The sequence below is a fragment of the Sphingomonas sp. genome (genome assembly GCF_048595155.1).
GTDB lineage: Bacteria > Pseudomonadota > Alphaproteobacteria > Sphingomonadales > Sphingomonadaceae > Sphingomonas_I.
The window spans coordinates 1-57,588 of sequence record NZ_JBMDXN010000091.1; the positions used below are offsets into that span (position 1 = coordinate 1).

The following is a 57,588-nucleotide window of genomic DNA, read 5'->3' on the forward strand; positions in this document are numbered from 1 at the left end:
GGCGTGATCCGAACTTCGCCCTTAACATCCTCGATCGCAGTCGTGCAGGCTAGACCATTGCGGCCATCGATATTCATCGAGCAGGAGCCGCAAATCCCCTCCCGGCACGAACGGCGGAACGTCAGTGTCGGATCGACCTCGTTCTTGATCTTCAGCAACGCGTCCAGGATCATCGGGCCGGTCTGCTCCAGATCCAGCTCGTACGTGTCGTAGCGCGGATTCTCACCGGCTTCGGGGTCGTAGCGATACACCTTGAAGCTCTTGACACGCTTTGCATCGGCCGGAGCCTTATGCTTGCGGGCCTTGCCGGTGATCTTGGAATTTTTCGGAAGTGCGAATTCGGCCATCTTTTACCTCTGGCCGCGGCTGATAAAGCCATGTGTGCAGGTGCGAAAGCCCTTAACCGGCAAAGACCGATTTTGTCGCCGCGGCAAGATCGCTCCGCCGTGAAGGTTGCGGGGTCCGGATGCGCGCTCTAGCGGGACAGAATGAACCGCCCCGTGCCAACCGTCCGCGTCGTCGGCCACAATGATACCCGATTATGGGGCCTTACGCCGCGTGAGCGGATCGCACGCATCGCCGCAAAGGCAGGGCTCGCAATGGCTTCCGCCGAACGCGTCGGCCCCGAGTTGGTGATCAACAGCGACTTCGCCTTCGATCCGCAATGGATCGGCTTCATGCTGGATAGACCGGAAACGGTCCTCACCGTCGATGGTGCACCGGCAATGGCCTTCACGTACGCGGCGGAAGCGGCGGCGGCGATGGCAAGCGGCGGCGTCCCGCAATTGACGACCGTGCGGGCCGAGGACCATGCCGATTTCTATAACCAGGCTCTGCGCAAGCGGGAGAAGCCGTTCCTCGAGCGACTGACGCCCGCCTCCGTATCTGGGATCGAGCGGCAAAGCTATTATGGCGCCTACAAGGGCGTCACCGATATCCTCACCAAATATCTGTGGCCGGAAATCGCGTTGGTGCTGACACGGCTCTGCGCCCGGCTCGGCATCAGCCCCAATATGGTGACCACCGTCGGCGCGCTGGGTTGCGTGCTGGCAACCGTCGCCTTCTGGTACGGCTATTATTGGACCGGTATGGCGGTCGGTTTCGTGTTCATGGTGCTGGATACGGTCGACGGCAAGCTCGCCCGCTGCACGATTACATCAAGCCATTGGGGCAATATCTTCGATCACGGCATTGATCTGGTGCACCCGCTCTTCTGGTGGTGGGCGTGGGCGGAAGGTCTGACAGCCTGGGGATTAGGGCTGTCGCACGATGATTTCATCTTTGTCATGGGCGTGATGGTGGCCGGCTACATCATTCAGCGCGTGATCGAGGGCATCTTCATCCGACGCTTCAAGATGCATATCCACATCTGGGAACGGTTCGATTCGCAATTCCGCCTGATCACGGCACGACGGAATCCCAACATGGTGATCCTGTTTGTCTCACTGCTGTTCAGCCGCCCGGATATCGGCCTGAATGCCGTGGCGTGGTGGACGGTGATCAGCTGCGTGGTCCACTTCGTACGCTTAGGCCAAGCGGAGTGGCAGCACCGAAAGGGTCACCCCATCACCAGCTGGCTGGACGAACCCGCATGAACGATACGATTCGGAAATTCGGCTACCCCGCGACAATGGTCGCGGAATATGCGCATTGGGTGGTGCTGCTGCGGCCTGCCCAGCCGACACTGGGATCGCTGATCCTTGCCGCAAAATCGGACGCGACCGCCTTTCCGGACCTTAAGCCACAAGCTTTTACCGAGCTGGCGACGGTCACGAAGCATTTGGAAGGCGTGTTGAAGGAGGCGATCGCGCCCGCCAAGATCAACTATCTGATGCTCATGATGGTCGACCCACATGTCCATTTCCACATCATCCCCCGTTACGAAGGCGGCCGTGGTTTTAGTGGGATTGACGTAAGCGATGCGGGATGGCCCGGCGCACCCGCGCTCGGCGAAGCGCGCGCGCTCAGCCCGGAAGAAAATGCGAAGCTGATCGACTGGCTGCGTGGCTGGTGGCCGACCGGCGGGCGCTGACATTATCGTCACGCTGAACCTGCTTCAGCATCCGTGCAGCGTGCGCATGGCGCGCATCACCCAATCGAAGGGACGTCACCCTCAATCGCATTCGGAGCAGCGAAAACTCAAATCGCCGCCCAACGCTCCGTCAACGCAGTCGCGGCTTCCAGATCGGGCGGGAAATCGACCTCCTGCCACTCCAGCCCCTTGATCGAAACGGTGCCGACCTTGCCGGTGGGAGCCAGTGCATCGATGGCCTTAAGATACCAGTTCTTGGTTCCGGCGGCCGTCCGCATCATCGCATCGATCTGATCGCTGAACAGCTTCGGCCCCTCCCCCTGAAAGGCGAGCATGCCGATCGATTCGGCATCGGTCTGGTCGGGCGTCAGCGTCTTGCCGATATGCGCCAGCCGATCGCCATCGCGCTGAACCTTCATATCGTCCGAATCGTAATCATCTTTCTCGTCGATCGTCACGGTGATCGGCGCGGTGGCGCCGTCCAGCAGTCGCTTCACGATCTCGGCGGACACGATCGTGTCGCCGTTGATGATAATGAAATCCTCATTCATCTCGGCCCGCATCATCCAGCAGGTCCCGAGATTATCGGCGACATGGTAGAAGGGGTTGAAGACCGCCCGGGCGCGCACGTCGGTGCGTAGCGCAAGCTGGGCCTCCACCTTCTCGGTCCGAAACCCAGTGGCCACGACGATTTCCGCCACACCCGCCGCGGCCAGCGCGTCGATCTGCCAGTCGATCAATGTCTTCCCCGCGAACGGGATAAGGCATTTCGGCTGATCGGCCGTGATCGGGCCGAGCCGGGAACCCTGACCCGCGGCGAGGATGATGGCGCGCTTGATGATCATGGATGCCCCTTGGCAGGCTTAGTAAACGCGCGCCTTCGGCTTAATATACTCGATCTCGTCGGTGAGCGTATAATCATGCACGGGACGGTAATCGATCGTGACGGCGCCCTTATCGAACCACGTGATCGTGTGCTTCATCCACTCATCGTCGTGCCGCTCGGGATAATCCTCGTGCATGTGCGCGCCGCGGCTTTCGTGGCGGTTGGCGGCCGAATGCATCGTCACCACCGCCTGCGGCAGCATATTGTCGAGTTCCAGTGTTTCGATCAGGTCGGTGTTCCAGATCAACGAGCGGTCGGTGATGCCGATATCCTGCAGGCGGGCGTTCACGGCATCGATCTTGCCCATGCCCTCGCGCAGCGTCTCGGTCGTGCGGAACACCGCACAGTCGGACTGCATGGTGCGCTGCATCTCCAGCCGGATTTCTGCCGTCGGTGATCCACCGGCGGCGTTGCGATAGCGATCGAGGCGGGTCAGCGCCTTTTCGTCGGCCTCAGCCACGACCTTGCCATGCTTGGCATTCGGCTGAACCAGATCGGAAATGCGGTGGCCGGTCGCGCGGCCGAACACGACCAGGTCGATCAGGCTGTTGGAGCCCAGGCGGTTCGCGCCATGGACCGACACGCAGGCCGCCTCGCCGACCGCGAACAGGCCCGGGACGACCGTATCCGGGTTGCCGTCCTTCAGCGTGACGACTTCGCCATGATAATTACAGGGGATGCCGCCCATATTGTAATGGACGGTCGGCGTGACCGGCAGCGGCTGCCGCGTGAGATCGACGCCGGCGAAGATCTTGCCCGTCTCGGTAATGCCGGGCAGACGCTCCGCCAGCACCTTCGGATCGATGTGATCGAGGTGCAGGTAGATGTGGTCCTTGTTCGCGCCGACGCCGCGCCCCTCGCGGATCTCCATCGCCATCGAACGTGACACGACGTCGCGCGACGCGAGATCCTTCGCCGACGGCGCATAGCGCTCCATGAAGCGCTCGCCTTCGCTATTGGTGAGGTAACCGCCCTCGCCACGTGCGCCCTCGGTGATCAGCACGCCCGCACCATAGATGCCGGTCGGGTGGAACTGCACGAACTCCATGTCCTGCATCGGCAGGCCCGCGCGCAGGACCATGCCGCCGCCGTCGCCGGTGCAGGTGTGCGCGGACGTCGCCGAGAAATAGCAGCGGCCATAGCCCCCGGTCGCCAGCACGGTCGCATGGCTACGGAAGCGGTGGATCGTTCCGTCTTCCATGCACATGGCGATCACGCCCTTGCTCTCGCCGCCTTCCATGATCAGGTCGAGCGCGAAATATTCGATGTAGAAATCCGCGTCATACTTCAGGCTCTGCTGATAGAGCGCATGCAGCATGGCGTGGCCGGTACGGTCGGCGGCGGCGCAGGTGCGCTGGGCCGGCGGGCCCGCGCCCATATTCTGCATCATGCCGCCGAACGGCCGCTGGTAGATCTTGCCCGCCTCAGTGCGGCTGAACGGCACGCCGGCATGTTCGAGTTCGTAGACCGCGGCCGGCGCCTCGCGCACCATATATTCGATCGCGTCCTGGTCGCCGAGCCAGTCGGAACCCTTGACCGTATCGTACATGTGCCAGGTCCAGTGATCCGGCCCCATATTGCCGAGCGAGGCGGCAATGCCGCCCTGCGCCGCCACGGTGTGGCTGCGGGTCGGGAACACCTTGGTGATGCAGGCGGTCTTCAGGCCCTTTTCGGCGATCCCCATGGTCGCGCGCAGGCCCGATCCGCCCGCGCCGACGACCACCGCGTCATAGACATGGTCGATGATCTGGTAGGCGGCAGGCATTACGCAACGGCTCCCTGGAAGGCGACCTTCAGGATCGCGAAGATCGCCAGCGCAGCGCCGCCGATCGCATAGAAGTTGAGCAGGACCAGCGCCACGACGCGGCTGAAATCATGCTGATAATCCTCGATCACGACCTGCAGGCCGAGACGAAGGTGGTAAAAGACCGAGATTACGGCGAGGATCAGCGGCACGCTCGCCCAAGGGGAGGACAGCCACAGGGTCAAAGCCCGATAATCCCATAACGGCAAGCGAAAGAGCGACACGACCAGCCACGTTACCAGCAACAGATTGCTGCCCGCGGTCAGACGCTGACGCCACCAATGCTGCGAGCCGTGCTTGGCTGCGCCCAGGCCGCGCACCCGGCCGATGCTGGTGCCCGTGCCCATCAATGTGCTCCCAGGAAAAGAACGCTGCCCCAGATGAGCAGGGTGAGCGCAATCGAGATGATCATGGTGGCCACCGCGCCGGTTTTGTTGGCCTTCAGCTCATAGCCAGCGCCGGTGTCGAGCAGCAGGTGGCGCACGCCCGAGCAGAGATGCTGCAGGATCGTCCAAGTGAGACCCACCAGGATCAGCGCAGGGATCAGATTGAGCCGGCCGCTGCTGTTCGAGGTCATCAGATCGACGAACTTGGCATAGCTTGCCTGGCCGCCGGCAAGAGCAAGAAGCCACCAGATGAGCAGGATGCCGCCGCCAATTGCGTTGGCCACGCCGGTTGCGCGATGAAGAATCGAGACCAGCATGTGCGGGCCCCATTTCCAGATAGTCAGGTGCGGCGACAAAGGCCGCCCGGGATTGCGCGCCATATTCGGGCTTAGGTCCCCAGAAAGAATGATCCGAGCCCTTTAGCCCAATCATGCCGCGTTGCAACGTCGAGCGGGAATGGAAGGTACATATTGTGACCTGCCATTCCTTTGCCGCCTCCCAGCCGCTAGGCGCCAAGCATGAGCATTCACATTCTCGCGACCGGCACCAGCCGGGGTATCGGGGCGGCGATCGCCGCCATATTCGACTCGGATGACATCCGCTTCGTCGGTCACTCCACGACGGCGGGGCCCGATCGCATCGCGGCCGATTTGGCCCAGGCCGGGGCGGCGCGTCGTCTATGGGACGGGGCGCTGGACCAGTTGGACGGGCGTATCGATGTTCTGATCAACAATGCCGGCATCTTCGAGGCCACACCGACCACGCTAAGCGACGCACAATGGCGAGACGGCTGGGAACGGACGATCCAGATCAACCTGACCGCTGCCGCCGAGCTCAGTCGCCTCGCCGTTCTTCATTTTCAGGAACAGGATCGTGGCGGCCGCATCGTCAACGTGGCAAGCCGCGCCGCCTATCGCGGCGACAGCCCCGACCATTGGCATTATGCCGCGTCAAAGGCCGGCATGGTGGCCATGACCAAGTCGATCGCGCGCGGCTATGCCAAGAACCACATTCTTGCCTTCGCGATATGCCCTGGCTTCTCCATGACCGGCATGGCCGATGACTATTTGGCAAGCCGCGGCGGCGACGCTCTGCTCGCCGACATTCCGCTCGGACGGGTCGCGATGCCGGACGAAGTCGCCGCGGCGGTTCGCTTCCTTGCCCTGGATGCACCACCTTCGATGACAGGCGCGGTAATCGACATCAATGGAGCGTCCTATGTCCGGTGAATGGCAAACCCAGAGCGCGGAAAGCTGGAAGGTCACCCTTCCCTGCACGAAGGCAGAGAGTGACATGCTGGCCGCCGCCGAGCCCGAGCTGGAGGTCGACCCGCCGGCGGTGCTGATGACGAGCGAGCCGGACCCCACCCGTCCCGACGATTGGCAGCTGGACATCTATCTGGGCGAGAAACCCAGTACGGCCTTGCTGGAGGCGATCGTCGGCCTCGTGCCGAGTGCGCAAGGTACGGCGCCTAAGGTGGAGCGGGTCGAAGATGCCGATTGGGTAACCGTTAGTCAGCGCTTCCTTGAGCCGATCCGCGCGGGCCGCTTTTACGTCCACACCGCCGCCCATGCGGAAGCCATACCGGCCGACGCCGTTGCCTTTCATATTGAAGCGGGACGCGCCTTTGGAACAGGGCACCACGAGACCACGGCAGGCTGCCTAGAGGCGCTCGACAGTCTGGCCCTTGAGGGGAGAACATTCGAAAATATCATCGACGTCGGCACCGGGTCTGGCCTGCTGGCTTTTGCCGCCCGCGCGCTTTGGCCGAACGCCACGGTCACCGCGTCCGACATCGACCCTGTCTCGATCGATGTTACGACCGAGAATATGGCGGCCAACGCCATTCCGGCGGACGCCATTGCGCTTGTCGCAGCCGATGGGGTGGACGATCCCCGGCTCCGTACGCGCGGCCCCTATGATCTGATCATCGCCAACATTCTGGCGGCGCCGTTGATCGAATTGGCACCCGACCTGATTGCCACACTGCGCCAAAATGGCACCATCGTGTTGGCGGGGCTGCTGGCAAGCCAAGCACCGGATGTGCTAACGGCCTATGTTTCGCAGGGCATGGCGCCGTCCTCCCGTATCGATAATGGGGATTGGTCGATCCTGACGCTCGTTCAGGCATCATAAAGAGTGCTTGAGCGAGGTGATGTACCTTGATAATACAGTCGGACGGCGGCGCGTGAGGGGAAAACGCGCCGACGCGTCTGGGATGGGACGACGAGATGAATATGGAGACGGGTTTTAGCAGCGATCCGGCGGGCTATGTCGCGCTGGACGACGCGCGTAACCGCCGCAAGCGGATCCTGATCATCGTCGGCGTTCTCGTCATCTTCATTGTCCTCGCGGTCGCATGGAAGATCATGCATCCGGCCAAGCCGGCTGCAGCCACGGATACTGCGCCCAACGTCACCGTAATCGTACCGGGGCGCCACGAAGTCACCGCCCAGATCCCCGCCGTCGGCAATATCGGCGCGCGGCGCGATATGCCCGTCGGCGTGGCTGGCGAAGGCGGCACGGTACGATCGGTATTGGTGGAACAGGGCACCTGGGTGGCTGCCGGCCAGGTATTGGCAACAATCGACCGGTCCGTGCAGGTGCAACAGGCCGCCTCGCTTGCCGCATCGATCAATCAATCGCGTGCCGACGCCCTGCTCGCAAAGGCCAATCTGGATCGCGCGAAGGCGCTCGTTTCGCGCGGCTTCGTGTCGAAAGCGGATGTCGACACGAAGCAGGCGGCGCTGGACGGTGCCAATGCACGGGTTGCTGTGGCCCAGGCTCAGTTGCGTCAACAGCAGGCTCTGATTGGGCGGCTCGACATCCGATCGCCCACGGCCGGGCTGGTGCTGACGCGCAATGTCGAGGCCGGGCAAGTGGTCGGTGCCGGCTCGCAAGCCCTGTTCCGCGTAGCCGCTAACGGCAAGATGGAGCTGCAGGCACGACTGGCTGAAGACGATCTGGCACGCATTCGCGTCGGATCGCCAGCCACGGTCACGCCGGTCGGCACAACCCTGAAGATCCCCGGCACGGTGTGGCAGATCTCGCCGGTAATCGATCCGCAGACCCGCCAGGGAACCGTGAGAATTGAGCTGCCCTATAATGAGGCCCTGCGCCCAGGCGGCTTTGCTTCCGCGCAAATCGGTGCCGGCCGCGGGGATCTGCCGCTACTGCCCGAGTCGGCGGTGCTGAGCGATGCCAAGGGGAATTATGTCTACCTGATCGGCGGTGGCAACAAGGTCGTGCGCCGTGACGTGAAGGTCGGCGATGTCGACGAGCGTGGCGTCACCATCGTCTCGGGCCTGTCGGGCACGGAGCGGGTGGTTGCATCCGCCGGCGCCTTCCTGAACCCGGGCGACAGGGTGAAACCGGATCTGCAGCCATCCCCGCGTTGAGAAGGCACGAGCGATGAACTTTCGCAACATCTCAGCCTGGGCGATCCGCAATCCGGTACCGCCAATCGTGCTGTTCGTCGCCCTGACGCTGGCCGGCATCCTTTCGTTCATGCGAATGGATGTTAACCAAAATCCGGAAATCACCTTTCCGGGCGTGGTCGTCTACATCAGTCAGCCCGGTGCGGCGCCGACGGAGTTGGAAACGCAGGTCACGCAACGTGTCGAGGCTGCGGTGCGGAGCCTGGAAGGCGTTGAGGAAATCAACTCGACAATTCAGGAAGGTTCTTCGCAGACTTTCGTTCAGTTCACGCTCGAGACGCCGGTCGACCGCGCGACGACCGACGTTCGCGACGCGATCTCTCAGATCCGAGGCGAATTGCCGGAGGGCATTCTCGAGCCGCAGATCATCCGCGCCAAGGTGAACGGCGGCGCGATCGCCAACTGGTCGGTCGAAGCCACCGATATGACCATGGAGCAGCTCTCCTGGTATGTAAAAAACATCGTCTCCAGGCGTTTGCTGGCTATTCCCGGCATGCAGGGTGTGGAAACGCGCGGTGGCGTCGAGCGTGAAATCCGCGTGATCCTGGATCCCGCGAAAATGCAGGCGCAGGGTGTCACCGCCAGCCTCATCAATGCGCAGCTGCGGTCAATCAACATGAACGCAGCCGGCGGCCGTGCAGAGATCGCCGGTATCGAACAATCGGTACGCGTGCTCGGCAATGCGCAGGACGCCTACACGCTGGGGCAAACCCAGATTCAATTGGGACAGGGTCGCTCCGTGCGCCTCGCCGATATCGCAACTGTGCGCGATGCCTATGGAGAGCGTCGCAGCCTAGCGATCATGAACGGCAAATCGGTGGTGAGCTTTGGCATCCAACGCGCCCGCGGCGCATCTGATGTCACCATTTATGACGAGACGGTCAAAGCCCTGGCGCAGCTGGAAAAGGAAAATCCCAAGATCCACTTCGTGCTCCGCTACAACAGTACCAAGGATACGAAGGAAAATTACAAGGGAGCCCTGCATGCGATGATCGAGGGCGCCGTACTGGCGGTGATCGTCGTGTTTCTGTTCCTGCGCGATAAGCGGGCCACGCTCATTTCAGCGCTTGCAATCCCATTATCCGCGATCCCGACCTTCTGGATCCTAAGTTTGCTGGGCTTTACGCTCAATTTCATGACACTGTTGGCGCTCAGCCTTGTGGCCGGCGTCTTGGTGGACGACGCAATCGTGGAGATTGAGAATATCGTTCGCCACATGCGCATGGGGAAGACCGCCTTCCAGGCGTCGATCGATGCGGCCGACGAAATCGGGCTAGCAGTAGTCGGCACAACCTTTTCGATCGTGGCAGTCTTTCTGCCGGTTGCTTTGATGCCGGGCATCGCCGGTCAATTCTTCAAGAATTTCGGCCTGACGGTCGTGGTAGCCGTCCTGATCAGCTTGCTGGTGGCGCGCCTGATAACGCCGATGGTCTCGGCCTATTTCCTGAAAGCGCATGGAGAGGCCTCGCACGGCGAAGGTGCCTTGATGAACCGCTATATGGACGTGCTGCGCTGGACGCTGGATGACAGCAAGGCAAAGGCGGCACGGGAGCGCGGATCCCGCCTCTTCGCATGGACGCGCGATCATCGATGGTGGACGATGGGGGTCGGGTTCGTCGCCTTCATCTTTACCATCGCGCTGTTCGTAGTGATCCCCAAGACGTTTATGCCGCCGCAGGACAATGACCTCAGCCGCATTAACGTGATCATGCCCCCGGGCACGACGCTGGAGCAAACCCGCGACGTATCGGAACGGGTCGTGGCGATGGTCAAGAAGCAGCCTGATGTCGCTACCGTAGTCAATTATGTCGACGTGGGCAGCGCCTATGTCGTCGTTACTTTGCGGGACGACCGAAAGCGCAAGTCAACAGAGTTTGAGCGCGCCGTATCGCCGCTACTTCAGAAGGTGCCTGACGCTCGCGTCAATTTCGAAACTCAGGGTGGCAATGGTGGCCGCGATATTCAAATCCAACTGGCGGGTGACGATCCCGTCCAACTGACCAATGCCGCGCTTGGTGTCATCGAGCAGATGAAGAAGTTGCCGGGCATTCGCACGCCGCGGATCGAGGGCGATCTCGCGCGCCCTGAAATCACCATTAAGCCGCGCTTCGGCGTCGCGGCTGATCTCGGCGTGACAACGCAGGCGCTGAGCCAGGCCATCCGCATCGCGACGATTGGCGACATCGACCAGAACGCCGCCAAATTCTCGCTGAACGACCGCCAGGTCCCGATCCGGGTCATGCTGAATGAGGATAGCCGCCGCAATCTATCGACGATCGCCAACCTGCCGCTGCCGACAGCCAATGGCGGCAGCGTGCCACTCAGCGTCGTGGCTGATATCGGATTCGGCGCAGGCCCATCGCAGATCGAGCGCTTCAACCAGGAACGCCGCATCATCATCAGCGCGGATCTCGCACCCGGTGCGGTAAGTGGCGACGAGCGGGCCAAGATCATGGCCTTGCCTGCCATGAAGAATCTCCCGCTCGGCGTGCACTATGCCGCGGCCGGCGACGCCAAGTGGCAAGAAGAGATGATGCTCAACTTCATGATCGCGGTTGTCGCGGGCATCCTCCTCGTGTTCGCGGTGCTGGTGCTTCTCTACCGCCGGGTCGTGCCGCCTTTCGTCAACATGACGTCGCTGCTGCTGGCGCCGCTCGGCGGCCTGATTGCCCTGCTGATCGCGGGCATGCCGATGTCGCTGCCGGTGTTCATCGGGCTGCTGATGCTGTTCGGCATCGTCGCGAAGAATTCGATCCTGTTGATCGACTTTGCGATCGAGGAGATGCGGATGGGCCGCCCGCTGCTGGAAGCTGTCGTGGACGCCGGCCACAAGCGCGCACAGCCGATCGTGATGACGACCGTGGCGATGGTCGCGGGCATGATGCCAACCGCCTTGTCGCTGGGTACCGACGGATCGTTCAATCAGCCGATGGCCGTGACTGTCATCGGCGGCCTGATCCTGTCGACCCTGCTGACGCTGCTGATCGTGCCGGCAGGGTTCAGCCTGGCCGACGGCATCGAGAAGTGGATGGGTCGCAAGCTGGGTGGTGCGCTCACCAACGGGGGCGAAAATGCGATGCCCCCGGCCCTTCCGCAACCGGCGGAGTGAACCTTCCGGGCTGATGGCGATTGTCTGAGAGACATGCTGCCAGCCCGGATCATGCCATGAGCTTGCGCGAACGCGCTCTGCCCACTCACAGTGGCGTACGCAACATGCGGATCATCGCGACCGGATTGCTGGTCGCGATGGCCGCTTTGTTCTTCATCGCCGGGACCCTGCGGCCGCTCCACCCCGCGTGGGGCTATGTCCGCGCCTTTGCCGAGGCTGCGATGGTGGGCGGCCTTGCCGACTGGTTTGCGGTAACCGCGCTGTTTCGCCATCCGCTCGGCCTGCCCATTCCGCACACCGCGATCATCCCTCGCAACAAGGATCGTATCGGCGATAGCCTCGCCGCCTTCCTGCGGTCCAATTTCCTTGTTCCCCGTGTCGTCGGACGGCGCATGGCCCGACTGGACGTGGCGCGCGCGATCGGGCGCGTGCTTGCAGCCCCACCGCGCGAAGGTGCGATGCGCGCCGGCGCCGGCAAGCTGGCCGAGACGCTGCTGGAAAGCCTGGGCGACGAACGGCTGGGGCAATTGTTCAAGAGCGCAGCGACACAGCGGCTGAAAGCGCTGGAGATCGCACCTCTGGCAGGTCAGCTGATGGCGGCGGCCATGGCCGAAGATCGCCATCGCCCGATGATCAATTCGGCGATCCTGTGGGCGGGGCGGACGCTGGAAGCCAATGAGCATCTGTTCCGCCAGATGATCCATGAACGCGCCGGCTCCGTGCTGCGGTGGACAGGGTTGGACGAGACGCTTTCGACCAAAATCCTGGATGGCTTGTTCCGGTTGCTGGGCGACATGGCGGAAGATCGCGATCACCCCCTGCGGGCGAAAGCCGAGGAAGGCTTGGCCCGGCTTGCCGAACGTCTCCAGCACGACCCGGAACTGCAGGCGAAGGTTTCCGCTTTCCGCGACTCGGCGCTGGCCAACCCTGCAGTTGGGGCGTGGCTGGACGGAATGTGGCAAAATGCCCGCGCGGCGATGCTGCGCGCGGCCCGAGACCCCGATTCGGTTGCTGCCGGACGTTTCGGCGAAGCCATGCGCCAGATCGGTAAGCGCCTGCAGGAGGATGTCCGCGTGCGGTTGGCGGTCAACCGCTTCGCGCGGCGGGCGACGGTGGCGCTGGTAGCATCTTATGGCGACGGGATCGTCACCTTGGTGTCCGAAACCGTACGGGGCTGGGACGCTCGGACCGTTACCAGCCGGCTGGAAAATGCCGTTGGACGCGATCTGCAGTATATCCGCATCAACGGCACGGTGGTGGGCGGCCTTGTCGGCGTCGCCATCCATATCGTGGAAAACGTCACCTGAGCTGTGCCCTGCACGAAGCCGATTCATCACATACTGAAATAAGGAAAGCCAAGCCGGCGTAACGGCCGTTGCATCGGGCAGAAAGCACCGCTAAGCCGCCCACCGCTGGTGCCGGGGCTGTAGCTCAGATGGGAGAGCGCTGCAATCGCACTGCAGAGGTCAGGGGTTCGATTCCCCTCAGCTCCACCAGCCCGCTCGCACTTTCCTTGCGCATTGGGCGCTCTTGCCGAATAGGGGCGCCGTGAATCCCCTGCGTTATATGATGTCGCCCTGGTGGGCGTTGCAATTGGCAACCGGTGCCAAGAGTTTCCGCGATAATCCGCTGATCGGATCACACCGATTAAACGCGATGGGATTGCACGCCAAGCGCGTGGCGATTGCCTACACAATGGCTGAATGGCGGCGGCGCAAGATCGCGCACCTGATCGATGCCGCTGACCGCACTGCCTTCGCACGCGATGGGTTCGTGCAGGTTCGTGACTTCCTGCCTCCGGCGGAGTTCGCCGCGTTGCGCGATCAGGTGATGGCGCATCATGGCGCCGCCCGCGAGATGGTTCAGGGCGATACGATCACCCGCCGGATTGCGCTGGATCCGGTAGCGCTCAATGCTATGCCGGCAACTCGCGCGCTGCAGCGAGACCGCCGCTGGCAAGGCCTGATCCGCTACGTCGGCAGCTTCGACACTGAACCGATGGTCTATATTCAGTCGATCCTGACCCATCGGCATGATGCACCGCCTGATCCGCAAACCAAGCTTCATGCCGACACATTTCATCCTACCGTCAAAGCCTGGCTGTTTCTGACCAATGTCGCCCCTGACGAGGGGCCGCTGGTCTATGTCGCCGGATCTCACCGACGGGATGCGCAAAGACTGGCTTGGGAGCAACGCCGCAGTCTGGAGGCGCGGGATGGAGCCGACTTCCTCTCGGGCCGCGGGTCTTTGCGCATCGAGGAAAGCGAGCTTTCGGCCCTCGGGCTTCCTTCGCCCACGGCCTTAGCCGTTCCCGCCAATACGCTGGTCGTTGCCGACACGAGCGGCTTTCATGCCCGCGGCCCTTCGGTGCGCCCGTCCTTGCGCGTCGAGATGTGGGCCTATGGGCGGCGCAATCCGTTCCTGCCGTGGACCGGAATGGACATCACGGGCATACCGGGGTTGGCCGAACGCCGTGCGCCGCTGAACTGGAGCCTTCACGATCGCTTTCGCGGCTGGCTCGGACAGCCATGGGCGGATGTCGGTCGCAAGCACCCTATGGACGAATGAAGGCGGATCCTTCCTTTCCGCTGGAAACGGTAAGCCTGGCCACGGCGGACGGCAGTTACCGCAACCCCTTCACCGGCAGCGCCATCAGTGCCGAGGTGGCGGCGGAGATCGTTACGCATTGGCGCACCTTGGCCGATCGCAATCGCGGCATCGCGGTCGCATGCGGCATGGCTTGGTGGAAGCGGCGGCGCATTGCGCAATTCCTATGGGCGGATCGACGTCCACCACTTCGTTTTGCGGATGATGCGCCCTCGGCCATTGGGTTGGCGGGTGATGCCGCTATCGCAGTATGGCCATCGCGCGCACCACCGGGCCTATCGGAAAGCGCGGGCGATCGGCTGGTGCGGATCGAGGATGGCTTTATCCGCTCAATCGGACTGGGCGCCGATCTGCACCCGCCTTTGTCGATCGTGGTTGATCAGACCGGCATCTACTACGATCCCACAAGGCCAAGCGATCTCGAGTCGATCCTTGCCGAAGCGGAGTTCCCGCTGGAACTCTGTGCGCGGGCTGAGTCGCTGATGCGGACGATCGTGACGCGCGGCATCAGCAAATATGCCAGCGAAGCGCCGATCGCCCCCGCACGACCCCGCACCCGCAGGACTATATTGGTGCCCGGACAGGTGGAAGATGACATGTCGGTGCGATTGGGTGGCGCCGGCATCACCAGCAACTTGGACCTCCTTAGCCGCGCCCGCAGCGCCGAGCCGGACGCCCATATCCTGTTCAAGCCCCATCCCGACGTCGATGCCGGACATCGCCAAGGCCGGGTGCCCGATGCCCGGTTGTTGGCTTATGCCGACGAAATCGTGCGCGGCGAGGCGATGCCGTCGCTCTTGTCCCGTGTCGATGCGGTGCATGTACTGACCTCCTTAACCGGGTTCGAGGCACTGCTGCGCGGCGTCGAGGTTACAGTCCATGGCCAACCATTTTATGCGGGTTGGGGTCTTACACGCGATCTGGCGCCGCCGCTGGCGCGCCGCGGCCGTCCATTGACCTTGCTGCAGTTGGTGGCCGGGACACTGATCCTCTACCCGCGCTATCTCGACCCCGTCACGGAATTGCCCTGTCCCCCGGAGATTCTGCTGCAGCGTTTTGCGGAGGGCTGGCGGCCGAAAACGACATGGCTGATCCGCCTGCGACGTTGGCAGGGCCGCATCGCCAAAATGTTCGGAACGATCTCGCGTTAGCGGACGCCCATGGCTTTCATCAGGGCGCCTGCCATGTGTTCGGCGGCGAGATCGGTGCGCTCGCCGGCGACAGCATGCGAGCCCCAGATCGCGTAATCCGAGCGTCTATCGGCCGCACCTGCTGCCTTGAACGCTCCGGTGAGACTCGGCTGATGATCTCCGTAAAAGAGCAGCCAGCCAGGCGAGCCGGTTGCTGCGATGGCATCCCGCAAGATAGGAATCATCCCGTCAGTAGACTGAAGGTGCTTCAGCCAGCGACCGACAGCAGCAGCGTCGGGCAGAGCGCGCCAGGTCTCCGGCAACGCGGCGGGAGCAAGCGGATCGTGTTTTGCGTCCCACGGCCCGTGATTTTCCATCGTGATCGCAAAGACCAACACGCGTGGACCATATTTCCTCACCAGAGCCGCCATCATCTCCGCCACGGCAAGATCGCTGACATAGGGGCCATTGCGTGCCGCGTCGGCGAAACCCTCCACGCCGATGAACTGATCGAACCCCAGCAGCGGCATCACCTTGTCGCGATAATAGAAGCTCGCGTCGTAGGGATGCACGCAGATCGTACGATAGCCTGCAGCCCGCGCTTGTCGCGCGAGCGAAGGCAGCGGGACCCGCGCGAAATGTTCGTAGGGATTGTAGCGATCCAGGCCGATGTCGTCACCGCCCAAGCCGGTCAGCACAGCCAGTTCCGACCGGATCGTATTCGCGCCCCAGCAGGGCACCGTTAGCTTGCCGGCGCTCACTGCCTCACGCTGCAATTGCGCAAAATGCGGCAGATGGTGGACCAGCGAAAGATCAAGGCGGCGCGCATCCACGAAGGATTCGCCCTGCACGATCAGGATCGGCCCGTTCGTAGGCAGTTCGGGCCAGTTGTGGGCTTGCGCAGCTTGCTGCCGTTCGGGCCGCTCGGCCCGTGCGAGCGTTGCCTGAACGATACAGGCGGCCAATAAACCGAGGCGGGCAGCATCGACCGCCGGATCCCGGCTGATCGCCAGCCGATCGTAGAATTGGCGAAGGCGCCTGAGCAGTCCGGGCGCCGTCGGGATAACGAACAAGGCACGCCCAATGACGCCCGATACTACCGCCAAGATGGCAGCCTGCGGCAGGCTGACGGGCCATAGCGGCCGTTCCAGATCGATCAGCCACACAATTACAAGCAGGATGACGATCGTGGCCAGCACCATGCGCCCGGTGCCGACGAAGGCGAGATAAAGTCGGGGGTGGCGCACGACTTCGATCAGTTCGGCACGATCGGCGAAAACCACCGGTTCATCCAGCACGATGCGCTTGACCCGATCGGCCACGCCCATTCCGATGCCGAGGCACATCACCGCTAGCCCGGCCATGATTGGACGACCGGTTGGCAGCAGAAACAAGCCGAATCCGGCCAGAAACGGGAATACGTCGATGAAGAGGATCGCCGCGCGATGTGGCTCAGGCCGACCGAACAGCGGCGCGCCGACAAGCCGACGCAAGCCGAGCCACGTCGCCAGGGTAACCGCTAGCCCTACGAGAAAATGAAGCATTAGACCTGGTCTATTGCCCCGGTTCGATCCGGAAGCGAAAGCCCCGCATGATGCGATCGCCCAGCGGCGCCGGCATCAAATCGGCCGCCTGCGTCCCCATTGCTAGCAGACGCGGAACGATGATGCGCGAACGCCGGGCGTCCAGCCCCTTGCGGACGGCTGCCACCATCTTGTCGAGACTGAGCATGAACGGAGTCGGGCCCTTCCAGCGGTTCGTCATCGGAGTATCGAAAAATCCGGGAACGACAACCGTCACTGCGATGCCTTGCGGGCGCAACAAGGCGCGGAGCGCTTCGCCATAAGCGCGAATGCCCGCCTTACTCGCGCTATACCCAGGGCTATATGGCAGACCGCGCAACGCCGCCGTCGAGGAAACAACCGCCACATGGCCGGCGCCCCGCGCGATCATCCGAGGCAACAAAGGTTCGATCGTATGGATGGTGCCCAGCAGGTTGGACCTGACCTGCAGGGCAGCGAGTGCAACGCCTTCCGGACGATCCTCATCCCCGGTTCCGGCAGAGACGCCGGCGGCCGCTATCACCAGGTTGAAGGGCGTATGTTGATCCTGTTCGACCAGCCAGCTGCCGAGCGGCTCCGCTTCGCCGACATCGTACAAGCCCATTGCTACGGTTGCGCCGCGCGCGCGGCAAAGCGCTGCGGTGACCTCTAGCCGTTGCGCATTGCGACCGATGAGGGCGAGATGCACGCCCGGCGCGGCATAATTCGCCGCGAGGCCGGCGCCGAGGCCACTCGAAGCGCCGGTTATCAGTATCGAGGAAATGGCTTTATCCCCGTGCGACGAGGGGCGCGGCGACCGGCATGCGCATAGGCGCCGGCATCCTTACAACCGATGTCCGGGGCTCATCCATTTCAAGCCGGCGCATCGCGCCCGTCACCAGCATCGTCAGGCCTTCTTCGCTGAAATAGCCGCCATGGATCAGGCAGCGATCGATCAGGACGCGCCGGAACGCTTCGTAGACCGGCAATTCCGGTGCAACCGGTTCCGTCCAGAAAGAATCAAGGCCATTCTGATGCGTGATGCGCGGCATATCATAGACCGCGTCGCCGAGTACCACTGTGGGAACGCCACACCGCAAGGAAAGAGTGCCTGTCGTGCTGTTCACGGTCACGAGGCCCCGCGCGCTGCACACCAGCGAATCGATATCCACCGATTCGAGGAACAGCACCCGGTCAACAATCCCGAACTTGGCAGCGGCAGTCAGCGTGCGCTTTTCCCAATCCACCAGACCGTTGTCGAGCGGATGACCCTTCACAACCAGCAGCGTATCCGCCGGTGCCCGCCTGGCATAGGATGCGAGTACCGTCTCAATCGCGTCCTGGACGCCGACAAAATTCGAATGGACGCGAATCTGGTAATCGCAATCCAGCTGCAACGGAAACACGAAATAAGGCCGTCCGTCCTCGCGCAAGCGTTCCAGCGTCGCAGCCGAACGGCGGCGCTCCGCTCCACGCCGAAGCAGCCGAAACGCCCAGCCCGCATATTCCGTAAGAATGTGCCACGGCCGGTGCGTCCGATAACCGGGGAATAGCGGAGCAAGCGCAAGCGAAGCGATATTGTAGGCCAAATCCTCTTTCGCCCGCCGCTCGAACGAGGAGGGAACTGGCGGGAATGTGGGTTCCGGCGGCAAGGCGCGGGCAGCCTCCACATAATGATCCGGCGATCGCGACAGGCGTGAGTGGCCGTTGACGCCACCTGCCTCCAAGGTCACGAAATCAGGCCGGACATAGCCCTCTTCGAAGACATGCACCTTCACGCCGGTTTTGCTGGCGACGGCGATCGCGACACTATGCAGCGGACGGCAATCGCCGAACAGCACGATGTCCGTGATGTTGCGGCGCGCGAGTATCTTCGCAAGGAACCGCGGCCACTTGTCGAGGGTGCCTCGATAATCGATCGCGCCGGGCGCGCGCCAATACAGTTTGTCGCCCCCGTTGAAATTAACGCGATGAACGCCGTTCCCCGCTGCTGCCAGCGCTTCGCCCAACCTTGAGAAAAACGGGCCTGCCAAACCCTGAAGAAAAAGGAATTCTTTTTTCGCCACGCGCCTCACCTGACCATCGACCCTGTGGCGCGGCGCGCCCTAGCGGCACCGCTCCTTTGCACCCGAGTTGCGTTGGACACAACCAGCGCTTTGGCTCAACTAACGACGGTCTCACACGGTTCAACCGTTACGGACCGTCCACTCACAGTCGCCCATGCGCCACTCGATGCTGCATTGCAAACATATGACACAACGGCTGGCCGCGCTTTGCCTTGTTCCGCCGCGTCGCTCCGCTATAGCCTCTTCACGCGTCCCACCAAGCTAGGGTACGCCGGAGTTTCGTTTGAACAAATCGCGTTACGACTTGGACATGCCCAGCGCGGGCCCGAACGGCGCTGCGGCAGAACCGATTGCAATTGTGGGCGCGTCTTGCCGCCTGCCTGGTGCAGCCAACATCGACTCGCTTTGGGAGATGTTGCTGGACGGCCGAGATGCTGTCAGCGAAATTCCTGACGATCGCTGGAACAAGGCGCACCTGTTCCATCCCGAAAAAGGTCAGCGCGGCAAGGCTTACACCTTCGCTGCGGGCGTACTCGGCGACGTAAGCCAGTTCGATCCAGCCTTCTTCGGAATTTCGCCGCGCGAAGCCACGCAGATGGATCCGCAGCAGCGATTGCTGCTGGAGCTTGCTTACGAAGCGATTGAAGATGCGGGACTGGATACGACCCGATTGGCGGGCCAGCCGGTCGGTGTTTTCGTCGGCGGGTCTTCGTGGGATTATCTCAATCTCAACGTAGGCGATCCTTCGACGACTGATGCCTATTCGATGATCGGCGTAACCTTGTGTTCGCTGTCCAATCGCATCTCCTATGCCTTCGATCTGCGCGGGCCGAGCTTCACCGTCGATACGGCCTGCTCGTCTTCTTTGGTCGCTCTCCATCAAGCTTGTCAGGCGATCAGGGCGGGACAGATCGACATGGCGCTGGTGGGCGGTGTCAGCCTGCTGCTCGCCCCGCAATCCTATGTCGGCTTCTGCGCCGCATCGATGTTGAGCCCCAAAGGGCGCTGCCACGCGTTCGATGCACGTGCGGACGGCTATGTCCGGGCCGAGGGGGGCGGTGTCGTCATTCTCAAGCCGCTGCGCGAAGCGCTGGAAGCTGGAGACTCAATCCGGGCGGTCATTCGCAACACCGGCGTCAATTCGGACGGGCGCACCACCGGTCTTTCGCTGCCCAACCGCGAAGCGCAGGCCGCGTTGCTCGACGAAGTTTACAACCGTTTTGGATTAGATCCCGCCGATCTTGCCTATGTCGAGGCGCATGGCACGGGAACACCAGCCGGTGACCCGATCGAAGCGGGTGCGCTTGGCGAGGTCTTGGGGAGCCGTCGTCAGTCGGCACTTCCGATCGGATCGATCAAGACGAATATCGGCCATCTGGAAGCAGGCAGCGGGATCGCGGGCCTTATCAAGGCGATGCTGGTAGCGGAGCGGGGCGCGATTCCTCCGTCGCTTCATTGCGAGACGCCCAATCCGAACATTCCGTTCGAAAAGCTCAATCTTACGCTCGCATCGACCGCGCGTACGATCGATGCGTCGAAGCCCTACCTCGTTGGTGTCAATTCCTTCGGGTTCGGCGGCACCAACGCGCATGCTGTCCTGGAGGCGGCGGGGTCCCGATCCACGCCGTCGAACATCACATCCGACGAATTGCCGCCACTCCTGCTCTCCGCCCGTTCCGACGGCGCGCTGAAGGCGCTGGCTGCGCTGTGGCGCGCGCGCGTCGAAGAGGCACCGTTCGAACAGCTGCCGAGTCTGATGCGCGGCGTTGCCCTGAAGCGCACTCAGCACAAGAACCGGCTTGCCATCCCCGCCGTGTCATATCCTGAATTGATCCAGGCGCTGGATGCGTTCGTGAATGGCAAGCCGAACATGCTGGCCGCCAGCAACGTCGCTGTACCTGGCAAAATAGGGTTCATATTCTCCGGTAATGGCAGCCAATGGGCGGGCATGGCCGCCGACGCGCTAGACTCCAGTCGATCGTTCCGCGCGGCCTTGGCGGAGGTGGAACTGGCGCTAACGCCGCACCTCGGCTGGTCCGTCCTCGAGCGGCTCATCAACCCCGATGCGGATGGGCTACGCAACACGGATACGGCGCAGCCCCTGCTGTTCGCCATTCAGGTCGCGCTGGTCATCGCGCTGCGGGAGCAGGGCGTCGTGCCGGATGCCTGCATGGGACATAGCGTAGGGGAAGTCGCAGCCGCTTGGGCTAGCGGCGCGCTCGACCTCGATCAGGCGTCGCGCGTCATCGCGGTTCGCAGCCGCAGCCAACAAGCGCAGCATGGCGTGGGCGCCATGGCTGTCATCGGTCTTGACGGCGATGCCGTTGCGCAGGCGGTTGCCGGCTCGCCGGTGGAAGTCGCGGCGCGCAACAGCAGCCAGGCAACCACGGTCGCCGGAACCATTGCTGGAATCGATGCCCTCGAACTGGAAGCGCGGAACAAGGAATGGCGCTTCACGCGCCTCGATCTGGATTATGCGTTTCATTCGGCTGCGATGGATCCGATCGCGCCGCGCCTTGCGGCAGATCTCGACGGGCTCGCACCTGGAGCGGCGGCCATTCCCTTCTATTCGACGGTGACGGGCGTCGAACTGGGTGGAGAAGCCCTGAACGCCGGTTACTGGTGGCGCAACGTGCGCGAGCCTGTGCTTTTCGCCGACGCAGCGACGGCGATGGTCGCCGACGGTGTCCGTATCTTCGTGGAGATCGGGCCGCACGCGGTGGTGCAGGCCTATCTCAACGACGCCCTGCGCAAGGCCGACAAGGAAGGGCGCGTGCTGCCGAGCTTGTCCCGCCGCATCAGCAAGACCGATCCGGTCTCAGCTTTGGCGGCACGCGTCCATGCAGCCGGAGGTGACATACGCGGCAGCGACGCCTTCAGGGGCGGCGCCAACGTGCGGGGATTGCCGCGCTATCCGTTTCAGCGCGAACGCTTCTGGGTCGCGCGTACTGAGGAAGCGACCGATCGCGTAACCCTTCCGTTCGAGCATCCGCTGCTTGGCGTGCGTGTCGATGAGGAGGCGGTTGAGTGGATCCGTCATCTTAGCCTGGAAACGCTGCCCTGGCTGGCGGATCATGCAGTTGGCGGGGCAGCCGTAGTTCCCGCTGCGGCGCTGATCGAGATTGCGCTTGCGGCGGCGCGCGCGCGGCACAGCGGCGCGGCGTCGCTCGACCTGCTGGACGTGGAAATTGGCCGGGCGCTCGTGCTTGAACCTCATGTCATGCGTGAAGTTCGGTTACGGGTGGGATCGTCGGCGGGCGACTTTACCATCGCATCGCGGCCGCGCCTCTCTGAAGAGCCGTGGACGGACCATATGAACGGCCGCATTGCTGCTGCCGACCAGGACGAATCCCCGCCGCAGCAGCCGGACGGCAGTCCGATCGCGCAGGTTGTTGCCCCTGCTTTATATGCGCTCGCGGCCAAGATGGGGCTGGACTATGGCCCCAATTTCCAGGTCGTATCGAGGATTGACGTCTTCGAGCAGGACCGCGCGATCGGGCGGCTGGATCTTGCTTCCGATATCGGTCCCGGCTTTCTGTTGCCGCCTAATAGCGTCGACGGCGCGTTGCAGAGCTTACTGGCGCTTGCGGCTGATCGGTTGGGCAGTGAGAACGGCGTCCTGCCATGGCGCTTTGGCCGGGTGCGGCTACGTAATGTGGACGGCGCGCGCCCGGTAGCAGCCCTGCTGAAGGTCACCCGTGTCGGCCCGCGCTCCGTCCGCGCCGATATCGTGCTGCTCGACACCGCGGGACGTGCCGTTGCCGACTTGATGGATTGCTGGTTCGTGCGAGTCGCGCTGGGACGGCAGGCGACGGCCGATGAGCAATTCTTCCATATCGCGCAGGTCGCGAGCGCGGACCCCGCCGGCGGCGCGTCGGCGGTCGCGGACGCACGCTTCGGTATCACGCAGGACGCCTCCGATACCGCCGCTTCCGAAAGCCGGCTGCTGGCCGACGCTTTCGCGACCTCTGCTACGGTAGAAGCGCTGCGTTCGCTCGCTGCGGGTGACCGACTTGCGCCGCAAAGCCTGATCCGCAACGGCAAGATCGCAACAGCGAGCCGCCCGATCCTGGACCGGCTCCTACGCTGGCTGGCAGCCGATGGCGTCGCGACACAGGCCGATGATGGATCCTGGAGCTTCGTCGACGAGGATCTCCCTCCGTCGGATGCGATCCTGCGGACCTTGCTGTTCGACCAGCCGCGCGGCGTGGCCGAAGTGGCGATGCTGGCTCTTGCCGGCGAGATGCTCCCGCTTCTGCTCACCGAGGGCCCGACACGCGCGCCGACCATTCCGGCTGCCTTGTGGGAGCAGATCCTGTCCGCCTCCCCCGCTGGCGAGATGGCGGCGCATAAGCTGGGCGAAGCACTGGCGCATCTGACGCAAGGCCGGGATATGCCGGTCCGCGTGTTACAGGTCGGCGCACGACGCGGTGGATCGACGCGATTGCTGCTGCGCCGTCTGGGCGGCAATGCGTCGCTCGTCGCTGCGACGGACAATGACGATCTGCCCGCACTGACGCAGGCTTTGCACGATCTGCCGGCTGCGCGAGCAATCGGATGGACGCCGGGCGAGCCCCTGGATGAGCCTGCATTCGATATCATCGTCGGCGTGCATGGCTTCGCGCTCGGCGGATGGGGTAGCCGCGAATTGGAATCCCTCCGTGCTGCACTGGCGCCGGGCGGTATGCTTCTTCTGGCGGAGGCCTCGCCCAACCGGCTGTGGCAGATGGTGCGCCCCGAAGCGGCACCTTTGGTCGACAGCTCGCGCTGGCGCAGCATGTTGGAAGGCGCCAGTCTTACTGACCTGCGCTTCCAGCCGCTCGCCACCCCGCTGTGGCCGGTGGATCTGATATCGGCGCGGACCACCGCAGCGGTGCAACCCTTGACCACCGACGCCCAAATCCGCCTCGCCGCCGAACCCAGCACGTTTGCGACGGCGCTGGAGCGGGCCTTGATCTCTCATGGTGCCTTGGTTGATCATGGCGATACCCTGACCGGCCATACGGCCGTGGTCATCAATGACGATGCATCGCTCGCCTCAGCCCTGGCGCGGGTGGGTAGTCTGGCGACGTTGCCGCCGGAGCCTGCGGTCAGCATCACGTTGATCCTGCACGGCAACACAATTGCCAACGCCGCTTTGATCGGGCTGCGACGCGTCTTGGCCAATGAAGCACCGCACGTTGCCACACGTTTCGTCCGGATCGACGGCGGCCTGACGCCTGCGGAGGCGGCCGAGCATGTCGCGATCGAACTGATCCGCCCCGACAAGGAACAAGAGGTAATCTGGACCACCCACGGTCGCGAGGTCCCGCGGGTACGGCGCGGCCTTCCGCAGCAGGATGGTGCGAGCGCGAAGGATGTACGGATCGGCATTGCCCGTCCGGGCCTACTCGATTCGCTGACCTGGAATCCGCTGGAACCGGCCCAGCCAGGGCCGGGCGAAGTTGCTATCAAGATCGAAGCGGCCGGCCTTAATTTCCGCGACGTCATGTGGGCCATGGGCCTTTTGCCGGATGAGGCGTTGCTCGACGGCTTCGCGGGCCCCACGATGGGCCTCGAGTGCGCAGGCACGATCATCGAGGTGGGTGCAGGCGTGGATCGCCTCGCGCCGGGCGACCGTGTCATGGCGTTCGCGCCAGCGTCCCTGTCCACCCGCACCGTCACTGCGGCGCACGCCGTGATGCGCATGCCTGCTGGAATGAGCTTCGCGGCGGCTGCGACCGTCCCGGTCGCCTTTCTCACGACGGTCTATGCCGTAGGCCAGTTGGCGCAGTTGGAAGCGGGCGAGACGATCCTGATCCATGGCGGCGCGGGCGGCGTTGGCTTGGCTGCCATTCAATATGCCCGGCATCGCGGCGCCCGTATTTTCGCGACCGCCGGCTCGCCGGCCAAGCGGGCGCTTTTGGCGAGCCTCGGTGTAGAGGCGGTGCTCGACAGCCGTTCGCTGTCCTTTGCCGACGATGTCATGCGGCTTACCGATGGTGCGGGGGTCGATGTCGTGCTCAATTCGCTGGCTGGCGAGGCGATGCGCCGCAGCCTGGCGTTGGTGAAGCCGTTCGGCCGTTTCCTGGAACTCGGCAAACGCGATTTCTACGAGAATAGCAGCGTCGGTCTCCGCCCGTTCCGTCATAATGTGACCTATTACGGGATCGACGCGGATCAATTGCCGCTGCGGCGTCCCAAATTGGCCGCCGCTTTGTTCGACGAGATCACCAGCCTGTTCGAGAAGGGCGCCCTACGCGCGCTGCCGCACCGCACGTTCGATTTCGCCGATGCGGAGGATGCCTTCCGCTTGATGCAGAGCTCTGGGCACATCGGCAAGATCGTGCTGACCCCTGGCGAGACGCTGCCGCAGGCAAGCGCAGCAGCCAAAGCTTTCATCGCCCGCGCGGATCACAGTTATCTGGTGACGGGCGGTGTAGACGGCTTTGGATTGGAAGCAGCCCGCTGGCTGGTGCGATGCGGTGCCAAGCACCTGGCGCTGGTCAGCCGTCGCGGACCGGCCGCGCCGGGCGCCGACCAGGTGATCGCAGAGTTTGTACAGGCGGGCATCGATGCACGCGCTTACGCGGCAGATGTTGCTGACGAAGCGGCCTTGCAGAATGTGCTGGCCGCCGTCCGGACCAAACAGGCGCCGCTGGGTGGTATCGTTCACGCGGCGGTTGCGATGGACGACGCCTTGCTCACCGCGATCGACGAAGACCGGTTTGCCCGCGCGTTACGCCCCAAGCTTGGCGGCGCCGAGGCGCTGGACCGCTTGACGCGCGAGGACAAGCTGGATCTGTTCCTGCTTTTCTCCTCGGTTACGACGGCGTTCGGCAATCCGGGCCAAGGCAATTATGTCGCCGCCAATGCGGCAATCGAGGCAGTCGCCCGCAAGCGGCAGTTGGAAGGATTGCCCGCGCTTGCTGTTCAATGGGGCCCGATCGGCGATGCCGGCTATCTCGCGCGGGAGACCCAGGTCAGCGAGATGCTGTCGAAGCAATTGGGCGGTGCGCACCTGACGGCAGCCGAGGCACTGGACACGCTGCCGGTCATGATCGCGAGCGGTGCGCCCGTGATCGGCATGGCGACGCTGCGCTGGTCTGCCCTGCGCCGCCAATTGCCTCTCCTCGAAACACCGCTCTTTGCCGAAATGCTCAGCGGCACGGCGGACGAAACGGCCGAGGTCGATCTGCAGGCGATGCTCGCCGACTGCTCGCCGGAAGAAGCGCGCGATCGCGTCACCCTGCTGCTGATCGAAGAGGTCGCGCGAATCATGAAGCTGGCGACGGACCGGGTCGAGCCCCAGCGCCCGCTGGCCGAACTGGGAATGGACAGCCTTATGGCGGTCGAGCTGCGACTCGCTGTCGAACAGCGGTTCGGCATTTCCATCCCGCTGCTGGCCTTGTCCGAAGGCGCGACCCTCACGGCAATGGCCGGCCGGATCGTGCGCGGGCTGGGCGCGCCCGAGGCGCCCGAGGATGAGAGATCCCAGATGGCGCAACGGCTTGCACGATTGGAGGGCATCTCTGCCGAGGGTCCCGCGGACGGTGCGCAACAGCCGGCGGAACTCTCTTTCGCCGCCGCTGCCGCCTCTGCGCCTTGATCCTGCCTCAGGTGCGTGCCACCGCCCTTTCCGATGAGCGATAATTTTGGTCTCAGCGGCGATGCCAAGGCTAAGCTGCTTGCGCGTTTGTCCAACCGCGCACCTGCGCAAGCGGAAGAACGGGTGCGCGCCAAGCCACCTCTCGGCCGGCCAGAGGTCGTCTCGGACCTCGACATGGTCCGGCGCGCAGGAGAGGCGCTGGGCATCCGCAACCCTTATTTCCGCCCACACGAAGGCATTGCCGGCGCGCGCACGCGGATCGAAGGCGCGTCGTACGATAACTTCGTCTCCTACAATTATCTCGGCTTGAACGGCGACCCGCGCGTCAACGCAGCCGCAAAGGAAGCGATCGATCGGTACGGCACATCCGTGTCCGCCAGCCGCGTCGTATCCGGGGAGCGCCCCGTCCATCGTGAGCTGGAACGGGCGCTCGCCGACGTCTATCAAACCGAAGACGCGATCGCGCTCGTCTCCGGCCACGCGACCAATGTGACGGTAATCGGCCATCTGGTCGGGCGCGACGATGTCATCCTGCACGATTCACTGAGCCACAACAGCATCGTCCAAGGTGCGCTGGCGAGCGGCGCCCATCGCATCGCTTTCCCGCACAACGATATGGACGAGCTGGAGCGCCTTCTCGCAGCAACGCGAGGTAAGGCCGAGCGTGCCCTGATCGTGGTCGAAGGCCATTACAGCATGGATGGCGATGTCCCCGATCTGGCTCGGCTGGTCGCGATCGCGAAAACCCATGGCGCCCATCTGATGGTCGATGAGGCCCACTCGCTGGGCGTTCTGGGCGCGCGCGGTCATGGCATCGCCGAACAGGCCCGGATCAATCCGGGCGATGTCGATATCTGGATGGGCACGCTCAGCAAGACCTTGTCCGGCTGCGGTGGCTATATCGCCGCATCTAGCGAGCTCATTGAATATCTGAAGAGCAGCGCGCCGGGCTTCGTCTACTCGGTCGGGCTGCCGCCGCCCGTTGCTGCGGCCGCGCTCGTCAGCCTGCAGATCATGCATGCCGAACCCGAGCGCGTCGCCACATTACAGGCCAATGCGACGCGTTTCCTGCATGCGGCGCGCGCGCATGGTTTGGACACCGGCCCCTCCATTGGCGCGGCCATCGTTCCGATCATGACGGGGAGCTCGATCGTGGCGGCACGAGCCGCAGATCGGCTGTTTGATCTGGGCATCAACGTCCAGCCGATCATCTATCCGGCGGTTCCGGAACAGGCCGCGCGCCTACGCTTCTTTCTGTCCTCTTTGCATGAGGCCGAGCAGCTCGATCGCGTTGCCGAAGCGGTGGCGCAGGTGATGCGCGCGGTGCAGTCGGAGCGCATCGACCTTGGGGCATTGGCGAACAGACTAGCGGCCGAGTGAGCGAGATCATCCTGGATATCACGCGCTTGTTGTCGCGCGTGCTGCACCCGACCCCAACGGGGGTCGACCGGGTGGAGATGGCCTATGCGCGCGGTTTGCTCGCCGAGGTGCCGGACCGGCTGCGTTTCGCGGCCGTGCATCCGAGCGGCCTCTATGGCAGGTTACCGCGCAAAGCCGTGATCCGCTTCCTGGACGCAACGGAACAACGATGGCGGGAGCAAGGGCTTGGCCATAGCTCGCTCCGAATGTTCGCCGCCAAGGCGCTGCTCGCGCTCCGCCCCCGTCTCGCCAAGGCGAGCGCCAAAAGCATTTACCTACAGCCGTCACCGAATAACCTGATCAAGCCGGCTTTGATGCGCGCCATCCTGAAGCGGGAGAATGCGAGGCTGGTCTGCCTGGTGCACGACCTGATCCCGATGCAGTTTCCGGAATATGCCAGGCCCGGCGGCGCGGAGCTCCACCGGCGGCGCATGGAGACGGTGGCGGCTTTATCCGACGGCATCATTGCCAATTCCCAAGCGACGCTGGACGCGCTGCGCCCCATGATCGAGCAGTCAGGGCGAGCCCCGAAAACGGCTGTCGCCTATTTGGGCGCGGAATCCGTGGCGGCGGAACCTAGGTCACCGGCCGATCGACCCTATTTCATCTGCGTCGGCACAATCGAGCCGCGCAAAAACCATCTCCTTCTGCTCCATCTCTGGAGGGCCATGGCGGAGCGCCGTGGTGCGGTCGCGATTCCGAAACTGGTGCTGATCGGGCGGCGCGGCTGGGAGAATGAGCAGGTCGTCGACATGCTGGAGCGCTGTCCGGTGCTGGCAGATTGTGTCGAGGAATATGCCGGATTGCCGGATCGCGAGGTCGTGACGAGGATTGCCGGCGCACGGGCCTTGTTGATGCCCTCGTTTGCAGAGGGGTACGGCATGCCGGTTACGGAAGCGCTGGCGTTAGGCGTGCCCGTGATCTGCAGCGATCTTCCTGCCTTGCGCGAGGCAGGTGGAGATGTCCCGCTCTTCCTCGACCCGCTGGACGGGCCGGCGTGGCAACGCGCGATCGATGATCTGACCGGTCATGATTCGATTGAACGTCCGGCCCAAGCGGAACGCTTGGTCGCTTGGCACGCGCCCACATGGCCACAGCATATCGCCATTGTGCTGGACTTGCTGCATAAGCTGCAGCCATGAACGTCCTTTCTACCAGTAAGCCCGCCCGGCGCGGGTCGTTTGCGGACGCACTGCGCACACAGATGCGGGTGATCGGCGCGCTGATCCTGCGCGAGTTGCACACGCGTTACGGCCGTGAGAATGTCGGCTATCTGTGGATGTTTCTCGAACCGATGATGCTCGCGACCGTCATCGGCCTCATGCATTATGAGAGCGGCCATTCACCGGGCGGCGGCGATATCAAGCCCCTGCCCTTTGGCGTTATCGGTTACACGACGTTCATTTTGTTCCGCGGTATTGTCAGCCGGGCTGAAGGCGCACTCGAAGCAAACGCGCCGCTGCTCTACCATCGTTCAGTTACTGTCCTCGATATCGTCTTCTCGCGCGCGCTTCTGGAATTCGCGTCCGTTTTCAGCGTGTTCGCGATTTTGATGGCATTAATTGTGTTCAGTGGACTAGCTGACCCACCCGCCCGTCCGCTTTACATCATGTTAGGCTGGGGCCTGATGTGGTGGTTTTGCCTCGGGCAGTCACTGGTCATCACTGCAATTACCTATGAGCAGCGCACTATCGGTCGTCTGGTTCATCCTTACGCCTATTTCATGACGGGCCTCTCCGGCGCGTTTTATATGATCTCCTGGCTCCCTCCGGCGGTCCAGGAGTGGGCGGAATGGCTACCGACCACTACGATTTTCGAAACGGTACGCTACGGATGGTTTGAATCGGCCACTGACGAATATGCGTTCTACGGTTACTGTTCGGCCTTCTGTCTGATCCAAATGTGGGCAGGCTTGGTCGGTATCCGTATGATGCGCGAAAAGGTTCACCTCTCGTGATGAGCAATTTCGATAGCGCGATACGTCCACGTCGCCGATCGGCTAGGATCAACAAATGAATATGCATGGCTTCATGACTCCCGCCGACGATACGGAGGTTCGCGAGACGAGCCCCATCGAACGCGCCCGCGCGTGGATCATGGAAAGACGGTGGTTTCTCGGCATTGTGGTGCTGCCAACGCTGTTGGTCGCACTTTACCTCTTTACCTACGCTTCTGATCAGTATGAGTCGGAAGCCCATTTTCTGGTGCGCACATCGTCCGGTTCGGTAGCCCCCACTGCGGGCGTCAGCGCCGTCATTGGCATGGTGACGGGGACGAGCGGCGGCAACAACGAGGCAATGAGCGTCGCGGATTATCTTGTATCCCATGACGCCGTGGATCGGCTGCGGCGGGAAGATAATCTTGTCGAGCGATTTCGCCGGCCGGGTGTCGATATTTTAAGCCGGTTGATGCCAGCCAACCCGACGCCGGAGCGCCTTCTGCGTTATTACGAGAAGCAGGTTTCGGTGAAGTACCACACCGACACCGGAATCACGGTGGTCAAGGTGCACAGCTTCAACCCGGATGACAGCTACACCATTGCCCGTAAGCTGCTGCAGATTGGCGAAGAGCGCGTTAACGTGCTCAATCAACGGAGCTACAACGACGCGATCGAGAATGCTCGGCGACAGCTTGCCGATGCAGAAGCCGCATTGGCTGTGTCGAATTCGCAAATGACGGCCTTCCGCAGAACGCATGGCGATATCGATCCACAGGCTACCGGCCAGGCACAGTTGGGCTTGGTATCGGGCCTTCAGGCACAGGTTTCGCAGGCGCGTGCGCAGCTCAACGCCATGGGCGGGATGATCAGCAGCTCCAGTCCTCAGTATAAGGCCCTGGCAGCGCATGTTGAGGCTCTCCAGGCACAGCTGAATGCACAAAGCGGACGCCTGGCCGGTAGCGGAAGTGCCATTGCCAATGATATCAGTGGCTATCAGGGGCTGGAACTGCGTCGCAGCTTCCTGGCAAAGCGTTACGAAGCGGCGGCCTCAGGTCTGGAGCGGGCCTTGCAGCAGGCGCAGCAGCAGCAGCTTTACCTGGTCCGCGTAGTGGATGCGAACATGCCGGTTAAGGCCCTGTTTCCAGAGCGCTGGCGCATCTTGCTGACGGTGGTGATCTCGTTGCTACTCGTCTATTCGATCGGCTGGCTGATCGCCGCAGGTGTTCGCGAACACGCCGCGTAAAGATGAGGAGGCGCGCCCTTCGGGGCGCGCCTGTACACCATGATACCTTCGCATCAACATCAAACAGGGGCGCCTCGTCCCGCCGCCTTTCTGGATCGTGACGGCGTGATCAACGTAGATCACGGTTACACCTTCCGGCCGGACGACTTGGAGTTTACGCCGACCGCGGTGGAAGGCATTCGCCTGTTGAATGAAGCAGGATATCCCGTCCTGGTGGTCACCAACCAGTCAGGTGTTGCACGCGGTCTTTATTCGACCAAGGATGTGGAGACCTTCCACGATCATATGCAGGCGGCCCTTCGTGAACAAGGCGCCCGGATCGACGCCTTCTATTACGCGCCCTTCCATCCCGATGGAATTGTCGCCGAATTCGCGATCGAACACGAAGATCGCAAGCCTGGATCCGGTATGATCCTGCGCGCCATGCGGGATTGGAACGTTGCGCGCGAAGGCAGCTTCCTGATCGGGGATAAGCAAAGTGACGCCGACAGCGCAGCCGCAGCCGGCATAGCTGCCATGCTAATCGCCCCCAATCAGGGCGACTTGGCAGGCGTTGTCCGTACCCTTCTCGACACATGATTGCTGGAAATCAACGCCGCGCACCCTATGCGGATGCGGGACTGAGGGCCTGATGCTCAACGACTATATTAGTTGGATCAAGAACATCGCTCTGCCTGTTTGGGAGGGGCGCGGGTTCGACGCGCGGGCAGGACGCTTTCGTGAGCGTCTGGACCGTAACGGTGCGCCGCTAGCGGTGCCGCACCGATCCATGGTGCAAGCCCGCCAGATCTTCGTATTTGCGCATGCAGCCGAGTGCGGCTGGTCTCAAGCCGGGCAAGAGCTTGCCGAACGGGCCATGCAATCCCTGATCCGCGATTTTGCATCACGAGAGGACGACACGACATCTTTCGTCTTCTCGATCGATCCGACGAGCGGCAGCATCATCTCATCAACGCGCGACGCCTATGCTCATGCGTTCGTCCTTTTCTCGATCGCAGCGCTCTACCGGCTCAACCGCGATGCGCAGCTGCTTGCGCTGGCCGACGGGATCATCCGCTTCGTAGAGCGGAAGCTGCACGACCCCGTATATGGCGGCCTGTTCGATGCGCTGCCGGCGCCCGACGAAAAACGGCAGAATCCGCATATGCACCTTCTTGAAGCCTATCTGTTTCTGGAACGTGCTGCGCCGGGCCGTGGCTATCTCGAGCGCGCCGCAGCCATTGTCTCGCTGTTTGGAGAGCGCTTCTTCATTGGCGAACGCTTGCTCGAGTATTTCACCGGCGATTGGGGGGCGGCAAACCGGGCCGTTTGGGAGCCCGGGCATCATTTCGAGTGGGCATGGCTGCTGGACGAGTATGCCGCCCTGTCGGGGCACGATTCCAGCGCGTTGTGTGAAAGCCTCTATGCTTCAGCCAAAGCGGGTGGCGTGGCCGACGACGGCCTGATTGTAGATGAAATTTCTGCGCGGGATGACGTCGTCGTAAAAGGATCGCATCGTGTTTGGCCTCACACCGAAGCGATCAAGGCGGCCGCGACCTTATATACTTTAGGCGACGCCACGGCGCCCGCCTTTGCCGATCGAATGGCGGCTGGCCTGATGAGCACATTCCTCGATCGGCCGTTTCACGGTGGCTGGATTGATCATGTGTCCGCTGCACGGGAAGCATTGGTCGACTATGTGCCTGCCAGTTCCCTCTACCATATCGTGCTGGCGGGGAGCGTGGCCGCAAAGGCCTTTGCTTCCGATGCAGCGCTTACCAAGGCGGAATAATGACGACGTACCTCGACCATCTATCTGATTACCGAGTTGCCGTGATCGGCGATGTGATGCTGGACTGTTACATGTCCGGCACCGTGAGCCGTATCTCGCCTGAAGCGCCTGTGCCGGTCATGCGCGTTACGGAAGAGCGGGCGGTGCCCGGGGGCGCGGCCAACGTCGCCGCCAACCTCGCGAGTCTAGGGTTGGGTGTGAATCTCGTAGGCTTGGCTGGGCAGGATAGCGCACGGGAGGAACTGATCGCGCTGCTTGCCAGCATGGGAGACATTGACTGCAACGGCATTGCCGCGCTTGATGGTCGGCGGACAACTCGCAAATTGCGGATCATCGGCGCCCACCAGCAAATCGTCCGGGTGGATCATGAAGACGCCGTTCCCTGCTCGGAGGAAGTCGAGAAACGGTTCCTTGGGTCAGTAAGCGACGCAATAGCGGCAGCAGACGTCGTCATCCTCTCCGATTACGGAAAAGGCGTTTGCTCCGATCGCGCTATTCAAACGGTTATCGAGCAGTCCGAAGCGGCCGGCAAGAAAGTGCTAGTTGATCCAAAGCGGACGGATCTGAGCGCCTACCGTGGCGCCTTTGTGATCACCCCAAACCGAAAAGAGCTGACGGATGCGACCGGCCTCCCCTGTGAGACGGACGAGGAGGCCGCAGTTGCTGTTGCTCGTGCGCAGGAGGTGTGTGGCGCCAACATTTTGCTTACACGCTCCGAAAAAGGGATGTCCTTCTTCCCTATCGACGGAACACCGATTCATCTCCCGACCGTCGCCCAGGATGTTTTCGATGTCTCTGGTGCCGGAGACACGGTCGTAGCGGTACTCGCTGCATCGATTGCAGCTGGAATGCCGATCCATGATGGCATGCGCATGGCTAATCACGCAGCTGGCATCGTTGTTTCGAAGTTGGGCACGGCAAGTGTCTCTAGAGAGGAGCTTGCAACAGCACTTTTGGCCGAAAGCACTACTTCCGATATTAACGATGGGCGGCTGTTAGATCGCGATGCGCTCGTGGCTCTGCGGTGGGCTTGGGCGAAGGAAAACTTGTCGGTAGGATTTGCGAATGGCTGTTTCGATCTCGTGCATCCCGGCCATGTTTCTCTGATCCGTCAGGCTGTGGACGGTTGCGACCGGTTGATCATGGCGCTGAATTCGGACGCCTCAGTGAAGCGGCTCAAGGGACCGACACGCCCGATTCAGGACCAGGATGCACGTGCAGCGGTTATAGGCGCCATCAAGGGCGTCGCAGCAGTTACAATATTCGATGAGGAGACCCCGCTCGAGCTGATTGAGGCACTTCAGCCGGACGTGCTAGTAAAAGGCGCCGACTACACTATAGATCGAGTAGTAGGCGCCGATGCTGTGAAAAAGCGTGGCGGGCGCGTAGTTCTAGCAAATATTAGCCGTGGACAATCCACTAGTCGACTAGTTGCAGCCAGCAGGCGCTGACGCAAGCTTTAAATTGCACGTTGATGGCAGCTTCGGTATTCTAAAACTAGCATCTAGCGCGAACGTGAGCGCATAGCGCGAGCAGATTCTTCACCCGAAAGAACCATGGATTGTAGCAGCCAGAGCGGCGTCACGACTGATGCAAGTGGACAACTTCAATATTCACAGTAATGCTCTGCACGATTCGGCGGTGGCATGCCCAATAGCATTACGGTATGTCCGCGGTTATCGATACTCCGATCTCTTCGCCGAAAGGCGCATGCTTTGCATTTTGGCAAATGCATATTCGCGGATGCCGTAACTCCAAGAAAAATAAAAAATTGTGAGGGATTTACCGGGGCGTTTTGTGTCGACTCGGATTAGCATTCCCCGGGCTGCCGACCAACTATTGAACAGCGAGAGCCACCTGTCGACTTTCAAGCGCCCCGCCGGTAGCTTCTAAATTCGCAATAAACAACGGCGCATACAACGCGAATATTATTCGCGCGATTAGGACAAAGAAACGCCATTAAAGATCAAATCACCGTTAAATGCTCGACCTTCCACGTACACGCGGAATTCGAAAATCGAATCCGCAGAATCGTTTCGGAAACGAAGACCAATCCTGCCATCACGTAATTTCTTCGCCCCCTCACTACCCTCAAGTGAGACCGAGATTTGTTGCGTCGCGTCCTTCGCGACGTCTAGTACGATCGGATGCCTAAGCATTTGCTCACCTAGACCGATACTACTCAATTCAAATGTCACTTCGTGCATTCCCTCCGGGAGCTTAACATATGGACCAAAAACCATGCAGACGGGATCGTCGGCCAACGGAAGCGCCCAACTGGCACCGCGCTTTTCGATCGTCGCGCGTGACATGAATTGTTCTGGCGCAAGATTATGCGGCACAGACTGAAATAGATTGACGCCGAGCACCTCTCGCGCTCTCTGCAGAAGAGCAGAGTCTGCATTCTTTTTCAGCAGCTCAATCTCGGTGGCCCGCAACTGATTTTCCAGTTCTTCAATACGGCGCAGAAAAGTCCAATGCGTGTAATCATCGAACCGATATTGAAACGCAGCCATCCGCTCAGGATGCTCATTGGCCACATACCAGCGGTTCTGACCATCAAATTGGACAAATTTATAGTCAGCTCGTATTAAAAGAGGATCCCATGCGCTGTGCGTCATTGCATCTAATCGCATTGGCTCGGTCGCCTCGACGCAGAGAATCCAAGGCCGAAAGCGCGTGAAATCCATCCCGCGGATAACCTGTTCCTCGAAACCTTCCACGTCGACCTTAAGGAAGTGTATTGTGCTTGGAGCGTGCCGCTCGCAAAGTTCCGCTAGCGTTACTGCTTCAACCTCAACAGTTTGTAAGGGAATTTTTAGTTCATCCCGATGGCGGTCGGCAAATTGCTCAACCATCGTGCCCAGTCCGCCATCGGGATGATCGTACAACTTTGCGAGACCTGGCTTATCCGAAACGGCAGCATTGATATTGATGTCTCTCGGGCGCTCAGTAACCAAGCGAGCGTACCAAAACCTAGATGGTTCTACGTTCAAACCATGCCAGCCCTGATCATAAAAAAGCTTTGTTACAGAGTCTTCTATAGGATTGTTCGCCCCAACGTCGATATAGAACCCCTCGCTATGAGGAACATCCTTTAATGCGCGGGCCAGCAATATATCTTCGCGGTGAATAGACCAGCTTATCAAGCTCAAACCTTCCTGGATCACTGAATATATAGGTATGCCATCAAACTCTTATTTTTTCCAGAAACATGTATTAAATGCATTTATTTATAATTCTCTTTACAATATGTCAGTAATATTTCTTGATGATAATTATTTTTCATTTGCTTAAAGAATTTCTGTTGCAGTAACCGGCAATTATGCATTGAATTGCCATTTAACTTGCACGCCGCATATCGAGTGCCAGTGCGCGGGCCCGACGCAACCGAGCCATGTGCGCGGAGCTGCTGTAACCTCTTTGGACGAGAGGCAGGGTGCCGGCCTGCAACGCGCCACGCTTACGGAGGATCGCTCGATTGGAAGGATCGAGCAACGTCGCCGTGGCAAAAGCTTTATCGGCTAATCCGCATTCTCCGGCAGTAGCCTGTATCTCACCCAGCACTTCCCATGATACTGCATCCGCTGGTCGCCAGCTAGCGATCAAGGCTTGCGCTTCCGCCGCTAGCGCGAAGTCACCTAAATCTAGCGACACATCCCTGATTCTTCGGACAGCCTCATAGCAACGCGCCGAGACGATTGCTCGCTGAAGTCGATCAAGCAACGCACGAAGCGTACCAACCATGCCACGATTGCCAAGGTCTTCGATCAACCCGACCAATTCGTGCTCACGAAGATGGACCGAAAGCAGTATGCACCAGAGCGACATTTGCTGCTCGTCGGCTTGTCCATTGGCCGCTGCGTCAATTAGCGCCAGGACGTCGCACGGTGTGCGGATCAAGCGCCACATGTTGGAGAAATATGGCCCCAAAGACGCAGAGGCGAGTGCCGAGACTTGGGAAAATAGCGGTGGCTCGCCGGAGGCGAAGAGCAACTCAGCGTTGGCGACAATGAATCTCCGCAGTTGCTCGAGAGCAAAAAGGGACACGCGTTCTTCATACGTGGCATCGAGATGCTCATCCAAACGGAGAGGCTCGAGATTAAATAGGGTATCGGCGATCGATCGCAGCTCCCTGGTGGTGACTTCGCGTTCCGCATGCATAATGCTGGTCAGCAACGCTTTCGCCTGACCAGCCAAAGGCTCGATCTGCGCGCGGATCGCCTCCGGCCGTTGCGGGATGCTCATCCCGCCGGAATGGGTACTTGCGGATGAATCCGGAAGTTTCCCCAACATTGGCCTTGAACGCATCAGCTGCGACAGTTGTTCGATCGCCACATCGACAACGTCTCCGGCTCGCTGCGACGTGCTGCCACGATGTGCGGTCGTAAAGCCATGGAAGGGGCGGTCCGGGTTTGCCAGCCAGGCGATGGTGGCCGGCGAAAAGCCCAGGTGAAGGGCCGCCAGTCCCGACAAGATTGAAGCAGCCTGATCCAGGCCTGATGCGCGTGCGAGGTCGGCACAGTCGATATAATCCTGCACGACCGCGCACGGGCGACTGGCAAGCAACAGCATTCGCGACAAGCGATTCTGCGCATCAGGCACAGCGGGGCCAAAGACTGTTTGGCTCATGCAACTCGTCCGCTCACTGGTCACCTTGCATTAGGCGTTGGACAGTCGTGAGTACCTCCTCCGGCTTAATTCCCGTAATGCAGATGAAATCGCGCCCACAATCGAGCGACTCAGGATAATGCTGTATCTGGCACCCGGCGCAGGGGAGCTTCCGCGTCATGATGAAGCCTTCGTTCTCATGACCCCACTCGGCCCAGTTGTTTCGGGCGTTTTGGATACCGATCACCTTGGTACCGCGCAGCGCCGCCAGATGTTTCACACCGGAATCGTCCCCGACGAAGACGGTCGCAAGTGACACAAGCGCGTCGAGCGTGTCGAAGCTCAGCCGCCGTGCCAGAAATCTGAAGCGATCCGACTGAGCCGTTTCAGCCGGGATGCGATCGAGCAGCTTGGCGTCGTTGGCTAATAAGACGATCGTGAAATCCGTGCGTGCCAGCAGCAGTTCGACGAGCGCCGGATAATGCGGCCACTGACTAAAATCCCAGCGACCGCCTGCATGCAATACGATGTAATCGGCGTCGGCCGGAATATCGAGATCGGCAAGCAGCGCGCGATCAAGCGGACGGCGCACGATATTGTCCTCGGTGCGCATCATTGCACCTAGCCATTCGACCAATGCCAAAGCCTTGTTCGTATGCGGAACCATATCATGGCCGTTCCAGGGATCATTGGAACTGCCCGTCACCTCTACGGTCAGGCCCGGCAATTCCCCGCAGCGAAATCCGACCATGACCGGCGTTCCAGCCAATGGCAGCAACAGCCGCGATTCACCGGCGGCGCAAAGATCGATCGCAAGGTCAAACTCATAGTGCGCCAACTGCTTCGCGAGCGCACGTTGGTTTTCCAACGTAACAACCCGGCGTTGCTCCCAGTGATCGAACGCCAGGTCCGTTTCCACCAGCTCGTCGAAGAAGCCGAGATTCTCGGCGAGGTCACGATTTGCCTTCGAAATCACACCAACGAAATGCGCGTCCGGAAACAAGGATCGCAGTCTCTTCAACGCGGGAACCGACACGACTAGATCGCCTAGCACATCGGGGCGCTGAACTAGGATCGTCTTCGGCATCTGCTTGAAGAGCGCACGACGGGCCGGGCGCACCATGCTTGGCCGTGCATTGATCTGGTCGTCTAGCGAGCGGGCGTCCTGCGGATCGGCACGCGGCACGTTGCTGTCGCTATCGGGAAGATTCGGAACGGCCAGCGGCGGGGCGATGACCACCCACTCCGTGCGGGATATCGTCCGATTTTCGATATCGGTCGCACGATATTCCAGTTCGTAAGGTCCTTCTAGGAACTCGGTGAAATCAATCCAGACGTTGAAAACATATTTCAAAGACCTGCCGTGCTCATCGTGCGGCAGCGGGTAACCGCCGCGGACGGGGCCGCGATATACCATCTGCCTATTCAACATCAGCGTGATGGTTTGGATCGGCTGATCCGATATGCAAAGACCTTGAATAGCTTCCACACCGCGCAGCGTCTGAAGCCGTCCCCAGAAACTGCGTTCGACCCGGCCGAGCTGCCGAATTTCTATGCTGCGGCCGTAGTTGCGTAAACCTTGCGCAACAGGGCGGGGAGCTAATTCCGCAGCCAGATGAAGAGCACGCGCCTCGGCTTCGAACGAACCTGCCGCCGTAGCATCCTCATCTCTTGGTCTCTGGGATGATACATGCGCATCATCCTCGGAAACGCTCAATCCGATAACGGCCATCTGGTCCAGTTCGCGCTGCGGCTCACCCCAGCCGGGCGAAAGGGCAAGCGCACGCTGGTAAGAGGCATGAGCCTCCTTCATACGACCGACAGTTTTGAAAAAATGCCCTAATTGTAGCGCAAGCTCCGCATCTTTTGGGAATTGCCGGCTGGCCAACTCATATTGCTGTTCTGCTGCTGCAAACTCCCCGGCCTCCTTAAACATGTGCCCCGATTGGATGAGCAGGCCAGCCCGATTGGGCGCAAGCCTGACAACTTCTGCAAAGAGATAGGCGGCCTTCAGATATTCTCCGGCGTCGCGCGCAGCGTCTGCGCGCATCTGCATGTCGTCGGCCAATTGGCGTACGGCGGCACTTGGGCCCGAGCGCCGGAATGGATTCAAGACCATGCCAGCGCTCCAGCTTCGGACTGGACATACGTCATTGCTGTATCAAACACCTCGTTAACGGCGATGTCGGTGACACAAGCGAAATCGCGCCCGCACTCCTCGGCATCATGAAGGATTGCGCAACCGGCGCAGGGCATCTTGCGGCTGATAATGGTACCGATGTTTTCCTGACCCCATTCGGTCCAATTTATACGAGCGCTGAACAAGGTCACGACGGGCGTGCCGCGCAACGCAGCAAGATGCTTTGGCCCGGAGTCATTTCCCACCACAACCGACGCGAACGACAATAAGGCATCAAAATCATCGAATGGCAGCTGCCCATCCGAGATCATCAATCTGGGGTCATGCAGCAGATTAGGATCGATCTGCTGCTTCACATGCGGGCCATCATTGATCATGATGACCTTGAGGTCGCTTCTGGCAAGGAAGGACGCGACCAATGCTCCATAATGCGGCCACTGACTGAAGCCGATACGGGCCCCCGAATGGATGACGACATAGCGCTCATCAGCTGCGATACCGAACCGTTCAATCGCGCTACGCTGGAGGTCTTTTCGGCGCAGGATCGGTGCATTGTCGGAAAGCAGTGCACCAAGCGTTTCAACGAGAGCTAGCACTTTGCTGGAATGCGGCGTCTGATCATGTCTGGTCCAGCGGTCATGCGTATAGGAAGAGAATTCCGACGATAACCAGGGCCAATCGCCCCCCCCCGTCGCATGCGTAAACTTGGCGCCCGCGAGGCGCAGGAGATCGCGCGATGCGCCGGATTGCGCAAGATCGATTGCGATGTCGAAATCATAGGGGACGAGTCGTTTCCGGAGCTGTTCTTGCTCCGCAATCGGCATGACCCGTCGTCTTTCCACCCGATCGTCAGGGAAATTTGCAACGATAATCTCGCTGAATATACCGAGCGTGCGGCCCAGCTCTGCATTAGCCGGAGTGAACAGGCCGACGAGGTTCGCCTCCGGTAGAAGCTCTCGCAAACGCATCATAGCGGGGATAGAAGCGACCACATCGCCGAGCTGATCCATCCGCATGACAAGCACGTTGCGGACGCCTTCCGGAAACAAACGCCGGCGTGCCGACCGCACCATGCTGGGGCGAGTGCGAATCTGTTCATCGAGGGAGCGAGGATCGGCAGGGTCAAGGGAGATCAGGAAATCGGAATCAGGCCAATCTGCCTCAGACTCGGGATCGGCAATGATAACGTCCTCATACCGTGACCTGATTGTGTCGGCGGCGTCGATCAAGCGGAGCTCGATACTGTGCATGCCACGCGGACACGACGCAAAGTCCAGCCAGACATTGAAGACGTACTTTTTGATCCTTTCAGGATCGCTTTCGAGCTTTAGCCGATATCCGCCTGACACCGGGCCGCGGTGAATACGGATCCCATCAAGCAGGACTTGTACCTCGACGATCGGTGTTTCCGAAATACAGAAGCCCCGCAACGCCTCAACGCCCCGCACCGTCCGTCGATTGCCCCAAAACCCGGTTTCCGAACGACCGAACCTGCGTATCTCTATTTCTTCGCCGTGCGATCGCATCAGATCCTCGTGACGACGAGGGGCAAGAGCAGGCACCAGTCGTGCCAAATCGCCAGCACTGAATCCGCCGAAACTTTCCGGACGCAATCCCAACGCACTGCCTATCTCCGCGGCCTCAACAGGCAGCGGTCGATGCGTGAGCGAATCTGTAATCGCGCTCAACTCGTCACGAGCAGCGACCATAGAGGGACTGAGCTTAGTAGCGCGCTCGTACGATGAACGAGCCTCCGCCGGCCTGCCTACAAGTTTGTAGAAATGGCCCAACTGCAACGCCAGGTCTGGATCGTCCGGCGTCAATTGCTGGGCCTGCATGTAATGCGCTTCGGCAAGCTCGAACTTGCCGGCCTCTTTAAACATATGGCCGGCCTGCTTGTGTACGCCCGCATGCTTGGGGCGGAGACGCGACGCCTCCTCGAATAAAGCCGCAGCCGCTTCATAGCGATGCTCATCCCGTGCCGCGTCAGCGCGCGAAACCAGGAAGCGAAACGTCCGCTTTTGCAAATTGATCACAGACTGATCCCGTCGACGCAAATCATGTTCATTACTGCCCGCGCACCCCGTAGAACGAACTGTGTGTCAGCCCGGACGGCCACATGTCCGGTTCCCCAACATGGACTCACCCGTGGCACCAGCAAGGTCTAACGATAGCGATCTTCACGGCCGAGATAGGATCGAACGTAGTCGGCAACGTTGTCTTCAAGCGATGCGAACGGTGCGGCATATCCCGCCTGCCGCAGATTATCGGTCGAAGCTTGAGTAAAATATTGATACTTCTCACGAATCTCTTCCGGCATGTCGATGTAGTCGATGGCTGGCTGCCGGCCAAAAGCTACGAATGTGGCCTCGGCAAGCTCACGGAAGCTACGCGCTGTGCCCGTGCCAATGTTAAAGATGCCTGTACGCGCATTTTGCAACAGGCCAAGCGAGGCCATGACAGCGTCCTTGACGTAGATGAAATCGCGCCTCTGATCGCCGTCGGCGATCCCGTCGCGATGGCTCTTGAATAAAGTGATCCGCTCACCCCGCTGGATTGGATCCGCAATCTTGGCAACGATGCTCATCATGCTGCCCTTGTGATACTCGTTCGGTCCGAACACGTTAAAGAAGCGTAGTCCCGTACAAACGGGAGGCATGGGACGGCCACGCGCGATCCGGTCGGCAACGACGAAATCGAATTGCCGTTTGCTCCATCCATAAAGGTTGAGCGGGCGCAGCTTCAGGATGTCTGCCGGTGCGATGCTGTCTTCGAAGCCCGCGCTTCCGTCGCCATATACCGCTGCGGATGACGCGTAGAGCAGCGGCACACCGGCCGATGTGCAGAAATCCAGCAACGCCAATGACAGCGAAAAGTTGGTATGCATCACCAGATCGCCGTCCAGCGCCGTGGTAGCCGAGATCGCCCCCATATGAATGACCGCTTCGATATCCGAACGCTGCTTCAGCCACACGATCAGCTCAGCTGGTTGAATGAATTGCGTGAAGGCCGTTTTGGCGAGGTTCCGCCATTTCTCGCCGCTCTCGAAGAAGTCGCAGATTGCAATATCAGTGCTGCCGTCCTCGTTAAGCGCAGACACGAAGTTGGAACCAATGAAGCCGGCTGCGCCGGTGACAACGATCATACGGGAACAAGCTCCTCCACGAGCGAGCGCCTTCGCTCCCCGGTCGGGAGCTGGGCTGTTCGCCGCGCGATGTCTTATCCGTCGGCGGATTGCAACGCCAACTCCGGATTGTGCGCGAGAAGGTCAGCAGCCGCCGCATACACCTCATCCGCGCGGATCTGCGTTATGCAGGCGAAATCCTTACCACAATCCTCGGCATTCTGAGCGATGCCGCAGCCTGCGCAAGGCACTCGCCGGCTTATGATTACGCCGGTCGCCTCCTGGCCCCACTCGTTCCAGTTTAGCCGAGCCATGTGCAGGCTCACCACCGGAACGCCGCGCAAAGAAGCCAGATGCTTCGGGCCCGAATCATTCCCGACGAAAAGTTCAGCGAGTGCAAGCAAGCCATCGAACACATCGAAGGGAAGCCGATCGGTGATGGTGATCACCCGCTCAGTCTGCGGCAAGCCAGCAAGCGCCTCATCGCCCATGACCAGAATTGATAATGAGGTTTTAGTGAGCAACAGCTCGGCCAGTTCCGCAAAGCCCGGCCAACGGCTATGAACCAGCCGCGCGCCGGTATGTAGGACAGCGTAGCGCGTCGAAGGATCGATACCATATGCTGCCAAGTCGCTTCGATCGAGGTCCTTCCGTCGCAGCGTGAATGGCAAGGGTTGGATGATTTCCCCCAGCGCGTCGATCATGGCGGTCAGCTTATGGGTGGTGGCGGCCATAGCGCCGTAATTCCCAGGGTCATGTGTGTTGAGCTCGAAGCCCGCGCTCAACCAGGGAAAATCCCGATCCTTGAAGCCATAGAGAAACTGCGCTCCTGATAGAAGCAACAGTGGGCGCGATTCCGCGGTTTCTCCGAGGTCGATTGCAATATCGAAAGCAAAGCTTGCCAGCTTCTGCTGCAGTTCCATCTGCGCATCCGCTGGCATCGACTTATGCCCGTCGGGACTCTCAGGAAAATCAATAACGATTACGTCGCTCAGCATGTCCAATGTGCGAGCAAGATCAGCATTAGCAGGTGTGACGAGCGCGACAATGCGGGCCTGCGGGAATAAGGCGCGCAAGCGTTCCAACGCGGGAATCGAGCAAACCAGATCCCCCAGTTGATCAGCACGCAGCACAAGGATGGACTGCGGAGCGTCATTCAGCAGCGTCCGACGCGCGGCACGGACCATGCTGGGCCGACTGTTGACACGGTCATCCAGAGTACCCTCGTCCTGCGAGAGTGGACCGACGACTGCATCGGATTGCGGATAATCACTTTCCGTGACGGGTTGAGCAAACTCGACGAAACTACTGTGAATCAGATCAGCAGCACCATTGCGCGACGCACGTAATTGCACCTGCGCCGGACCGAATGGCACGTCGGAAAAATCATGCCATATGTTGAAGACGTATTTCGTCTGCCCTTCATCAAGTTGAACGGTTGGCTGTAACCGCTCCTGCCGGATTGGTTTGCCTTCCACCAATATCGTGAGCACTTCCAAGGGAGCGGCGGACACAACAAACCCTTGGATCGCCTCAATGCCGCGGAGCGACCGGCGAAAACCACCGCGCCTACGAATGCGGGAAGCGCCCAGACGACGAACAAAGAAGCCCTCGCGCATCACACCCGGGCCATCGGCAACATCATGCGGCAATAATTCCGGAACCAGCGTGGCCGCGGCCGGGCCGACCTCCGAAGCGTCTAATGCAATCCCGCCGGCAATCGCCGCCGCTTCTCTCTCCGCTTCCTGCCACCCGGGCCTTAGAGCGGCTGCGCGCAGATAGGCTGCCCGTGCTTCGTCCGGCCGCTGGGCTACCTTGAAAAAATGGCCAAGCTGGATCGCGACATCCGCGTCGTTCGGCAGCATTTCGACCGCTCGCAGATAATAATGCTCAGCCGTAACATATTCTCCCGCCTCTTTGAGCATGTGGCCATATTGCACGAAAAACCGCGGATTATGTGGGACAAGCCGCAATGCTTCCTCATAAAGCGATGCCGCAGCCGGATAGTTGCGCGCTTCTCGTTCCGCATTAGCCCGCGTAACAAGCCGGCGGCCTAGCGCGGCAGCCGAGCGCGTCGGCATGTGTGATACCGCCAATCGCACCAGGCGAGCCAGCCGTGCCGTCACCAGCAAGCTCTACGGCCACAAGCTACTTTTCTGATCTCCATCATACGGTTGCACCTTGGATCGGAAGACGGAAAACGGTCGGGATACGTGCCATGTTGCTGGTGGTAGCCGATCGTCCGGGGCAACGTCGAGCATCTCGCATTGGACACATTCGCTGTGGACCAGCTCCGGCATTCACGGCTATCCGATCGACAGAAGGGGCGAGAGGATTGAACGGCGATATCAACGGAGTTAGCGGGAGGCAGACAACGAATAGCCGAGGCCCGCTTGATCGACTGCGGGATGGTGTACTGCGACCCTTCCTGACCGAAGACGTGTTCGTGACCAAGGAAGGCGGAGGATCACTTAACCAGCAGGCCTATGGAACCGTCGTTTCGATCCGCTTGCTGCAGGATATCGTCGATTATCGCGCCTCTCTGCAAGCTTGGTTCGATGCCGTAAGGATCGGCGGCCACCTCATCATCGTCGTTCCGCACGCTTTCCTGGCAGAGCGACAGCTCGCACTCCCCGTACTCCAGCGCCCGGATCAGCGCCGGCTTTATACGCCCCGCGTTCTCATGGACGAAATCGAAGAGGCACTAACACCCAATTCCTACCGCGTCCGCCTACTATGCGACGATGATCAGGAATATGACTATGGCCGATCGAACGACGAGCCTCGCGATGGTCATAGCGACATTCTTTTGGTGGTCGAAAGGATCAAGGCGCCTGACTGGCCGCTCATCCGGGAAGGCACGGGGACTGCGGACGGTCCAAATTACCTATTCGATCCGCCGCGGACCCGGGTGGAAATCGCACGGACACGGCCGCATCAAAACATTCTCATTCTGAAGTTGGATCATCTAGGCGACTTCATCATCGGCATCCCAGCGCTGCGCGGGGTACGAGCGGCGTTTCCGCGAGCGCACATCACCTTGGTCGTGGGATCGTGGAACCTCGATCTTGCTCGCGGGATTCACGTCGCAGATGAGGTCGTCGCCTTCGATGCTTTTCCCCGGAATTCCAGCGAGGAAGAGGTCGATGTGCCAGGTAAGCGCGCGTTGCTGGAGACGGTTTTGCCGAACCATTACGATCTTGCCATCGACATGCGCACGGACACAGATACCCGGACATTACTAGGCCGCGTACGCGCCGCGTTAAAGGCTGGGCTGGGTACGAAGGCGGACTTTCCGTTCCTCGATATTGCGCTGCCGCTGGACCTTGGCCGGACGGCACGTGAGGCGGCGTTCGAGACCAGGCTGGACCACCACGCTTTCCACTCGCAAGACTTCGTGAAGCGCCAACGCCATAGGGCCGTTTTTTCGTCCGGAAATTTTAGACGAGGCGATGCTATCATTTGGGGACCCTACTCACGCCTCCGCGCAGGCCGCTATATTTTCGACCCATATCTTGAAATCGAGTCTGCGGGAGAGGGGCTTCTACTGTTGGACGTCGCGATAAACTACCGGCGGGTCACCAGGCAGGTCATCACGGCCGGCGACGCCACCCGCCTCGAGTTTGATGTGGAAATGGCCGATAGCCTGTTTGAGTTTCGAATTTGGGCCCTGGAAGAGATCCCCCCGCCTGACTTCAGCTTTTTTGGCGGTCGCCTTGTGCGGGAAGGAGCACCCGGCGAAGTACATCAATCGGATTATCTTGAGTTACTGGTGGCGTTCATCGCACGCCGCATGAAGAGAGTTGGCCTGCTTGCCGAATGGAGCTCGCCATGAGCGAAATCATCATAGCGCCATTCTCTCACAACGCGCTGCGCGACTGGCCAGCCGGCCAGTTCAAGGCTCTGACCGAGCTCTTGCTTCGTCAGATTTCGCTGCACATGTCGATCGCGGTCGTTGGTACGCGCAGTCAGCGCATAGCAGCGGCAGAAATTGTGCGCCCGTTTCCTGTCCGGCGGGTAAGCAACGCCTGTGGTTTGCCGTGGGAAACCGTCTTGCATAAACTTCGCGGCGCCGCATGCGTGATCGGCAACAATTCAGGAATTACCCACGTAAGCAGCTATTTTGGCGTTCCGACCGTCTGCGTCTTCGGCGGGTCGCACCAGCGGACGGAGTGGGGTGCGTTGGGGCCAACGACCGTCATCCTTTCGCGCGTGATCGGCTGTTCGCCCTGCCAGCTGAATCATATTAGAGACTGCCCCTATAATGCAGCCTGCCTGCACGAAATCGAACCCGGAGAGGTTGCCTCAGCAGCGCTGCGTGTCATGGGCAGGTCGGATCAACATGAGAATGCGGCAGACCGGCAGAAGACAGGATCTTTGGAAAAAACGGTTGCGCAATGCTGACTTGGACTAGTGGCGCGAAGCGCTTTGCACGCCTTCAGGCACAGCTCGTAACGGCGCAGGCTGAACTCGCCGCTTTGCGGCAACGCCACGATGACCAAACAGCGCGTGCGCACACCGCTGACGAAAGATCGGCCGCGCAGGACTCCACAATCGAGAACCTCACTGCACAAGTTCATCAGCTTCGTAACGAAGTCGACAATCTGGTCGAAGCGTTGGCGCGCGAGCAACACGCGCGCACGACCGTAGAACACCGGTTGGAGCAATATGAATTACATCGCGCCGAAGAACAGCGCACGATCAAATCCGCGTTGGTCAAGCTGGAAAAGAGCCTGGAACAACAGGCCGCTGACGCAAGAACGACCGCGGCGATATTGCTAGCGCGTATTGGTCTCGTAGAGGGCCCTTCGTCCAGCTGACGATCTACGGTTGCATTACACCTCTGTCATGTTCACACGTGCCCGATGTTCGTTGCCCCATTTCACAAGGCTCATGCTCGGGAGCTTCTGAATATCGTTACGGCACTGGCAAAACCGCCCAGCCGCCAAATTCTAAATACAGCGTCTTTGCCGCGGCGCTCATCTGATGCCAGGCGCTACGATGATGCTTGGGCGATCGGTCAAGCTTTGGTAGCTACCGTTGAGCCAAGCGGCAATCCTAGCACGCGCACCCTTAGGAGTTAAAAGTTTGAAAGCGGGCTTCTTTCGTCCGGTGAGCGCGCGACGGCGCGGCAATCAGGCGCGCGATGCGGGACGTTGGGCGGAGGCCGCCGCGCATTATCGGGAGCATCTGGAGGCAACGCCGGGCGATTTCGCGATTTGGGTGCAGCTGGGGCATATGCTCACCCAGATCTCGGATTTCGAACGCGCCGATGAGAGCTATGGCCGCGCGGCCGCGCTCCAGAGCGACAATGCCGATCTCCTGCTCTGCTGGGGCCATTCCCGTAAGCTAGCGGGAGATCGCGATCGCGCGAAGCAGCTCTACGCCGACAGTCTCTCTATCGACGGCAACGCGAGCGCGCGTGAGGAACTGGCACGGCTGATCGATCTCGATTTGCCTGCCGCGGTTGAGGAGCCGATAGCGGAAGAGCCAGTGAGTCACGTCGTGGAGCACGCCCCGACTATGCCGCCGATCATGCCACCCCGCTCCTGGGAAGCCCGATACGAGACCGTCAAGCCGTTCGTCATGCCCGCGGGCGGCGAAGTTGCTCTATTCGTGACGCATTCGGCCACTGGCGCCGTCAAGCCACATGTTCTGCCTTACATCCGCGCCCTGGCGGAACAGGGCATAGCGGTACTGTTGCTGGCGGTGACCGATCGGCAGCTCAATCTGCGCCCCGAGTTACTGGAAACTGTGGCCGGCGCGATTGTGCGCGAGAATGCCGGCTATGATTTTGCGGCATGGGCGCACGCTTTGTATCTGCATCCGGAAATATACGGCGCAGCCACCGTATATCTGCTCAATGACAGCGTTGCCGGTCCCGCCAAAGGCTCCAGCCTGACCGAGTTGATCGCGCGCATCCGGGCGAGTGGCGCAGATTTGATCGGCCTGACGGAAAGCCACGAATATCGCTGGCATTTCCAATCTTATTTCCTGGCGCTCAAGCCGCGGCTTTTATCCTCCTACCGGCTCCATCGTTTCTTCGAGGAAGTCCGCATCCTGGATGACAAGGATCATGTGATCCAATCCTATGAGCTGCGCTTTACCGAAGAGATGGAGCGTAGCGGGCATCGACTGGAATTGTTGTTTCCCAGCCCACTCGCGCTCAATCCGACCCTTTATGCCTGGCGTGAACTGATCGCGGACGGCTTCCCGTTCATGAAGCTGCTGCCGCTGCGCGGTGCGTTTTCGGAGGTGAATGTCGAGGGCTGGCAGGAGGCGCTGCGCCGTGCGGGCTTTGACGTGGCCCTGATCGACGCCGCCGCGCGGGCATCGGAAGAACATACGCCCTGCGATGGCGACGCGCAGCTTTATGCGCACCCAATTCCGTTTGACACCGGTGAAGGGCGCGCCCTGAGGGTGGCCTTCTACGGTCCGTGGAATTATGACAATGGCCTTGGCGCAGCCTCGCGTGCGCTGATCGGCGCCTTACGACGCTGTGACATCCGCCTCAACTTGCACCCCATCAAGAAACCGTTCCACATCCATAAGCCATTGGCCCCGCCCGTGGACATCACGGAATTCGGCGGACCGGCTGACATTGCGATCGTCCACCTCAACCCGGATAGCTGGTTCCTGCTGACGGATGAGCAGCGGCATGCCGTCGGCCAAGCCCATAAACGCATCGGGTATTGGGTGTGGGAGATGGGCCATATTCCGCCGGCATGGCGGCACGATTTCTCTTCCGTGGACCGGATTTGGGCCCCCAGCCACTATTGTGCGGACCTGTTCGCTGCGCAGGACGAGGCGGCAGTCGACGTGATTCCACATCCTGTTCCGGTCATCCCCGCAGCCGCACCGGATCGGAGTGCGGCGCTCCGGCAGTTGGGACTTGATGATGAGGCCCGCCTCATTCTGTTCGTATTCGATGGATCGAGCTACCTCGTCCGCAAAAATCCGGCCGCGCTCATCCGCGCCTTCTCCGCGTCGGGGCTCGCTCATAAAGGCTGGGCGTTGGTCCTGAAAACGAAGCACCTGATGGACCGGCCTCAGGAAGGCGCCCAATTGGCAGAGCTGGCGGCCGCAACCCCGGGTGTGGTGCTGATTGACCGCTCGCTCCCTGCAGACGAATTGCAGCGGCTGCGCGAGAGTGCCGACATCTACGCATCACCACATTGCTCGGAAGGTTTCGGGCTGACCATCGCCGAGGCCATGGCCGCCGGTAAACCGGTCGTCGCCACCGATTTCGGCGGCAGCACCGACTATCTCGACGCGAACAGCGGCTATCCCGTCAAGGCGCGGGAATGGACGCTCAGCGAAGATTTCGGCCACTATGCCAAAGGCGGCACTTGGGCGCGCATCGACGAACCGGCCTTGGCCGCTGCGCTGACCAAAGCGGCGGCGGATCTGGATGCGGGGCATCACGATATCGCGGAGGCAGCGCGCGCGCGAATAGCGGAGCAATTGTCGTTCGATCGAGTCGGGGCGCTGATCGATGCGAGCCTTCGACAGACGATGACGGGCCCAGGCCCCTCCCCACGAATCGAACCGCTGACGCTGCATCTGGATCGCGGTACTCCCTTCGGCGAGGCCGACTTCGGCATGTTCATTCGCGCCGTGCCGCTTGACGAACATGGCGCGCTTTCCACGATGCCGGACGACCTTCCAACCGATCGAGACCATTGGATTGCGTTTGCGCCACGCGACGCGGTCGCGGCGCCAGACTTCGTCCAACGGGTCGAGGATCAGGCGCGGGATAGGCCAGACGTCGCCATCTTGTACGGCGACGATGTCGCTGCCGAGGCTGATGAGGTCATCGATCAGCTGCGGCTGAAGCCGGAATTCGATGTCACTTTGCTGGCGGCGCAGGATTATGTCGGCGCGCCGATCATCGTTCGCGGTTCCGCTCTCGCCGCACTCGGGCTGCGCCGCGACACCGGTTCGGCCGTGATGGCCGATCTTCTCTTCCGGGCGCATGCGGCCGGCATGTCGATCGGCCGCATCCCGCACGTCCTGTTGGGATATCGCAAGGGTCGTGTGCACGCGCGTGAAGCAGATTACCGCACGATGCTGGCGCAGCAACCGTCCCTGCGGGACTTCGATGTGGCGCCCGGCCCCGCTCCGCACAGTTTTACGACGCAGCGGCGTTTTGTTGAGGAACCGCCGGTCACGCTCGTTATTCCTACCCGCCGCACCCCCTTGCCGGACGGCTCCGGAAGCTATGTCGAGCGCCTGCTGGAGGGACTGACGGCCACCGATTGGCCCATGGACCGGCTGACCGTCATCGTCGGCGACGATATCGCCGATGAACCCGCTTGGGCGCTGGCCAATTGGCCGTTCGCCCTGCATCGCATCGCGACACCCCGCGGGGATGACGAGCCTTTTAACTATGCGGCGAAGATGAATCGCCTCTGGCGCGCAGCGACCACGGAACAGATCGTTTTCATGAACGACGATATCCGTCTGCTGGAGCCTGGCTGGCTACGGGCGCTACAAAGCTTCGCCGTCGATGAAGGCGTCGGCGGGGTCGGCGCACGTTTATTGTTCGAGGATGGCTCGCTTCAACATGCCGGCATGGGCCCGCATGGCGACGGTGCGGCGCACGCCTGGATCTTCCGGCGCCGACACGGCGGCACATATCAAGGCTGGGCGCAGACGCAGCGCGAGTGGTCGATGGTCACTGGTGCCATCTTCGCGACGCGCCGATCGCTACTCGAACAGGTCGAAGGATTTGAGGAGCGGTTCAGCCTTGAATTCAACGACACCGATCTGTGCCTGCGGCTGCGTGCCTTGGGCTATCGGATCGTCTACACGCCCGCGGCCGAGATGATCCATGTCGAAAAGGCATCGCGCGGCGACCGGCTGCCACCCGGTGCGGATGTCGCACTATTCCGGTCGCGCTGGAAACCGTGGCTGGACACGGACCCCTCCTGGCATCCTCGTTTGCGTCGTGACAGGCTGGACGTCACGCCGCAGCCCGAACCGGGGGCCTGGTATCTCTAAGCTTCGGGGAAGGTGCCGGCAGAAATGTCCGGCACCTCCTCGGACTATGGACGCGTGATCGCGCGTGCCGCCACGAACGGCGAGAACAGCTGGTTGATGATCGACACCATCTTGGCCGGGCGATTGGCGCCCGCATTGGCGATGTAGATCACGTCCTTGTCGCGAACCGCGAATCGCTGCGACAGGAAATAGCTCGCCGGCTGCAGCATGTTCAGCCGGTAGATGACCGGCTTTTCCTGATCGCCGGGCTTGGCCGGATCGTAGCGGAACAGGAATACGGCGGACGGATCCGCGACCGAATCGGCCGGTCCGCCGGACCGCGCCACGGCTTCGGCCAGAGACACATCACCCGTCTCGAACGGGATTTGCGAAACCTTGCCGGTCGCGCCGAGGGCGATGAAGCTGCGCGGGCGCTTGATCAGCTCGACCCGGTCGCCTGGCGTCAGCACCAGATCGTCAGCGGCGCCGGCCCGGATACGGCCCAGCCGCTCTTCCAGCCAGCGATCCGCCCGATTGAAACGCACGATCGTGTCCTCGGCGGAATTGCTGGCGCCACCGGCCATCGCGATCGCGTCCAGCAATCGCTCCCGCTGCAACGTAAGGGTGAAGCGCCCAGGCGACCGGACGTCGCCGGCGACATAGACCGTGCTAGCGATGTTCGTCTTGATGCTCACCAGCGCCTGCGGGCTCTGCGATTTGCCGCGCAGCCCATGTTCGATCATCCCCTGGATATCCGACGTGGTATGACCAGCCACTTCCAGGCGACCGACATAAGGAAGCTTGATGGCGCCATTGCGATCAACCACCACTTCCGGGAACGTCTGGGCGCGTGCGGATGGATCCATCACGCCACCGGAGCCGCCGGATGAGCCGAACAGCGACACGCCGACTTCGTAAATACCGATGCTGAGCGTATCCCCCGGCCCTACCACGTCGTTCCGGCCGGCGCGGGCAAGGCTGGACAGGGTCGGCTGGGCGGCGTCCGCCGCCGCGTCTCGTGCGCCGATTGCGTTGACGAGCGGTCCATCGATATCGACGATCCGGAAGCCAATTTCGTTCTGATCGCGCGTTCCACGTTGAATTTCCGCCGCAGTCGGGCCGCTGGACGGCAGCGAAGCACAGCCGGCGAGAAGCGACAGGCTCGATAAGGCGGCGAGTGCCCGACTGCGATGGCTGAACGAGGGGGCAGGAAGCACGGAGATGCGCAAATTGGGTCTCTTCGCAATGGATAAAGGGGCGCGCCAGGAGAGGCGGGTCGTCAGGGGAGAGTGCCTAGTCAACTGGGGATGTCCCTGCAATCTTGCGGATCATGCAGCCCGCATTTGCAGCCGATGATGCACCTCGCTGGCCTCGTCGATCGTGTCGAAGAACACGAGTGTGCCGCCATATACGACCGCGCCGCGCTTACAATATTGACGCAGCGTGCCCGGATCGTGGCTGATCATCACCAACGAGGCGTTGTCACGCCGATGCAGCAGCGCCTCTTCGCAACGGGCACGGAATCGCTCATCGCCGGCACCGGTCACCTCGTCCACCAAATAGCATTCAAAATCGATGGCAAGGCTGATGCCAAAGGCGAGACGCGCATTCATACCGGCCGAATAGGTGTGCACCGGCTGATGGAAATAGGGGCCGAGCTGCGCGAAATCCTGAACGAAGTCGAGCAATTCGGCTTCGTCCATATTATAGATACGGGCGATGAAGCGGGCATTGTCCGCACCCGTCAAACTGGACTGGAAGCAGTTGGCATAGCCGATTGGCCAAGACGTCGACATCTCCCGCACGACACGGCCGCCGCTCGGCATCTCGACACCGGCGATCAGCCGCATCAAAGTGGATTTGCCTGCGCCGTTCGCGCCGCAGATACCAATGCTCTCGCCGCGCTCGATCTGGAAGTTCAGATCGGTAAAGACATGCTTCTCGAACTTGCGGATATGATAATTTTTGCTGACATTCTGGAATTCGATCATGCGAAGCGCGATCCTTGGGGCATCGGCGTGCCGATGGCGGCCTGTCCATTGATGACGGCTGAACACCGCAATAGCGCATTGTAGCCGATGCCAATCGATCCGCAAAGTTCGGCATCTTTCGGGTATGCGCCGCAGCTGTGCATGGACGCCCGTATGCTGACGACACAGGGCGGCACCGGTGTCAGCAGCTACGCGCGCCAGTTGCGCCGCGCCCAATCGACGATCGATCGCTCCAGCGCGCTCCTGGCTGATCGTCGCGCGTTGGACGGCCTAGCCCCTGCCCCGCTCGGCCGTCCGGGCCGCTGGCTGCGCGCACTCTGGCCGGGAACACGGCACGCCCAGACGCTGACGGACCAGGAAGGCGAGACTCGCTTCTACGCGCCAGACGTCTTCCGTCTCGCCCAAATCTATTTCGACGCGCATCGGCGCGTGCTGCCGGTCCAGCTGCCGGGACCGCCGGGAATCATGCATTGGACTTACCCGGTGCCGTTGAAAGCGGTCGGTTGGCGCAACGTCTACACTGTCCATGACGTCATCCCGCTGTTGCACCCGGCGCTGACGAACATTGATGGGAACCGCTACCGCAGATTGCTCGGGCAATTGCAGGGCAGCGCCAGCCGCTTCGTCGCTGTGTCGCAAGCCGCCCGCGACGAGATTGTGGAGACGCTCGGCTGCGCCCCTTCCTTCGTGTTGGATTGCGGATTGGCCGTTGACCAGGTCGCGGCGGCAAGAGCCGATCTGCCCCCGCAGGTCGGAGCGGACCGCTATCTGCTGGTATGCGGAACGATCGAGCCGCGCAAGAATATCGGGGCGATCCTCGACGCATACCGCTTGAGCGGGGTCACGATGCCAATCGTGATCGCCGGACCAGACGGGTGGGAGGCGGATCGGTTCGCAGCCGCCATCGCCTCAACCCCAGGCGTGATACGCCTGCCCTATCTCGATCGCGCGGCGATGCTTGCTCTCATTCGCCATGCCTGGGCCCTGCTCATGCCGTCGCTGGCGGAGGGATTCGGGATGCCTGTGGCGGAAGCGATGACGATGGGAACACCCGTCATCACATCCAGCACGGGCGCCCTCGCGGAGACGGCGGGGCAAGCAGCGCTGCTCGTCGATCCGACTGATGTCACGGCCATTGCCGCCGCGGTACGACAGATCGCCACGGACGATGCATTGCACCGCGACTTGTCCGGCGCCGGGCGGGACAATGCACAGCGCTTCACCCCTCAACGTTTTGCCGAACGATTGACGCAGGCTTACGCGATCGTGATGGCGGAGCGATCATGACCAAGCAGACGATCGGCATCGATGGCTATAACCTGGCATTGCCGAACGGCACGGGAGTAGCGACCTACGGCTTCATGCTGGCCAACACGTTACGGGCGGCGGGCCACGATGTCACAGGCGTCTTCGGCGTTGACGCCGGTGCCGATCCGGACATGCACGAGATCATGTTCTATGAACGGCTCGGGCAGGTTCCCCCTACCCGCCAACTCCGCCGCAAGCGCAGCCGCCGCATCTTGCGCGCAGCGTTGCGGCCGTTCCACGTGCGCGGCACCGCCGATGTGCCGCAGGCCGGCCGCGTCGAGACCGCGTCCCTGGCCGAACGCCTACCGACATTTGACCGACTCGTTACCTCGCCCGATCTCTTCGAAGTCGCCCACCGCCATTTCCGCATATATGGTCGATTTCTGCGGCTTCGGGTGCCCAGCCCGCCCCAGTTGATGCACTGGACCTACCCGCTGCCGATCACGATCGAGGGGTCGGCCAACATCTACACTTTCCACGATTTGGTGCCGTTGCGGCTGCCTTATACGACGCTGGATGCCAAACAATCCTATCGCGCCCTGCTTGCCGGGTGCATCGCGAACGGCCAGCATATCTGCACCGTGTCGGAGGCAAGTCGTGCCGACATCATCGCCGAATTCCAGCTGCCCCCCGACCGCATCACGAACACCTATCAGGCATCGCCGCTCCAGATCGGCGCGAACAATGCCGATGAGGATGCCGCGATTGTCGAGAATGTCTTCGGGCTTCCGCACCGTGGCTACTTCCTGCACTTCGGTGCAATTGAACCTAAGAAGAATATAGGTCGCTTGCTCGAGGCGTATCTCTCGACGGGAAGCGCCGCCCCACTCGTCATGACGGGAAGCCGCGGCTGGCGCAGCGAGGAGGAGTTGAAGCTGCTTGTCCCGGAGGATGAGGCGGATACGGTGCACGGCCGACGCATGGCGGAGCGCGTCCGCCGCTTGGAGCATCTGCCGCGTGCGTTACTGACCCGCCTGATCCGCGGCGCCCGCGCGGTGTTGTTCCCTTCCATCTACGAAGGCTTTGGCCTGCCTGTCCTGGAAGCCATGCAACTCGGCACGCCTGTGCTCACCTCCAATCTTGGCGCTTTGGCCGAGATTGCGGGTGCCGCGGCACTGCTCGTTGACCCCTATGATGTCAGTGCAATCGCAGAAGGTATCAGGACACTCGATCATGATGCGGCGCTGCGCGCGCGACTAGCGGCATCTGGTGTGGAAGCTGCATCGCGATTTGCCATTCCTGCCTATCAAGCGAGATTACAGGAAATGTACGATCGCGTTAGTTCCTGATCGGCCCTATCAGCAGCGCTATCTCAGCCGCAATTGACTCTGTTGCAAGCGCGTATAAGAAGCGCCGCCCCCTGGGGCCACGGGGGCATCGGAACATCATAGTGTCTTCTAAAAATTATTACGCGTTCGCTCCCGCCGGATTGACCCGACATCTGGCCTGTGCGGCACTCGCCTTATGCGTGCCCGCAGCGGCATGGGCCGAAACCCTCGCCGATGCCGTAGCGGCAGCCTATGACCGCAACCCGCAGATGGTCCAGCAGCGCTATCTGCAGAAGGCGCGTGACGAGGGCTATGTTCAGGCGCGCGGGCAATATGGGCCGACGGTAAGCGCCACGACGACTGGCGGGTATACGCGCGATGATCGGGATACGGTCATCGGACGGCAGATTGAAAAGGGCGACAGCCAAGAGAGCAGCGTTACCATCAGCCAGCCGCTCTACACGTCAGGCAGAATTCGCGGACAGGTCGAAGCGGCCAGGGCGTCAGTCCTCGGTGGGCAGGAACAGGTAAGGCTCACCGAACAGCAGATCGTACAGGACGTCATCGTCGTTTATGCGGCCGTTTTACGCGATCAGGCACGGGTCGAGATCGGCCGCGAGAACGTCGCGGTGCTGGAAGGGCAGCTCCGCCAGAACCGCAAGCGGCAGGAGGTTGGCGACGTCACCCTGACCGACGTCGCACAATCGGACGCAAGGCTGGCCGCGGCTCAGTGGCAACTGGCTGCACTCGAGGCAGACCTGGCGGTCTCCCGCGGGCAATATGTGGAGATCGTTGGCCATAATCCAGGCGCGCTGGAACCCTTGCCGATGCTCGGGGCATTGCCGCCGACGATCGACGCAGCGTTCGATCTTGCCGAAAAGAACAATCCCTCGCTCGCCATTTCGCGGTATGTCGAGCAGCAATCCAGCGCCACGGCCGCCTCGACGCGGGGGCAAGGCGGACCGACGCTGTCGGTGAGCGCGCAAGGCGTTTATAGCAATCAGCTCCTGCGTTTCGGCAACAATGGCAGCCGCACACAGGCAACCGCCGCCTTCACGCTCAGTCAGCCGATCTTCTCGGGCGGGATCATCCGTTCCCGCATACGTCAAGCCGATGCTCGCAATCGCGCCGATCAGGCCGGAATTGATCTTGCGCGTCGTACCGCCATGCAGAGTGTCACGAGCGCTTGGGTCGACCTATCCTCGT

Annotated in this window: 40 protein-coding genes and 1 tRNA gene; 25 read left to right on the top strand and 16 right to left on the bottom strand. The window is 61.4% G+C overall.

Annotated elements, in window-relative coordinates:
• The coding region (locus ACOJSI_RS14095; protein WP_420138929.1) for a 2Fe-2S iron-sulfur cluster-binding protein at window positions 1–347 on the bottom strand (347 nt) is incomplete at its 3' end.
• 141 nt (window positions 348–488) lie between these two features.
• Between ACOJSI_RS14095 and ACOJSI_RS14100 the strand changes: the two genes are divergently transcribed.
• Window positions 489–1,595 carry a CDP-alcohol phosphatidyltransferase family protein gene (locus tag ACOJSI_RS14100; RefSeq protein ID WP_420138930.1) on the top strand — a complete coding sequence of 369 codons (1,107 nt, stop codon included), beginning with the start codon at window positions 489–491 and terminating at the stop codon, window positions 1,593–1,595.
• Window positions 1,592–2,032, top strand: coding sequence for an HIT family protein (locus ACOJSI_RS14105; protein ID WP_420138931.1), 441 nt, complete (start codon window positions 1,592–1,594; stop codon window positions 2,030–2,032). Before ACOJSI_RS14100 ends, ACOJSI_RS14105 begins: the two co-directional genes overlap by 4 nt.
• A gap of 107 nt (window positions 2,033–2,139) precedes the next feature.
• Here the strand turns inward: ACOJSI_RS14105 and ACOJSI_RS14110 are convergent, their stop codons facing one another.
• From ACOJSI_RS14110 to sdhC, 4 genes are read right to left on the bottom strand one after another with little or no spacing between them, the layout of a single operon-like run.
• Window positions 2,140–2,877 carry an NTP transferase domain-containing protein gene (locus ACOJSI_RS14110; protein ID WP_420138932.1) on the bottom strand — a complete coding sequence of 246 codons (738 nt, stop codon included), beginning with the start codon at window positions 2,875–2,877 and terminating at the stop codon, window positions 2,140–2,142.
• An 18-nt stretch (window positions 2,878–2,895) separates the two neighbouring features.
• Window positions 2,896–4,683 (bottom strand): succinate dehydrogenase flavoprotein subunit, encoded by a 1,788-nt coding sequence (sdhA, locus tag ACOJSI_RS14115; RefSeq protein WP_420138933.1) that lies wholly within the window; start codon window positions 4,681–4,683, stop codon window positions 2,896–2,898.
• Window positions 4,683–5,069 carry a succinate dehydrogenase, hydrophobic membrane anchor protein gene (gene sdhD, locus ACOJSI_RS14120; protein WP_420138934.1) on the bottom strand — a complete coding sequence of 129 codons (387 nt, stop codon included), beginning with the start codon at window positions 5,067–5,069 and terminating at the stop codon, window positions 4,683–4,685. Before sdhD ends, sdhA begins: the two co-directional genes overlap by 1 nt.
• A complete protein-coding gene (sdhC, locus tag ACOJSI_RS14125; protein WP_420138935.1) occupies window positions 5,069–5,488 on the bottom strand; it encodes a succinate dehydrogenase, cytochrome b556 subunit in 420 nt (139 codons plus the stop codon). The genes sdhD and sdhC overlap by 1 nt, the downstream gene beginning before the upstream one ends.
• Window positions 5,489–5,626: 138 nt before the next feature.
• Between sdhC and ACOJSI_RS14130 the strand changes: the two genes are divergently transcribed.
• The 8 genes from ACOJSI_RS14130 to ACOJSI_RS14165 all read left to right on the top strand — a co-directional run bounded on the left by ACOJSI_RS14130 (window position 5,627) and on the right by ACOJSI_RS14165 (window position 15,412).
• Window positions 5,627–6,337, top strand: a complete 711-nt coding sequence (locus ACOJSI_RS14130; protein ID WP_420138936.1) for an SDR family NAD(P)-dependent oxidoreductase — start codon at window positions 5,627–5,629, stop codon at window positions 6,335–6,337.
• Entirely contained in the window at window positions 6,327–7,244 is a 918-nt protein-coding gene (locus tag ACOJSI_RS14135; protein WP_420138937.1) for a 50S ribosomal protein L11 methyltransferase, read from the top strand. The genes ACOJSI_RS14130 and ACOJSI_RS14135 overlap by 11 nt, the downstream gene beginning before the upstream one ends.
• 95 nt (window positions 7,245–7,339) lie before the next feature.
• A complete protein-coding gene (locus tag ACOJSI_RS14140) occupies window positions 7,340–8,506 on the top strand; it encodes an efflux RND transporter periplasmic adaptor subunit (protein WP_420138938.1) in 1,167 nt (388 codons plus the stop codon).
• Between the two features lie 13 nt (window positions 8,507–8,519).
• On the top strand, window positions 8,520–11,654 hold the full coding sequence (locus tag ACOJSI_RS14145) for an efflux RND transporter permease subunit (protein WP_420138939.1): 3,135 nt from the start codon (window positions 8,520–8,522) through the stop codon (window positions 11,652–11,654).
• 56 nt (window positions 11,655–11,710) lie between these two features.
• A complete protein-coding gene (locus ACOJSI_RS14150; RefSeq protein ID WP_420138940.1) occupies window positions 11,711–12,961 on the top strand; it encodes a DUF445 domain-containing protein in 1,251 nt (416 codons plus the stop codon).
• A gap of 113 nt (window positions 12,962–13,074) precedes the next feature.
• Window positions 13,075–13,150, top strand: a tRNA-Ala gene (locus ACOJSI_RS14155).
• A 70-nt stretch (window positions 13,151–13,220) separates the two neighbouring features.
• Window positions 13,221–14,222, top strand: a complete 1,002-nt coding sequence (locus tag ACOJSI_RS14160; RefSeq protein ID WP_420138941.1) for a phytanoyl-CoA dioxygenase family protein — start codon at window positions 13,221–13,223, stop codon at window positions 14,220–14,222.
• Complete coding sequence (locus ACOJSI_RS14165; RefSeq protein WP_420138942.1) at window positions 14,219–15,412, top strand: hypothetical protein; 1,194 nt, start codon at window positions 14,219–14,221, stop codon at window positions 15,410–15,412. Before ACOJSI_RS14160 ends, ACOJSI_RS14165 begins: the two co-directional genes overlap by 4 nt.
• Here ACOJSI_RS14165 and ACOJSI_RS14170 read toward each other — a convergent pair.
• Genes ACOJSI_RS14170 through ACOJSI_RS14180 form a run of 3 tightly spaced genes read right to left on the bottom strand, consistent with a single transcriptional unit; the run spans window position 15,409 to window position 18,941 of the window.
• Window positions 15,409–16,935 carry an LTA synthase family protein gene (locus ACOJSI_RS14170; RefSeq protein ID WP_420138943.1) on the bottom strand — a complete coding sequence of 509 codons (1,527 nt, stop codon included), beginning with the start codon at window positions 16,933–16,935 and terminating at the stop codon, window positions 15,409–15,411. The genes ACOJSI_RS14165 and ACOJSI_RS14170 overlap by 4 nt on opposite strands.
• Before the next feature lie 10 nt (window positions 16,936–16,945).
• Entirely contained in the window at window positions 16,946–17,716 is a 771-nt protein-coding gene (locus tag ACOJSI_RS14175) for an SDR family NAD(P)-dependent oxidoreductase (protein ID WP_420138968.1), read from the bottom strand.
• Between the two features lie 4 nt (window positions 17,717–17,720).
• Entirely contained in the window at window positions 17,721–18,941 is a 1,221-nt protein-coding gene (locus ACOJSI_RS14180; protein WP_420138944.1) for a capsule biosynthesis protein, read from the bottom strand.
• 367 nt (window positions 18,942–19,308) lie between these two features.
• Between ACOJSI_RS14180 and ACOJSI_RS14185 the strand changes: the two genes are divergently transcribed.
• The 8 genes from ACOJSI_RS14185 to rfaE1 are packed head-to-tail and all read left to right on the top strand — an operon-like array spanning window position 19,309 to window position 34,409.
• Window positions 19,309–26,586, top strand: a complete 7,278-nt coding sequence (locus tag ACOJSI_RS14185; RefSeq protein ID WP_420138945.1) for an SDR family NAD(P)-dependent oxidoreductase — start codon at window positions 19,309–19,311, stop codon at window positions 26,584–26,586.
• 33 nt (window positions 26,587–26,619) lie between these two features.
• Complete coding sequence (locus tag ACOJSI_RS14190) at window positions 26,620–27,966, top strand: aminotransferase class I/II-fold pyridoxal phosphate-dependent enzyme (RefSeq protein ID WP_420138946.1); 1,347 nt, start codon at window positions 26,620–26,622, stop codon at window positions 27,964–27,966.
• On the top strand, window positions 27,963–29,147 hold the full coding sequence (locus tag ACOJSI_RS14195) for a glycosyltransferase family 4 protein (RefSeq protein WP_420138947.1): 1,185 nt from the start codon (window positions 27,963–27,965) through the stop codon (window positions 29,145–29,147). Before ACOJSI_RS14190 ends, ACOJSI_RS14195 begins: the two co-directional genes overlap by 4 nt.
• The gene (locus ACOJSI_RS14200; protein WP_420138948.1) at window positions 29,144–29,962 is read left to right on the top strand and encodes an ABC transporter permease; all 819 of its coding nucleotides are present in this window, start codon (window positions 29,144–29,146) and stop codon (window positions 29,960–29,962) included. Before ACOJSI_RS14195 ends, ACOJSI_RS14200 begins: the two co-directional genes overlap by 4 nt.
• A 55-nt stretch (window positions 29,963–30,017) precedes the next feature.
• Window positions 30,018–31,187, top strand: coding sequence for a lipopolysaccharide biosynthesis protein (locus ACOJSI_RS14205; protein ID WP_420138949.1), 1,170 nt, complete (start codon window positions 30,018–30,020; stop codon window positions 31,185–31,187).
• Between the two features lie 39 nt (window positions 31,188–31,226).
• Window positions 31,227–31,766, top strand: coding sequence for a D-glycero-alpha-D-manno-heptose-1,7-bisphosphate 7-phosphatase (locus tag ACOJSI_RS14210; RefSeq protein ID WP_420138950.1), 540 nt, complete (start codon window positions 31,227–31,229; stop codon window positions 31,764–31,766).
• A 52-nt stretch (window positions 31,767–31,818) separates the two neighbouring features.
• Complete coding sequence (locus ACOJSI_RS14215; RefSeq protein WP_420138951.1) at window positions 31,819–32,958, top strand: AGE family epimerase/isomerase; 1,140 nt, start codon at window positions 31,819–31,821, stop codon at window positions 32,956–32,958.
• A complete protein-coding gene (rfaE1, locus tag ACOJSI_RS14220; RefSeq protein ID WP_420138952.1) occupies window positions 32,958–34,409 on the top strand; it encodes a D-glycero-beta-D-manno-heptose-7-phosphate kinase in 1,452 nt (483 codons plus the stop codon). The genes ACOJSI_RS14215 and rfaE1 overlap by 1 nt, the downstream gene beginning before the upstream one ends.
• 489 nt (window positions 34,410–34,898) lie before the next feature.
• Here rfaE1 and ACOJSI_RS14225 read toward each other — a convergent pair whose 3' ends face one another.
• The 6 genes from ACOJSI_RS14225 to ACOJSI_RS14250 form a co-directional block, all read right to left on the bottom strand.
• On the bottom strand, window positions 34,899–36,128 hold the full coding sequence (locus tag ACOJSI_RS14225; RefSeq protein WP_420138953.1) for an FkbM family methyltransferase: 1,230 nt from the start codon (window positions 36,126–36,128) through the stop codon (window positions 34,899–34,901).
• Between the two features lie 172 nt (window positions 36,129–36,300).
• Window positions 36,301–37,533, bottom strand: coding sequence for a hypothetical protein (locus ACOJSI_RS14230; RefSeq protein ID WP_420138954.1), 1,233 nt, complete (start codon window positions 37,531–37,533; stop codon window positions 36,301–36,303).
• A gap of 70 nt (window positions 37,534–37,603) precedes the next feature.
• Window positions 37,604–39,688: a glycosyltransferase family 9 protein gene (locus ACOJSI_RS14235; RefSeq protein WP_420138955.1), complete on the bottom strand. Its 2,085-nt coding sequence runs from the start codon at window positions 39,686–39,688 to the stop codon at window positions 37,604–37,606.
• A complete protein-coding gene (locus tag ACOJSI_RS14240) occupies window positions 39,679–41,745 on the bottom strand; it encodes a glycosyltransferase family 9 protein (protein WP_420138956.1) in 2,067 nt (688 codons plus the stop codon). Before ACOJSI_RS14240 ends, ACOJSI_RS14235 begins: the two co-directional genes overlap by 10 nt.
• A gap of 128 nt (window positions 41,746–41,873) precedes the next feature.
• Complete coding sequence (gene rfaD, locus ACOJSI_RS14245; RefSeq protein WP_420138957.1) at window positions 41,874–42,854, bottom strand: ADP-glyceromanno-heptose 6-epimerase; 981 nt, start codon at window positions 42,852–42,854, stop codon at window positions 41,874–41,876.
• A 74-nt stretch (window positions 42,855–42,928) separates the two neighbouring features.
• A complete protein-coding gene (locus ACOJSI_RS14250) occupies window positions 42,929–44,959 on the bottom strand; it encodes a glycosyltransferase family 9 protein (protein ID WP_420138958.1) in 2,031 nt (676 codons plus the stop codon).
• 209 nt (window positions 44,960–45,168) lie between these two features.
• Here ACOJSI_RS14250 and ACOJSI_RS14255 point away from each other — a divergent pair, with 209 nt between their 5' ends.
• The 4 genes from ACOJSI_RS14255 to ACOJSI_RS14270 all read left to right on the top strand — a co-directional run bounded on the left by ACOJSI_RS14255 (window position 45,169) and on the right by ACOJSI_RS14270 (window position 51,836).
• Window positions 45,169–46,668, top strand: a complete 1,500-nt coding sequence (locus ACOJSI_RS14255) for a glycosyltransferase family 9 protein (protein ID WP_420138959.1) — start codon at window positions 45,169–45,171, stop codon at window positions 46,666–46,668.
• On the top strand, window positions 46,665–47,237 hold the full coding sequence (locus ACOJSI_RS14260; RefSeq protein WP_420138960.1) for a glycosyltransferase family 9 protein: 573 nt from the start codon (window positions 46,665–46,667) through the stop codon (window positions 47,235–47,237). The genes ACOJSI_RS14255 and ACOJSI_RS14260 overlap by 4 nt, the downstream gene beginning before the upstream one ends.
• Window positions 47,231–47,653, top strand: a complete 423-nt coding sequence (locus tag ACOJSI_RS14265) for a hypothetical protein (protein ID WP_420138961.1) — start codon at window positions 47,231–47,233, stop codon at window positions 47,651–47,653. The genes ACOJSI_RS14260 and ACOJSI_RS14265 overlap by 7 nt, the downstream gene beginning before the upstream one ends.
• Window positions 47,654–47,921: 268 nt before the next feature.
• Window positions 47,922–51,836, top strand: a complete 3,915-nt coding sequence (locus tag ACOJSI_RS14270; protein ID WP_420138962.1) for a rhamnan synthesis F family protein — start codon at window positions 47,922–47,924, stop codon at window positions 51,834–51,836.
• 44 nt (window positions 51,837–51,880) lie between these two features.
• Here ACOJSI_RS14270 and ACOJSI_RS14275 read toward each other — a convergent pair whose 3' ends face one another.
• Both ACOJSI_RS14275 and ACOJSI_RS14280 read right to left on the bottom strand, forming a co-directional pair.
• Window positions 51,881–53,032: a polysaccharide biosynthesis/export family protein gene (locus ACOJSI_RS14275; protein ID WP_420138963.1), complete on the bottom strand. Its 1,152-nt coding sequence runs from the start codon at window positions 53,030–53,032 to the stop codon at window positions 51,881–51,883.
• 111 nt (window positions 53,033–53,143) lie between these two features.
• Window positions 53,144–53,806 (bottom strand): ABC transporter ATP-binding protein, encoded by a 663-nt coding sequence (locus tag ACOJSI_RS14280; RefSeq protein ID WP_420138964.1) that lies wholly within the window; start codon window positions 53,804–53,806, stop codon window positions 53,144–53,146.
• Between the two features lie 153 nt (window positions 53,807–53,959).
• Here ACOJSI_RS14280 and ACOJSI_RS14285 point away from each other — a divergent pair, with 153 nt between their 5' ends.
• From ACOJSI_RS14285 to ACOJSI_RS14295, 3 genes are all read left to right on the top strand, one after another.
• Window positions 53,960–55,093: a glycosyltransferase family 4 protein gene (locus ACOJSI_RS14285; protein ID WP_420138965.1), complete on the top strand. Its 1,134-nt coding sequence runs from the start codon at window positions 53,960–53,962 to the stop codon at window positions 55,091–55,093.
• Window positions 55,090–56,403: a glycosyltransferase family 4 protein gene (locus ACOJSI_RS14290; protein WP_420138966.1), complete on the top strand. Its 1,314-nt coding sequence runs from the start codon at window positions 55,090–55,092 to the stop codon at window positions 56,401–56,403. The genes ACOJSI_RS14285 and ACOJSI_RS14290 overlap by 4 nt, the downstream gene beginning before the upstream one ends.
• A gap of 140 nt (window positions 56,404–56,543) precedes the next feature.
• Window positions 56,544–57,588: TolC family protein (locus ACOJSI_RS14295; protein ID WP_420138967.1), on the top strand; the 1,045-nt coding region annotated here is incomplete at its 3' end.

Bases quoted from the DNA above. Each gene is read 5' to 3' on its own strand.
- ACOJSI_RS14100 (WP_420138930.1), top strand. From the start codon at position 489: ATGAACCGCCCCGTGCCAACCGTCCGCGTCGTCGGCCACAATGATACC.
- ACOJSI_RS14105 (WP_420138931.1), top strand. From the start codon at position 1,592: ATGAACGATACGATTCGGAAATTCGGCTACCCCGCGACAATGGTCGCG.
- ACOJSI_RS14110 (WP_420138932.1), bottom strand. From the start codon at position 2,877: ATGATCATCAAGCGCGCCATCATCCTCGCCGCGGGTCAGGGTTCCCGG.
- sdhA (WP_420138933.1), bottom strand. From the start codon at position 4,683: ATGCCTGCCGCCTACCAGATCATCGACCATGTCTATGACGCGGTGGTC.
- sdhD (WP_420138934.1), bottom strand. From the start codon at position 5,069: ATGGGCACGGGCACCAGCATCGGCCGGGTGCGCGGCCTGGGCGCAGCC.
- sdhC (WP_420138935.1), bottom strand. From the start codon at position 5,488: ATGGCGCGCAATCCCGGGCGGCCTTTGTCGCCGCACCTGACTATCTGG.
- ACOJSI_RS14130 (WP_420138936.1), top strand. From the start codon at position 5,627: ATGAGCATTCACATTCTCGCGACCGGCACCAGCCGGGGTATCGGGGCG.
- ACOJSI_RS14135 (WP_420138937.1), top strand. From the start codon at position 6,327: ATGTCCGGTGAATGGCAAACCCAGAGCGCGGAAAGCTGGAAGGTCACC.
- ACOJSI_RS14140 (WP_420138938.1), top strand. From the start codon at position 7,340: ATGAATATGGAGACGGGTTTTAGCAGCGATCCGGCGGGCTATGTCGCG.
- ACOJSI_RS14145 (WP_420138939.1), top strand. From the start codon at position 8,520: ATGAACTTTCGCAACATCTCAGCCTGGGCGATCCGCAATCCGGTACCG.
- ACOJSI_RS14150 (WP_420138940.1), top strand. From the start codon at position 11,711: ATGAGCTTGCGCGAACGCGCTCTGCCCACTCACAGTGGCGTACGCAAC.
- ACOJSI_RS14160 (WP_420138941.1), top strand. From the start codon at position 13,221: ATGATGTCGCCCTGGTGGGCGTTGCAATTGGCAACCGGTGCCAAGAGT.
- ACOJSI_RS14165 (WP_420138942.1), top strand. From the start codon at position 14,219: ATGAAGGCGGATCCTTCCTTTCCGCTGGAAACGGTAAGCCTGGCCACG.
- ACOJSI_RS14170 (WP_420138943.1), bottom strand. From the start codon at position 16,935: ATGCTTCATTTTCTCGTAGGGCTAGCGGTTACCCTGGCGACGTGGCTC.
- ACOJSI_RS14185 (WP_420138945.1), top strand. From the start codon at position 19,309: ATGCCCAGCGCGGGCCCGAACGGCGCTGCGGCAGAACCGATTGCAATT.
- ACOJSI_RS14190 (WP_420138946.1), top strand. From the start codon at position 26,620: ATGAGCGATAATTTTGGTCTCAGCGGCGATGCCAAGGCTAAGCTGCTT.
- ACOJSI_RS14200 (WP_420138948.1), top strand. From the start codon at position 29,144: ATGAACGTCCTTTCTACCAGTAAGCCCGCCCGGCGCGGGTCGTTTGCG.
- ACOJSI_RS14205 (WP_420138949.1), top strand. From the start codon at position 30,018: ATGAATATGCATGGCTTCATGACTCCCGCCGACGATACGGAGGTTCGC.
- ACOJSI_RS14210 (WP_420138950.1), top strand. From the start codon at position 31,227: ATGATACCTTCGCATCAACATCAAACAGGGGCGCCTCGTCCCGCCGCC.
- ACOJSI_RS14215 (WP_420138951.1), top strand. From the start codon at position 31,819: ATGCTCAACGACTATATTAGTTGGATCAAGAACATCGCTCTGCCTGTT.
- rfaE1 (WP_420138952.1), top strand. From the start codon at position 32,958: ATGACGACGTACCTCGACCATCTATCTGATTACCGAGTTGCCGTGATC.
- ACOJSI_RS14230 (WP_420138954.1), bottom strand. From the start codon at position 37,533: ATGCTGTTGCTTGCCAGTCGCCCGTGCGCGGTCGTGCAGGATTATATC.
- ACOJSI_RS14235 (WP_420138955.1), bottom strand. From the start codon at position 39,688: ATGGTCTTGAATCCATTCCGGCGCTCGGGCCCAAGTGCCGCCGTACGC.
- rfaD (WP_420138957.1), bottom strand. From the start codon at position 42,854: ATGATCGTTGTCACCGGCGCAGCCGGCTTCATTGGTTCCAACTTCGTG.
- ACOJSI_RS14260 (WP_420138960.1), top strand. From the start codon at position 46,665: ATGAGCGAAATCATCATAGCGCCATTCTCTCACAACGCGCTGCGCGAC.
- ACOJSI_RS14265 (WP_420138961.1), top strand. From the start codon at position 47,231: ATGCTGACTTGGACTAGTGGCGCGAAGCGCTTTGCACGCCTTCAGGCA.
- ACOJSI_RS14280 (WP_420138964.1), bottom strand. From the start codon at position 53,806: ATGATCGAATTCCAGAATGTCAGCAAAAATTATCATATCCGCAAGTTC.
- ACOJSI_RS14285 (WP_420138965.1), top strand. From the start codon at position 53,960: ATGCTGACGACACAGGGCGGCACCGGTGTCAGCAGCTACGCGCGCCAG.
- ACOJSI_RS14290 (WP_420138966.1), top strand. From the start codon at position 55,090: ATGACCAAGCAGACGATCGGCATCGATGGCTATAACCTGGCATTGCCG.